The organism is Brevibacterium epidermidis NBRC 14811 (assembly GCF_001570805.1).
GTDB classification, from domain to species: Bacteria; Actinomycetota; Actinomycetes; order Actinomycetales; family Brevibacteriaceae; genus Brevibacterium; species Brevibacterium epidermidis.
In genome coordinates this window covers 56,291-113,961 of record NZ_BCSJ01000009.1, presented here as the reverse complement: position 1 = coordinate 113,961, position 57,671 = coordinate 56,291, and the positions used below count along the sequence as shown (strand labels likewise).

Annotated in this window: 47 protein-coding genes (2 of these 47 running past the window's edge); 27 read left to right on the top strand and 20 right to left on the bottom strand. The window is 64.5% G+C overall.

Annotation, left to right across the window (positions count from 1 at the left end; all coding sequences use genetic code 11):
• On the bottom strand, positions 1-1,817 hold the 5' portion of the coding sequence (locus BEP01S_RS06650) for a heavy metal translocating P-type ATPase (RefSeq protein ID WP_062241634.1). The gene continues 367 nt to the left of window position 1, outside the view; 1,817 of the gene's 2,184 nt are visible here — the first part of the coding sequence; its start codon is at positions 1,815-1,817; its stop codon lies beyond the left edge, outside the window.
• A 232-nt stretch (positions 1,818-2,049) separates the two neighbouring features.
• On the opposite strand from BEP01S_RS06650, the gene BEP01S_RS06645 reads away from it, so the two are divergent.
• From BEP01S_RS06645 to BEP01S_RS06620, 6 genes are all read left to right on the top strand, one after another.
• A complete protein-coding gene (locus BEP01S_RS06645; RefSeq protein WP_174521219.1) occupies positions 2,050-3,495 on the top strand; it encodes a GntP family permease in 1,446 nt (481 codons plus the stop codon).
• Positions 3,492-4,901 (top strand): four-carbon acid sugar kinase family protein, encoded by a 1,410-nt coding sequence (locus tag BEP01S_RS06640; RefSeq protein ID WP_244882125.1) that lies wholly within the window; start codon positions 3,492-3,494, stop codon positions 4,899-4,901. The genes BEP01S_RS06645 and BEP01S_RS06640 overlap by 4 nt, the downstream gene beginning before the upstream one ends.
• Positions 4,902-4,967: 66 nt before the next feature.
• Complete coding sequence (pdxA, locus tag BEP01S_RS06635) at positions 4,968-6,014, top strand: 4-hydroxythreonine-4-phosphate dehydrogenase PdxA (protein WP_062241630.1); 1,047 nt, start codon at positions 4,968-4,970, stop codon at positions 6,012-6,014.
• Between the two features lie 68 nt (positions 6,015-6,082).
• On the top strand, positions 6,083-6,808 hold the full coding sequence (locus tag BEP01S_RS06630; RefSeq protein ID WP_062241628.1) for a DeoR/GlpR family DNA-binding transcription regulator: 726 nt from the start codon (positions 6,083-6,085) through the stop codon (positions 6,806-6,808).
• Between the two features lie 360 nt (positions 6,809-7,168).
• The gene (locus tag BEP01S_RS06625; RefSeq protein WP_083532595.1) at positions 7,169-8,551 is read left to right on the top strand and encodes an MFS transporter; all 1,383 of its coding nucleotides are present in this window, start codon (positions 7,169-7,171) and stop codon (positions 8,549-8,551) included.
• A 131-nt stretch (positions 8,552-8,682) separates the two neighbouring features.
• Positions 8,683-10,299 (top strand): nuclease-related domain-containing DEAD/DEAH box helicase, encoded by a 1,617-nt coding sequence (locus tag BEP01S_RS06620; protein WP_062241626.1) that lies wholly within the window; start codon positions 8,683-8,685, stop codon positions 10,297-10,299.
• Positions 10,300-10,368: 69 nt separating this feature from the next.
• On the opposite strand, the gene BEP01S_RS06615 is transcribed toward BEP01S_RS06620, so the two are convergent.
• Positions 10,369-11,340, bottom strand: coding sequence for an NADPH:quinone oxidoreductase family protein (locus BEP01S_RS06615; protein ID WP_062241624.1), 972 nt, complete (start codon positions 11,338-11,340; stop codon positions 10,369-10,371).
• 174 nt (positions 11,341-11,514) lie between these two features.
• Between BEP01S_RS06615 and BEP01S_RS06610 the strand changes: the two genes are divergently transcribed.
• The 4 genes from BEP01S_RS06610 (at position 11,515) to BEP01S_RS06595 (ending at position 16,421) form a co-directional block, all read left to right on the top strand.
• Entirely contained in the window at positions 11,515-12,537 is a 1,023-nt protein-coding gene (locus tag BEP01S_RS06610; protein ID WP_062241622.1) for a phosphotransferase family protein, read from the top strand.
• On the top strand, positions 12,534-13,328 hold the full coding sequence (locus BEP01S_RS06605; RefSeq protein ID WP_062241620.1) for an SDR family oxidoreductase: 795 nt from the start codon (positions 12,534-12,536) through the stop codon (positions 13,326-13,328). Before BEP01S_RS06610 ends, BEP01S_RS06605 begins: the two co-directional genes overlap by 4 nt.
• An 83-nt stretch (positions 13,329-13,411) precedes the next feature.
• The gene (locus tag BEP01S_RS06600) at positions 13,412-14,617 is read left to right on the top strand and encodes an acyl-CoA dehydrogenase family protein (protein ID WP_083532594.1); all 1,206 of its coding nucleotides are present in this window, start codon (positions 13,412-13,414) and stop codon (positions 14,615-14,617) included.
• Between the two features lie 85 nt (positions 14,618-14,702).
• Positions 14,703-16,421 (top strand): class I adenylate-forming enzyme family protein, encoded by a 1,719-nt coding sequence (locus tag BEP01S_RS06595; RefSeq protein ID WP_062241618.1) that lies wholly within the window; start codon positions 14,703-14,705, stop codon positions 16,419-16,421.
• Between the two features lie 171 nt (positions 16,422-16,592).
• Here BEP01S_RS06595 and BEP01S_RS06590 read toward each other — a convergent pair whose 3' ends face one another.
• Both BEP01S_RS06590 and BEP01S_RS06585 read right to left on the bottom strand, forming a co-directional pair.
• Positions 16,593-19,196: an ATP-binding protein gene (locus BEP01S_RS06590; RefSeq protein ID WP_062241616.1), complete on the bottom strand. Its 2,604-nt coding sequence runs from the start codon at positions 19,194-19,196 to the stop codon at positions 16,593-16,595.
• On the bottom strand, positions 19,193-20,326 hold the full coding sequence (locus BEP01S_RS06585; protein ID WP_062241720.1) for a metallophosphoesterase family protein: 1,134 nt from the start codon (positions 20,324-20,326) through the stop codon (positions 19,193-19,195). Before BEP01S_RS06585 ends, BEP01S_RS06590 begins: the two co-directional genes overlap by 4 nt.
• Before the next feature lie 209 nt (positions 20,327-20,535).
• Here BEP01S_RS06585 and BEP01S_RS06580 point away from each other — a divergent pair, with 209 nt between their 5' ends.
• From BEP01S_RS06580 to BEP01S_RS06570, 3 genes are all read left to right on the top strand, one after another.
• Complete coding sequence (locus BEP01S_RS06580) at positions 20,536-21,360, top strand: ABC transporter ATP-binding protein (RefSeq protein ID WP_062241614.1); 825 nt, start codon at positions 20,536-20,538, stop codon at positions 21,358-21,360.
• Between the two features lie 87 nt (positions 21,361-21,447).
• Positions 21,448-22,491, top strand: a complete 1,044-nt coding sequence (locus BEP01S_RS06575) for an ABC transporter substrate-binding protein (protein WP_062241612.1) — start codon at positions 21,448-21,450, stop codon at positions 22,489-22,491.
• A gap of 27 nt (positions 22,492-22,518) precedes the next feature.
• Positions 22,519-24,630 carry an iron ABC transporter permease gene (locus tag BEP01S_RS06570; protein ID WP_062241718.1) on the top strand — a complete coding sequence of 704 codons (2,112 nt, stop codon included), beginning with the start codon at positions 22,519-22,521 and terminating at the stop codon, positions 24,628-24,630.
• Between the two features lie 3 nt (positions 24,631-24,633).
• Here BEP01S_RS06570 and BEP01S_RS06565 read toward each other — a convergent pair whose 3' ends face one another.
• Positions 24,634-25,545, bottom strand: a complete 912-nt coding sequence (locus BEP01S_RS06565) for a LysR family transcriptional regulator (RefSeq protein WP_062241716.1) — start codon at positions 25,543-25,545, stop codon at positions 24,634-24,636.
• A gap of 64 nt (positions 25,546-25,609) precedes the next feature.
• Between BEP01S_RS06565 and BEP01S_RS06560 the strand changes: the two genes are divergently transcribed.
• The 7 genes from BEP01S_RS06560 to iadA all read left to right on the top strand — a co-directional run bounded on the left by BEP01S_RS06560 (position 25,610) and on the right by iadA (position 33,738).
• A complete protein-coding gene (locus BEP01S_RS06560; RefSeq protein WP_062241610.1) occupies positions 25,610-27,091 on the top strand; it encodes a malate:quinone oxidoreductase in 1,482 nt (493 codons plus the stop codon).
• Positions 27,092-27,303: 212 nt separating this feature from the next.
• Positions 27,304-28,866, top strand: a complete 1,563-nt coding sequence (locus BEP01S_RS06555; protein WP_062241607.1) for an ABC transporter substrate-binding protein — start codon at positions 27,304-27,306, stop codon at positions 28,864-28,866.
• A gap of 2 nt (positions 28,867-28,868) precedes the next feature.
• Positions 28,869-29,981 carry an ABC transporter permease gene (locus BEP01S_RS06550; RefSeq protein WP_244882123.1) on the top strand — a complete coding sequence of 371 codons (1,113 nt, stop codon included), beginning with the start codon at positions 28,869-28,871 and terminating at the stop codon, positions 29,979-29,981.
• Complete coding sequence (locus BEP01S_RS06545; protein ID WP_083532593.1) at positions 29,978-30,910, top strand: ABC transporter permease; 933 nt, start codon at positions 29,978-29,980, stop codon at positions 30,908-30,910. The genes BEP01S_RS06550 and BEP01S_RS06545 overlap by 4 nt, the downstream gene beginning before the upstream one ends.
• Positions 30,907-31,698 carry an ABC transporter ATP-binding protein gene (locus tag BEP01S_RS06540; protein WP_062241605.1) on the top strand — a complete coding sequence of 264 codons (792 nt, stop codon included), beginning with the start codon at positions 30,907-30,909 and terminating at the stop codon, positions 31,696-31,698. The genes BEP01S_RS06545 and BEP01S_RS06540 overlap by 4 nt, the downstream gene beginning before the upstream one ends.
• Positions 31,695-32,531, top strand: a complete 837-nt coding sequence (locus BEP01S_RS06535) for an ABC transporter ATP-binding protein (RefSeq protein ID WP_062241603.1) — start codon at positions 31,695-31,697, stop codon at positions 32,529-32,531. Before BEP01S_RS06540 ends, BEP01S_RS06535 begins: the two co-directional genes overlap by 4 nt.
• A 52-nt stretch (positions 32,532-32,583) precedes the next feature.
• Positions 32,584-33,738, top strand: a complete 1,155-nt coding sequence (gene iadA / locus BEP01S_RS06530) for a beta-aspartyl-peptidase (protein ID WP_062241601.1) — start codon at positions 32,584-32,586, stop codon at positions 33,736-33,738.
• 81 nt (positions 33,739-33,819) lie between these two features.
• Here the strand turns inward: iadA and BEP01S_RS06525 are convergent, their stop codons facing one another.
• Entirely contained in the window at positions 33,820-34,731 is a 912-nt protein-coding gene (locus BEP01S_RS06525; protein ID WP_062241599.1) for a helix-turn-helix domain-containing protein, read from the bottom strand.
• 18 nt (positions 34,732-34,749) lie between these two features.
• Between BEP01S_RS06525 and BEP01S_RS06520 the strand changes: the two genes are divergently transcribed.
• A complete protein-coding gene (locus BEP01S_RS06520) occupies positions 34,750-35,172 on the top strand; it encodes a VOC family protein (RefSeq protein WP_062241597.1) in 423 nt (140 codons plus the stop codon).
• Between the two features lie 16 nt (positions 35,173-35,188).
• On the opposite strand, the gene BEP01S_RS06515 is transcribed toward BEP01S_RS06520, so the two are convergent.
• The 11 genes from BEP01S_RS06515 to BEP01S_RS06465 form a co-directional block, all read right to left on the bottom strand.
• Complete coding sequence (locus BEP01S_RS06515) at positions 35,189-35,785, bottom strand: hypothetical protein (RefSeq protein WP_062241595.1); 597 nt, start codon at positions 35,783-35,785, stop codon at positions 35,189-35,191.
• 1 nt (position 35,786) lies between these two features.
• Positions 35,787-37,325: a sodium/proline symporter gene (locus BEP01S_RS06510; RefSeq protein ID WP_039207190.1), complete on the bottom strand. Its 1,539-nt coding sequence runs from the start codon at positions 37,323-37,325 to the stop codon at positions 35,787-35,789.
• Entirely contained in the window at positions 37,322-37,534 is a 213-nt protein-coding gene (locus BEP01S_RS06505) for a hypothetical protein (protein WP_152609585.1), read from the bottom strand. Before BEP01S_RS06505 ends, BEP01S_RS06510 begins: the two co-directional genes overlap by 4 nt.
• Positions 37,535-37,680: 146 nt before the next feature.
• Positions 37,681-39,237 carry a molybdopterin-dependent oxidoreductase gene (locus BEP01S_RS06500; RefSeq protein WP_244882121.1) on the bottom strand — a complete coding sequence of 519 codons (1,557 nt, stop codon included), beginning with the start codon at positions 39,235-39,237 and terminating at the stop codon, positions 37,681-37,683.
• A gap of 19 nt (positions 39,238-39,256) precedes the next feature.
• Positions 39,257-39,583 carry a hypothetical protein gene (locus BEP01S_RS06495; protein ID WP_062241591.1) on the bottom strand — a complete coding sequence of 109 codons (327 nt, stop codon included), beginning with the start codon at positions 39,581-39,583 and terminating at the stop codon, positions 39,257-39,259.
• A gap of 61 nt (positions 39,584-39,644) precedes the next feature.
• The gene (locus tag BEP01S_RS06490; protein ID WP_062241589.1) at positions 39,645-41,162 is read right to left on the bottom strand and encodes an aldehyde dehydrogenase family protein; all 1,518 of its coding nucleotides are present in this window, start codon (positions 41,160-41,162) and stop codon (positions 39,645-39,647) included.
• Entirely contained in the window at positions 41,159-42,055 is an 897-nt protein-coding gene (locus tag BEP01S_RS06485) for a dihydrodipicolinate synthase family protein (protein ID WP_062241587.1), read from the bottom strand. Before BEP01S_RS06485 ends, BEP01S_RS06490 begins: the two co-directional genes overlap by 4 nt.
• Positions 42,056-42,367: 312 nt before the next feature.
• Complete coding sequence (locus tag BEP01S_RS06480) at positions 42,368-43,162, bottom strand: Bax inhibitor-1/YccA family protein (RefSeq protein ID WP_062241584.1); 795 nt, start codon at positions 43,160-43,162, stop codon at positions 42,368-42,370.
• Between the two features lie 219 nt (positions 43,163-43,381).
• The gene (locus BEP01S_RS06475; RefSeq protein WP_062241583.1) at positions 43,382-44,965 is read right to left on the bottom strand and encodes an AbgT family transporter; all 1,584 of its coding nucleotides are present in this window, start codon (positions 44,963-44,965) and stop codon (positions 43,382-43,384) included.
• Positions 44,966-45,255: 290 nt separating this feature from the next.
• On the bottom strand, positions 45,256-46,341 hold the full coding sequence (locus BEP01S_RS06470) for an inositol-3-phosphate synthase (RefSeq protein WP_039207178.1): 1,086 nt from the start codon (positions 46,339-46,341) through the stop codon (positions 45,256-45,258).
• Positions 46,342-46,491: 150 nt separating this feature from the next.
• Positions 46,492-48,084, bottom strand: coding sequence for a peptide chain release factor 3 (locus BEP01S_RS06465; RefSeq protein ID WP_062241581.1), 1,593 nt, complete (start codon positions 48,082-48,084; stop codon positions 46,492-46,494).
• Positions 48,085-48,218: 134 nt separating this feature from the next.
• Between BEP01S_RS06465 and BEP01S_RS06460 the strand changes: the two genes are divergently transcribed.
• On the top strand, positions 48,219-48,587 hold the full coding sequence (locus tag BEP01S_RS06460) for a hypothetical protein (RefSeq protein WP_062241579.1): 369 nt from the start codon (positions 48,219-48,221) through the stop codon (positions 48,585-48,587).
• A 111-nt stretch (positions 48,588-48,698) separates the two neighbouring features.
• On the opposite strand, the gene hrpA is transcribed toward BEP01S_RS06460, so the two are convergent.
• From hrpA to BEP01S_RS06445, 3 genes are read right to left on the bottom strand one after another with little or no spacing between them, the layout of a single operon-like run.
• Positions 48,699-53,012 (bottom strand): ATP-dependent RNA helicase HrpA, encoded by a 4,314-nt coding sequence (hrpA, locus tag BEP01S_RS06455; protein ID WP_244882119.1) that lies wholly within the window; start codon positions 53,010-53,012, stop codon positions 48,699-48,701.
• 42 nt (positions 53,013-53,054) lie between these two features.
• On the bottom strand, positions 53,055-53,663 hold the full coding sequence (locus BEP01S_RS06450; RefSeq protein WP_039207173.1) for a DinB family protein: 609 nt from the start codon (positions 53,661-53,663) through the stop codon (positions 53,055-53,057).
• A 50-nt stretch (positions 53,664-53,713) separates the two neighbouring features.
• On the bottom strand, positions 53,714-55,048 hold the full coding sequence (locus BEP01S_RS06445; protein ID WP_062241577.1) for an Nramp family divalent metal transporter: 1,335 nt from the start codon (positions 55,046-55,048) through the stop codon (positions 53,714-53,716).
• A 158-nt stretch (positions 55,049-55,206) separates the two neighbouring features.
• Here BEP01S_RS06445 and BEP01S_RS06440 point away from each other — a divergent pair, with 158 nt between their 5' ends.
• The 5 genes from BEP01S_RS06440 to BEP01S_RS06420 form a co-directional block, all read left to right on the top strand.
• Complete coding sequence (locus tag BEP01S_RS06440; protein WP_039207170.1) at positions 55,207-55,599, top strand: YidH family protein; 393 nt, start codon at positions 55,207-55,209, stop codon at positions 55,597-55,599.
• Complete coding sequence (locus BEP01S_RS17220) at positions 55,599-56,018, top strand: DUF202 domain-containing protein (RefSeq protein WP_083532592.1); 420 nt, start codon at positions 55,599-55,601, stop codon at positions 56,016-56,018. The genes BEP01S_RS06440 and BEP01S_RS17220 overlap by 1 nt, the downstream gene beginning before the upstream one ends.
• 163 nt (positions 56,019-56,181) lie before the next feature.
• Complete coding sequence (locus tag BEP01S_RS06430) at positions 56,182-56,499, top strand: hypothetical protein (protein ID WP_236853364.1); 318 nt, start codon at positions 56,182-56,184, stop codon at positions 56,497-56,499.
• A gap of 84 nt (positions 56,500-56,583) precedes the next feature.
• A complete protein-coding gene (locus tag BEP01S_RS06425) occupies positions 56,584-57,510 on the top strand; it encodes an AEC family transporter (protein WP_062241573.1) in 927 nt (308 codons plus the stop codon).
• A gap of 145 nt (positions 57,511-57,655) precedes the next feature.
• A protein-coding gene (locus BEP01S_RS06420) for a TIGR01906 family membrane protein (RefSeq protein WP_083532600.1) crosses the window boundary here: on the top strand, positions 57,656-57,671 show its 5' portion. 1,160 nt of this gene lie beyond the right edge of the window; only the first 16 of its 1,176 coding nucleotides appear in the window; its start codon is at positions 57,656-57,658; its stop codon lies beyond the right edge, outside the window.

Genomic DNA, 57,671 nt, shown 5'->3' with positions numbered 1-57,671 from the left:
TTGACACCGTCACCGACCATCGCGACGCGGCGGCCTTCACCCTGCAGTTCGGAGACCTTCGCCGCCTTGTCAGCGGGGTGGACTCCGGCGTAGACACGGTCGATGCCGAGCTCAGTGGCCACGGACTGCGCGACCGCCTCGGCGTCTCCGGTGATCATCACGACCTGCGCACCGATGGCGTGGAGCGCATCGACGGCGTCGCGGGACTCCGGCCGGATCTCGTCGGCCAGACGCAGGGCACCGACCACCGATCCGTCGACGAGCACGTGGAGGATGATGGCGCCTTCGGCGCGCCAGGTCTCCGCGGCCTCTGCTTCGGGGGCGTCGTATGCCTCGAGCAGCCTGGGGCCGCCGACCTCGACCGCCTGCCCTGAGACGGTGGCCTTGACTCCGACCGCAGGTGACGAAGAGAAGTCTGCTGCCGTCGGCACCTCGATCCCCCGCTCAGCCGCGGCCTTGACGATGGCGGTGGCCAGCGGGTGTTCGCTGTCAGCTTCTGCAGCGGCAGCAAGACCCAGCACTTCGTCCTCGGTCCGCGTGGCACCGGAACTCGGGACCACCTCGATGCCGGTGACCGTCGGCTCACCCTTCGTCAGGGTTCCGGTCTTGTCGAAGAGCACGGAATCGACCGTGCGCATCGTTTCGAGCGCGAGCCGATCTTTGACGAGGACGCCGGCGCGGGCGGCCCGCTCGGTGGCAATCGAGACGACCAGCGGAATAGCCAGTCCCAAAGCGTGAGGACAGGCGATGACGAGTACTGTGATCGTGCGCACGACCGCCGAGTCCGGCATTCCGATGAGCGACCAGACGGCCGCGGTGATCACGGCTGAGCCGAGAGCAAACCAGAACAGCCAAGCCGAGGCTTTATCAGCGATGCGCTGGGCCCGCGACGACGAGTTCTGGGCATCGGAGACCAGCTTCTGGATTCCGGCCAGGGTCGTGTCGTCACCGATCGCGGTGATCTCGATGCGGAGGCCGGAGTCGGTGGCAACGGTGCCGGCTACAACGGATTCGCCTTCGCCTCGTCGGACCGTGGCGGACTCGCCGGTGACCATGGATTCGTCCATATGGGCCGAGCCGTCGACGATCCGGCCGTCGGCGGGAACCGAAGAGCCTGGGCGAACGAGGACGATGTCACCGACGACGAGTTCGTCCGGTGCGACACTCACGGTCTCCCCGTCGACGATCTTCTCGGCTTCATCCGGCAGCAGCGCGGCGAGACTGTCCAGCGCCGACGTGGTCTGCGCCAGCGAGCGCATCTCCATCCAGTGCCCGGCGAGCATGATCACGACCAGCAGCGCCAGCTCCCACCAGAAGTCGAGCTGCGGGTCGAGCAGACCCAGCGACGAACCCCAAGAGGAGATGAAGGCGACTGTGATCGCCAATGCGATGAGCAGCATCATGCCCGGGCTGCGGCCCTTGATCTCGTCGAGACCGCCGGTCAGGAAGGGCTTGCCGCCCCAGACGTACATGACAGTGCCGAGGATCGGCGAGAGCCAGCGAAGCGCGCCGAGGATGCCCGTTTCGGGAACCTCGTATCCGACGAGGTGGCCGAACATCGGGCTGAAGGCGACGACGGGTACGGCGATGACGAGCATGATCCAGAACAGTCGCCGGAACTGCGCGACGTGATCGCCGTGGCCGGCATGTCCCATGTGGCCCGAATGACCAGCATGCCCCTCGTGACCGGTGTGCCCGCCATGACCGCCGTGGTCGTGATGAGCGGGATCGGAGTGATCCATGGTCTCGGTGTGTGCGGAATGGCCCGTTTCAGCAGGCTGCATTCCGTGATGCTGATGATTCTGCTGTTTGTCCATATCTCCAACATATACCCCTAGGGGGTATAAATCAACGGTGATGCCCCTCATGCGCCACGTGGCCACCTCAGTGATCAGACATTGCATAAATGCGCAGTTATGACACATACTTGCTCATACTGTTCAACTTCGAAGCTGATCGTCGGCTGCCCTCGGGCATCGTGGGTCACCGAGAAGTCAATGAGAACCACACACCCTGGCTCCCTGAGCCGGCCTCACTGCGGAGGACCTTATGGACCTGCAACTCATCCTGGCGCTGATCGCCGGAATCGCGACGATCGTCGTCATCGTGCTCGCGACCCGACTCGACGCCTTCATCGCTCTTCTCCTGGCAGCCATCGTCACCGGCATCGTCGCCGGTCAGGACCTGCTCTCGATCGTCGACTCCATAACCACGGGCTTCGGCGACACCCTTGCCAGCATCGGCATCGTCATCGGACTCGGTGTCGGCATCGGCAAGATCCTCGAGGTCTCCGGCGCCGCCGACTCCCTGGCCCGAGCCTTCCTGCGTGCCTTCGGCAAGGGCCGTGAACCCTGGGCGATGGGCACAGTCGGCTCCCTCGTCTCCATCCCGGTCTTCTGCGACTCCGGGTACGTCATCATGAACCCGCTGGCTCGCTCGATCGCTCGCGTGAAGAAGGGCGGCTACGTCACCCTCGCCCTGGCTCTGGGCTGCGGAATGACGCTGACCCACCACATGGTGCCGCCGACTCCGGGTCCGCTGGCGGCTACCGGCATCCTCGGCGCCGATATCGGATCGGTCATCCTCGCCGGACTCGTCTTCACCGTCATCCTTCTGCCCGTTGTCGTCGTCTACGCCCGGTGGATCGGACCGAAGCTCGAACCCGTCCTCAACGCCCAGGTCAAGCACGACGTCTACGCCGAGGCGGTCGTCGAGACCGCATCGGGATCCGCCGGCGGCAGCGTCCTCACGGCCGAAGGCGGAGACTCAGCCGGAACCGGTTCCGCTCCCGATTCATCGAAGAAACCGGGCGCCTTCCTCGGCTTCCTTCCGCTCATCGTCCCGCTCCTGCTCATCGTCGCCAACACCGTGAGCACCGCGATCGACAAGAACGCGCAGGGCGAACTCTCCGGAGACGCCTACGAGCCCTCCGCTTGGGTCGCACCTCTGGCCTTCCTCGGCAACCCCGTCGTCGCCCTCATCATCGGCCTCGTCCTCGCCGTCTACACGCTGCTGCCCCGCGTGACGCCACGCAACCAGGTGCAGAGCTGGCTGGCCGACGGCGCAGCCTCGGCCGGACTCATTCTGCTCATCACCGGCGCCGGAGGCAGCTTCGGCCTCGTGCTGCGCGAATCGGGTGTCGGCGACGCCCTCGCCGAGGCGATCGCCTCGATCAGCTTGCCGGCCCTCCTCGTTCCGTTCCTCATCGCCTCCCTGGTGCGTCTGGCACAGGGATCGGGCACGGTCGCGATGATCACCGCCGCCTCGGTGACGGCTCCGCTCATCGACCCGCTGGGACTCGACCCACTCGTGGCAGTGATGGCTTGCACCGCCGGTTCGATGGTCTTCTCCTACTTCAACGATTCGTACTTCTGGGTCGTCACGCGATTCGCCGGCCTCGACGGAATCAACGCCATCAAGGGTTGGTCGGGAATCACCACGGCCGTGTGGATCTGTTCCCTTCCGCTGCTCTTCGTGCTCGACTTGGTCGTATGAGCACCTCGCACATGCCCGACTCCGACGCGACCACACCTGCCGCCTCGGCACAGGCCAGCCCACGCATCCTCATCGTCGCCGACGACCTCACCGGCGGCAATGCGTGCGGGGCCCTGTTCGCCGAGGCGGGACTGCGGACGATCACCGTCACCGAGACCAGCCCGGCCGGCAGCATCGACATCAGAGGTCTGCTCGATGACTTCGCTGCGGTCGTCGTCAACACCGACTCCCGGCACCTGCCCCCTCAGCAGGCAAGCGAGCTCTACTCCGATCTCATCGAGTCTGCCGGCCCGGTCGACCTCGTGGCATGCCGCATCGACACCACCCTGCGCGGCAATGTCGGACCCGCCGCGGCCGCTGCCATCTCAGCACGCAGGCGGGTACTCGCTGCGTCCGGCGGACCGCGCCACCGCGTGTTGGGACTGTGCGTACCGGCCTTCCCCGCTGCAGGCAGGACCACCGTGCAGGGACGGCAGCTGCTGGGCGGTCGACTGCTCGAACACACCGAACTCGCCTTTGATGTCCGCTCCCCTATGCGCACCTCCGTCGTCGAGGAGATCCTTGCCTCCGGTGCGGATCTCGACTGCCGCCTCATCGATATCGCCACGGTGCTGGCCGGTCGTGATGCCGTCCGCACCGCAGTGCTCGACGCCATCGGGCAGGGTGCGGAAGTGCTCATCGCCGATGCGCTGACGACTGACCATATCGACCTCGTCGGCTCCGTCATCGCTGAGATCAGCCACGACGTCGCCGAGGCGACCGCCCCGGATACCCTTACCCGCGCAGGTCTGGCCGACGGTGAGCAATTGGACTGGGTGACCATCGATCCAGGCCCCGGCAGCCTCGCCCTGACCTTGTCCAGCCTGCCTGCACGTGCCGATGGCATTCTGCTCGGCATTTCGGGGTCAGCGACAGAGGTCACCCGTTCGCAGCTTGCCGCCGTGGCCGAAGACCCCACGGTCACGGTCCTCCGTACTCCCTTGGACGATGCGGGCCTGCCCGATGTCGAGGCCACACTCGCCCTCATCGATCGGACCGCCTCGGCGCGGGCGATCATCATCGCCACCGTCCTCGAAACCAGCGATCTGCGCGAACTCACCGATGCAGAATCCGAACAGACGACACAGCGCCTGGCCGTGATCGCCTCAACGATCATGTCCGCTATGCCGGTTTCCGGCCTCTACACCACCGGTGGAGACGTCACCGCCACCGTGATGCGCGAACTCGGAGCGATGGGCATGGAGATCGACAAGGAGATCGTGCCGCTGGCCGTGGGCGGTCGCCTCGTCGGCGGACGCGCCGACGCACTGCCGATCGTCACGAAGGGCGGTCTCATCGGAGACACCGGCACCGCCGTCGAATGCCTCGAATTCCTGTCGACCACTGCCCGCGTCAGACGAGACTGAAGCAGCAGAGGCGATCCCCGTACACCCCAACGACTGACAAAATACGAACCATCTGAGGAGACAGCAATGACAGCACCAGCACTCGCCGTGACAGTGGGCGATCCCGTCGGAATCGGACCGGAGATCACCGCCACGGTACTCGCGGAATTCGCGGGCAGAGACGATCAGCACGGCATCGCCGTGGCGGATTTGGCCGTGATGAAGCGTGCCGTCGACGTCCTCGGACTCGACGTTGAACTGCGTGCCATCTCCGACTGGTCGACCCCTTCGGCCGGCGAAGGCGTCATCGACGTCTTCGACATCGGCGTCCTCGGTGACGATCTGCCCGAATGGGGCGTCGTCGATGCCCGCGCCGGCAAGGCCTCGGTGGCTGCGATCGAGATCGCCACTCAGGCAGCTATGGATCAGAAGGTCGCCGGAATCGTCACCGGCCCGATCAACAAGGAAGCCGTGTGGAAGTCCGGTTCGCAGCACCTCGGGCACACCGAGATGCTCGGCGAGCTGACCGGAGTGACGAAGCAGGACACGATGTTCGTCGTGGAGAACACGAAGGTTCCTGACCACAAACTCCAGATCTTCTTCGCCACCCGCCACATGTCCCTGCGCAAGGCCCTCGACGCCCTCACCGTGGACACGCAGGTCGATTCCATCGAACGCGCCCACCGTGCCCTCCAGCTCTACGGCGTCGCCTCGCCGAGGCTGGCCGTCGCAGCGCTCAATCCGCACGGTGGCGAGAACGGCGCCTTCGGCGACGAGGAGATCGAGATCCTCCGTCCCGCCGTTGAGAATGTCAATGCTGCCGGCGCTTTCGAAGTCGCCGGACCGATCCCGGCCGACTCCGTCTTCCACCAGGGGCTGACCGGCCGCTATGACGGGATCCTCTCGCAGTATCACGATCAGGGACACATCGCGTCGAAGACCTTCGACTTCGACGGCACCATCTCCGTCACCGTCGGCCTACCGATCCTGCGCACCTCCGTCGATCACGGCACTGCCTTCGACATCGCCGGTCAGGGCATCGCCGATGCGGGCACGATGCGCTCGGCCTACCGGGCGGCCATCGGATACGCTCCGTTCGTCGACGGCATCCGCGCGGAGTACCTGCCGAAGTAGGCTGATTGACATGTCCGACCGCGGCGATTTCGCTGCGGTCGGATCCGTGGACTTGGAGAGGGAGACCGATGGCGATCCGATCAGGAACTCAGAAGCGACGCGACGCCATTCTCGGTCTGCTCAAGACCGGCTCGTGGAGCATCCCCCGCCTGGCCGCGGAACTCGAGACCTCGGAATCGACCATTCGCCGCGACCTGCGAGAGATGGCCGCAGACGGCGAGATCATCCGCACCATCGGCGGTGCCGCCGCGGCCGGCTACGTCGAACCGCCGCTGGGTGAGCGGATGGAGCAGCAGGCTGAAGCGAAGGACGCGATCGCTGCATGGGCTCTCGAACGACTCGACAACGCCCGTGTGCGCACCGTCTTCCTCGACGCAGGCTCGACGACCGTGCGCTTGGCCGAGCGGATCAGGGACCGCAGCGATCTCACCGTCTTCACCCGCGGCCTAGAGATCGCGTTAGCCTTGGCTCATCCCGCCGGGCCCACGGTGATCATGGTCGGCGGCGAGGTCTCGACTCTGTCGCACGGCACCACCGGTGCCCTGTCCGACCATGCGCTGTCACGCATCCATGTCGATATCGCGTTCCTCGGCGCCGATGCCGTCGATCCGGCGCAGGGACTCGGCGAACCGAGTCTCGACGAAGCACGCACGAAAGAGCTCATCGCCGAGCGAGCCCGAACAGTCATCGTCCTCGCCGACAGTTCGAAGTCCGGACGCGACGTCGCCGCATGGGCACCGCTGCCCGCCGGTTGGACGTGGATCGACGAGCACGGGGAGCACGCGCCGAGCTGAGCCGCGCGTTGAGGGACCAGAGGGGTTCTGCCGCGGTATTGCAAAATGGTTCGGATAACGCGAACGAGGAGAATACTCCTCATCGGGCTTCAAACAAATTCGGCCATTTAACAGATTTTCTGTCAATCAGCTTTCAATAACGATAACTTCACTGTTCCCTGTGAAGCAGACTTGCCGTTCCGATTCTGAATAAGCATTGCATTCCTCCTGGTCAGACATGGTAACTATCAGTATTTCTCTAATGACACGCCGCTGATTTGACAGGATTCTTCGATTGAGAAGCTGAACACGTGCTCGTAACGTGGCTTCGGTTCGAAACATGGATCACTTCGACAGTGGTCCACATGACTGGAGGAATTCATGAGTATCCCCAATGCCTCAGGATCCGCATCACCCGCTTCCCCACCCGAGCCCGACCTCAAGACGGTCCGCAAAGCCGTCGCCGCCTCGGCGCTGGGCAATGCGACCGAATGGTTCGACTACGGTCTCTACGCCGTTTCGGTCACCTATCTCGCACAGCACTTCTTCCCCGGCGAGCATGCACAGCTGATGGCGCTGCTGACCTTCGCCGTATCCTTCATCTTCCGCCCCCTCGGCGGAATCATCTGGGGACCGATGGGCGATCGCCTCGGCCGCAAACGCGTTCTGGCGCTGACGATCCTGCTCATGGCCGGTTCCACCTTCTGCATCGCCCTGCTGCCCAGCTACGCCACCATCGGCGTCGCCGCACCCATCATCCTCGTCCTGCTCCGCGTCATTCAGGGCTTCTCCTCCGGCGGCGAGTACGGTGGCGCCGCCACCTTCATGGCCGAATACGCCCCTGACAACCGGCGCGGATTCTTCGGCAGCTTCCTCGAATTCGGCACTCTGGCCGGAATGGCCGCCGGTTCGCTGTTCGTCCTCCTCCTGCAGCTCGGCCTCGGAGAACAGACGATGACAGACTGGGCCTGGAGGATTCCGTTCATCTTCGCCGGAGTCCTCGGCGTCGTCGGACTCTACCTGCGCTCTCAGCTCGACGAATCTCCCGTCTATGAGGAACTCGACAACGACGGACAGGACAAGTCGGTCAAGGAAGTCTTCGCGACCCTCTTCGCGAACTACAAGAAGCAGCTGCTCGTCCTCGGCGGCATGGTCGTCGCGGTCAACGTCGTCAACTACACGCTGCTGTCCTACATGCCCACCTACCTGCAGGACCCGGTCGGCATGAGCCCGAACGCGTCACTGACCGTAATGTTCCTCGCCCAGGCGTTCATGATGATCCTCATCCCCTTCGGCGGAATGCTCTCGGACAAGGTCGGACGCAAGCCGGTCTGGTACTTCTCCCTCATCAGCCTCTTCGTCGCGGCGATTCCGATGTTCATACTTATGGCCAATGGCTTCGTGTGGGCACTCATCGGACTGGCTGTCCTCGGCGTCCTCTACATTCCGCAGATCTCAACGATCTCCGCGACCTTCCCGGCGATGTTCCCCGGACCAGTGCGCTTCGCCGGATTCGCCATCGCCTACAACGTCTCGACCGCACTGTTCGGCGGCACTGCCCCGTCGATCAGCGAAGGACTCATCGGAGCAACGGGAAACACCATCATTCCCGCCTACCTCGTCATGGCGGCCTGCGCGATCGGCTTCATCGCCACGATCTTCATGAAGGAGACCAAGGGTGCCTCGCTGCGCGGGCGTGGACTTCCGGAGACGGGCGCGGACGTCGTCCTCGACGAATCGGAGCTCGTCAACGACGCGAAATGATCGTCCCCGCCACCGGCGACCACCGCTGAGAGGCACGGTCACTCCAATGAGTCAGACCGGCGTCACTGCATCGTAACTTCCGATGCAGTGACGCCGGTCTTCTGCGACTGTGTCTGCGTTAGTCTCAGACCATGGTCACGTTGATTCCCGAACAGCCTGATTTCAACGATTCCACCGCCGAGGAGGTCGTGTGGAATGCGCTGCGCCGTCAGCTTCCCGACGGGGTGACGATCATCCACGGCCAACGGCTGACCGGCGATGACAAGGACGTCGAGATCGATCTCCTCATCCTGTGGCCGGGAGTCGGGATCGCCGTCATCGAGGTCAAGGGCGGACGCGTCGACGTCGTCGACGGCAAATGGTTCACTTCCGGTGCCCAGGGAAAGCGCAGCCATCTGCCCGAACCACCTCTCGAGCAGGCGATGATCGCCAAACATACCCTCGTGGGCTATCTGCGCCCGCGGCTTTCCCGTGTTCCCGGGCCGATCAGCCATCTTGCGGTCCTCCCCTACACGGAGCTGCCGAGAAGCTGGGACCAGCCGGATGCGCCGAGAAGGCAACTCGTCGATGGCACCGAGATCGACTCCCTGGCATCGAAGATCGCTGATCAGCTGCGCTTTGACTTCGACCCCGAACGCCACGACCTCACCGCCGGCCACGAATTCGTCTTGAAGAACCTCCGCAGAACGAACCAAGCGGTCGAGAATTTCGCACTCAAAGCCTCCGAGATCTCCCACCGCGCCGATGCCCTCAGCCGTGAACAGGCGAAGCTCATCCGCATCCTCCGCCACCAGAATCGCGCCGAGATCAGCGGCGGTGCCGGGTCGGGCAAGACCTATCTGGCGCTGCTCAAGGCCAAGGCGCTGACCCAAGAGGGAAAAAAGGTCGCGCTCATGTGCTATTCCCGCGGCCTCGGTCGCTTCCTCCAGCTCCACACGAGTCAATGGCCCGACGAAGACAGACCCGCATTCGTCGGCCTCTTCCACGACCTGCCCATCAGCTGGGGTGCCCCCACGGGCAGCGACGACGACTCTGACTATTGGGAACGGCGGCTGCCCACGATGCTCAAGGACCTCGCCGATGAGCGTTCGCGCAGAAACCTCTTCGACGCGATCGTCATCGATGAAGGCCAGGACTTCAGCCTGCTGTGGTGGGAGGCGGTGCAGTCGTGTCTGCGCAACCAGTTGGCAGGCACCCTCTACGTCTTCACCGACGAACGCCAGCGGATCTTCGACCGCCAGGGTGAATCACCCATCACCATGAGCCCCATCCAGCTCGACGAGAATCTGCGCAACTCCGCCCAGATCGTCGCCGGCATCGCCGACCTCGCACTCGAGCCTCCCATCGCCCGCAACGGGCCCGGCGAGGAGATCGAATGGATGGACGTCGACGCCGACTCGGCAATCGGCGAGGCGGACGGCGTGGTCGAAGCACTCATGGATGACGGTTGGGCGGCCGGACAGATCGCTCTGCTGACCACCGGTTCGAGGCACCCGGTGCAGAAGGAGATCGTCGAAACAGAGGGAATCGGCGCCTATTGGGACCAGTTCTTCGCCGCCGAGGATGTCTTCTACGGTCACGTGCTCGGCTTCAAAGGACTCGAAAGGCCCGCTGTGGTTCTCTGTCTCAACGGATTCAGAGACCCACTGCGGGCCATCGACATGCTCTACGTCGGAATGTCGCGAGCGACGACGAAGCTCATCGTCGTCGGTGACCTGAGCATCTTCGACGAGGTCTACGACAACTGATCGCTCAGCTCGTCACCGACTCCAGCTCCGGATGGAGCAGATGCCATCCGACGCGCAGTACGTCTGGGACTACTCCCCTGCGACCTCGAGGAGGACTTTGCCCATCACTGAGCGGCCGTCGAGTTCATTGATCGCCGAGGATGCCTCGGCCAGGGGGTAGGTCGCGTGGATGCGCGGATTCAGTCTGCCCGCGGAGACGTGATCGAGGACGACCTCCCACTGCTCGTGGATATAGCTCGGGTGACCCCAGGCCGCCCCACCCCAGGCGACGCCGTCGACGGAGATGTTCTTGAGCAGCAGACGGTTGACCTTGATCGAAGGGATCTCACCGGCGGTGAAGCCGAGAACGAGGAGACGCCCGAACGGAGCGAGCACCCGCGTCGAATCGGTGAAGCGGTCGCCTCCGACGGGGTCCAAGACGAAGTCGACGCCCTTGGGATAGAGCTCCTTCGTCGCATCCTTGAACCCGTCGGCGAGGACGACGTGAGTCGCACCGAGTTCCCGCACCGCTTCGGCCTTCGCCTCGGTCGAGACGACGGCGACGACCTCGAGGCCCATGGCCAGGCCCAGCTGCACTGCGGCCGAACCGAGCCCGCCCGCGGCACCGTGGACGAGGAGGCTCTGGCCGGGCTGGGCGTTCGCCCGCACACGCAGTGCGAAGTCAGCGGTGAGCACGTTCATCGGCATACCGGCGGCATCTGCCAGAGAGACCGAATCCGGGACCTTCACGGTAGCTTCGTCACCGGCGATGAGGTATTCGGCAAAGGTTCCCTTTCCGGTGATCGCGGCGACCCGGTCTCCGACGGAGTAGCGGGAGTCCGCACCCACCTCGGCAACCACGCCGGAGGCTTCGGAACCCAGGGTGAAGGGCAGGTCGTGCTTGACCTGATACATCCCACGGGTCTGCAGCACTTCGGGGAACGTCACTCCGGCGTAGGCGACCTTGATGAGCACCTGGCCGGGTCCCGGAACAGGACGCTCCACATCAAGGTGCTCCACATCATCGGGGCCGGTCAGAGCGGTGACGCGAATGGCTTTCATTGTTTCCTCGCTATCGTTTTGACGCACGCAGAGCCGCGGCTCCGGTGGCGGCGGTCTTCTCACCTCTATCACACCGCGGGGCTATGAGAGTGATCACTCTCACGGCTTGACTCCCCCGTCAGGGATGAATAATGTGAACTCTACTGAACGATTGTTCACTCGGGAAGGTCAAGGATGACACAATCACCGGCAGGGTTCGACGCGGACAGCATCGGCCGATGGATTGAGCAGAGATTCGGAATCAGCGATTTCGACGTCGAAGTGATGTCGGTCGGTCGGTCCAACCTCACGTTCACCATCCTCGTCGACGGCAGCCCCCGCTGGGTTCTGCGCCGTCCGCCGTTGGGTCACGAGGGCGGGAGTGCTCACAACGTCGGCCGCGAAGGGCGGATCATGGCCGCACTCAACGACAGCAGCGTACCGGTGCCGACGGTCCTCGACATCGTCGATGACCCCGAGGTCCTCGACGTGCCCTTCGTGTTCATGGATCACTGCCCCGGATTCCCGATCAATACCCCTTCTGAGTGGGAGTCGATCCCTGCCGAGAACCGCCGCAATTGCGCCTTCGGCACGGTCGACGCATTGGCTGCCATCCATTCCGTCGATGTCGATGCCGTCGGCTTGTCCGATCTGCGCCGACCGGGCGGACTCATCGACCGCCAGCTGCGACGCTGGATCGGACAGGTCGAGGCGATCGCAATGCGCGAGACCCCGATGATCCACGAGGTCCACGATGCGCTCCGCGAGGCCATGCCCGACCCAGCACGCTCACCCGTGGGAATCGCGCATGGGGACTTCAAACCGAACAATATGATCTTCGCACCCGATGGTTCGGTCAACGCCGTCGTCGACTGGGAGCTGACGGCCATCGGGGAGGTGCTCACCGACCTCGGCTATTTCATCGCCATGCTCACGGTGCCGGACCAGTACACCAGCATCTGGGTGCCTCGACCCGACGACGGCTTCCCCACCACGGACGAACTCATCGACCACTACCAGGACGCCACCGGCCACGAAGTCCACGATGTCGGCTACTACTCGGCTTTCGCGATGTGGAAGCTCGCCTGCATCCGCGAAGGCGTGTACACGCGACTGGCGACGGGAAAGATGGGCGACCTCGATCTCGACCCCGAAGAGGCCGGAGCAGGAGTCGAAGACCTCGCACGTCAGGCACTCGGTCTGTTGGAGAAGTCATGACCTCGGCCTTGGCAGGCAGGCGGGCAGTCGTCACCGGAGCCGCCGGAGGAATCGGCGCGGCACTGGCCGCTGAGCTCATCGACCGCGGGGCCGCCGTCGTCCTCGCCGACCTCTCCCCTGCCGTCAGCGACACTGCCGCCGGTCTCGGCACATCGGCATTCGCGTGGACCGGGGATGTGTCGTCGGTCGAGGGAATCGGTGCGCTCATCGACTTCGCCGACGACTGCCTCGGCGGGATCGATCTGTACTTCGCCAACGCTGGGATCATCGGGCCGGCGATGCTCGGTAAGGACGACGCGGACTGGGACTCGATCATCGACGTCAATATGCGCGCTCATATCCGGGCCGCTCAGGCGCTCGTCCCTCGCTGGCAGGAAGCCGGGTCCGGATATTTCGTCGCCACCGCCTCGGCGGCGGGCCTGCTCACGCAGATCGGTTCGGCCGCCTACTCGGTGACCAAGCACGCTTCGGTCGGATTCGCCGAATGGCTGGCCATGACCTACCGCGACGACGGAATCCGCGCCTCGGTGATCTGTCCGATGGGAGTGAACACGAATCTGCTCGACGATGCCGGATCCGGCGGAGGTCCCGCGCAGAAAGCCGTGACCTCAGCCGGGACCGTCCTGGAACCCGCCGAGGTGGCCACCATCGTTCTCGACGCCGTCGAGGACGAGCAGTTCCTCATCCTGCCGCACCCTGAAGTCCTCGAGATGTATCGGATGAAAGGCAGCGACTACGACCGCTGGCTGCGCGGAATGTCCCGTTACCAAGCCCGACTCAACGCAGAGTGACAGCGAGCCTCGCCACCGGGTGAGACCCGCCTGAGACCAGACCTCACAGCAGTGTGAGACCCACCGAGAAACAAGGAGCCCACGTGTTGGAAACCAGCGAACGCGGACGCGAGTATCAGGAGCGCCTCAACGCGTTCATGGACGAATTCGTCTACCCGGCCGAGCCGGTCTACGCCGAACAGATGGCTGCAGCGGCCAGTCCCCACACGCAGCCGCAGATCCTCGAAGACCTCAAGGCCGAAGCGAAGAAGCAGGGCCTGTGGAACCTCTTCCACCCGCACCCGCAATGGGGTCCCGGCCTGACGAACCTCGAATATGCGCCGCTGGCCGAGATCACCGGACGCAGCCTGGAGATCGCCCCCGAAGCAATCAACTGCAATGCTCCGGATACCGGCAATATGGAGGTCTTCACGGTCTTCGGCACCGATGAGCACAAGGAGAAGTACCTCAAACCGCTGCTTGCCGGAGAGATCGCTTCGGCCTTCGCGATGACCGAACCGGCCGTGGCCAGCTCCGATGCGACGAACGTCGAAATGTCCATGGAACGCACCGAGGACGGTTTCGTGCTCAACGGCCGCAAGTGGTTTGCGTCGAACGGAATGCACCCGAACTGCCGAGTGCTCATCGTCATGGGCAAGACCGATCCCACCGCCGAGGTGCACCGACAGCAGTCGATGCTCGTCGTGCCGATCGATGCCGCCGGAGTCACCGTTGTGCGCAACCTTCCCGTGTACGGCTACGCCGACCGGGAGGGCCACGCCGAGATCATCTTCGAGAATGTGCTCGTGCCGTTCAAGGACATCCTCAAGGGTGAGGGCGAAGGCTTCGCCATCAGTCAGGCGCGGCTGGGTCCGGGCCGCATCCACCACTGCATGCGTGCCATCGGTGCCGCCGAGCGGGCGCTCGAGCTCATGGTCAGACGTGCCGAAGCTCGCGTGACCTTCGGTGAGAAGCTGTCGAATCGAGCGAACATCCAGGACTGGATCGCCGAATCCCGGATCGAGATCGACCAGGCTCGGCTGCTGACCCTGCACGCTGCGGACATGATGGACAAGTACGGCAACAAGGTCGCAAAGAACGAGATCGCCCAGATCAAGGTGGTCGCACCGACCATGGCGTTGAAAGTCATCGATCGGGCGGTTCAGGTCCACGGCGGCGGCGGAGTCACCGAGGACTTCCCGCTTGCCCGCATGTGGGCGCATATGCGCACCCTGCGTCTGGCCGATGGACCGGATGAAGTGCACAAGCGCTCCATCGCCCGCAACGAGATCAAGAAATACCGCGGCTGAGATCGCCTCTTCCGCAATCTAGTGAGAGCCCACCGGGCCCGGAGCAGTGCGCACGAGCCCGGTACCACCTACGAAAGGATGTTCAATGACGAACAATTGGTTTGAGGACCGCCCCTGGATCACCACTTTGGGTGATCTCGCTCAGGAGCCCTATGTGCTGCCGGACTCGACGCCCTTGGCCGACCTGGCCGCTACTGTCGAGGCCCGCGGCGATGAGGAGGGCGTCAACTACTACGGATTCACCCTGACCTGGGCGGAGTTCGACCGGTGGTCGACGGCGTTCGCCGCCTTCCTCTCGAGCCAGGGCATCAAGCCCGGTGACCGCATCGGCATCTATGACCAGAACACCCCCGCGTTCGTGATCTCCACGTATGGGATCTGGAAGGCCGGCGGCACCGTCGTCCCCCTCAACCCCATGTACCGCGGCGAGCTCGAGCACATCTTCGCCGATTCCGAGGTCAAGGGACTCGTCGTCTCTCAGGCCGCCTATCTCGACCGAGTCAAGGACTATACGGCGGACCTGCCGCTGGTCGTGCTCAGCGACGACCGAAGCTTCCAGACGGATGGCCCGGAAGCGATCTTCGCAATGTTCGACAAGCTGCCGCGGTTCGAGGAGCTGCCGCCGGCCGAGGGACGTTTCGCGTTCGCAGACGCTGTTGAAGACCATCTCGATGCCGATTTCGCCCCGCACTCCCCTGCCCCGTCGGATCTCGGCCTCATCGCCTATACGTCCGGCACATCGGGACGGTCGAAGGGAGCAGCGGCCACTCATGCGAATATCTCGAGCAACTCGCGTTACTGCCTGCGCAACCCGATTCTGGGCCCCGGCGACGGCTACGTCTCATTGGCGCCGCTATTTCATATCACCGGGTTCATCTGCCAGTTCCTTGCGGCTGTCGCAGGCGGTGCCCGCCTCATCCTCAACTATCGTTTCGACCCGGGTTCGCTCATCGCCCTGTGCGATCGGGAGAAGCCCGCGTACATGGCCGGCCCGGCCACGATCTACACAGCGATGATGGCGCACCCGGATTTCAGCGCCGAGAAGTTCGCGTCCTTCAAGTCCCTCATGTCCGGTGGCGCGCCGCTGCCCGAGGGGCTGGTCAACAAGTTCGAAGAACGCGCCGAGATCTACGTCGGTCAGGGCTACGGACTGTCGGAGACCTGCGCGCAGGTCGCCACCGTGCCGCACGGTTTCCAGGCCCCGGTCGACCCGGACAGCGGAAACCTCGCCTGCGGTCTGCCGCAGGCGGACGTGATGATCCGCATCCTCGATGACGACGGTCAGCCAGTGGGTCCCGGGGAGGTCGGCGAAGTCGCGATCTCCGGACCTCAGGTGGTCTCAAGCTATCTCAACAATCCTCAGGCCACGGCCGAGCAGATCCCGAACGGCGAGCTGCACACCGGCGATGTCGGATTCATGAATGAGGACGGATGGCTGTTCATCGTCGACCGGAAGAAGGACATGATCAATGCGTCCGGCTTCAAGGTCTGGCCGCGAGAGGTCGAGGACGTGCTCTACATGCATCCCTCCGTGCAGGAGGCAGCAGTCGTGGGCATCCCCGATGACTATCGCGGAGAGGACGTGGCGGCCTTCGTCTCGCTGCAGCCCGGCGCCGAGGCGACCGCAGAGGAGATCGTCTCCTTCTGCCGGGAGCGTCTCGCCTCCTATAAGGCACCGCACCAGGTGACGTTCATCGATCAGCTGCCGAAGACGAGTTCCGGCAAGATCCTGCGGAGGACCATCCGCGCCGATGCCGTCGAAGCCGCTCAAGCGGCTAAGCAGGCGGCCGCTCCCGCCGACTGAGGCTGGAGCGGCTCATCGCATCACATTTGGTGCAGACGCCCCCACCTTTGGTGCACTGCGCTTTCACATTTCGTCCCCTGCATCTGGCTCGAAACAGTTGGAGGGGACGAAATGTGTTCTGCCCGCACGGAACGTCCGCAACTCGTTCAGTCGGGCAATGTCAAAGGCGGTTCAGCTCAGGCTGACGGTTTCGGCGCCGCCGATGGAGCTGAAACGATCGGGCTGGCAGGTGAGCAGAATGACCTGAGCCGTGCGACCGACATTGCCGAGAATGACGTTGAGTGCAGCCAGTCGCTGCGCATCGGAGAATCCGAAGGCATCGTCGAGGATGACCGGGGCACCGGATTCCCCATCGACGAGCGTGGCCACGGCAAGGCGGCCGATGAGCGCCAGCTGCTCCTTCGTTCCGCCCGAAAGCGCGTCGAAGGCGACCGTGCGCCCGTCGAGCGTGCGGGAGACGATTTCGAGATTCTCGGAGATCTCCACCGACAGTCCCTGACCGAAGATCACTCGCCCAAGCTTCTCGATCGCTTCCTTGAACGGGGCGACGTACCTCCGCTGAGCCTCTTCCTTGTGCGCGAGCACGGTATCGCGCAGCAGACGGATCGCATTCGCCTGACGCTGCATGCGAGCCAGCCTCGATCGAATGGACTCCAGGTTCTGCTCTGCGACTTTGAGCTTGTCGTAGATGCCTTCGGCCGCGCGATCCTCGATGAGGGCCGAGAGCTGATCGACTTCCTGTCGGTCCTTCTCCTGCTGCTTCTGCTTGCTCTCGAAGAGCTGGAGAGCATTCTGCCGACGCATCTCCAGGGTCTCGGGGTCGGCGGCGTCGTATTCGGAGCGTGCGGCAGCGGCCTCGTCCTCCAACCGCGTCAATGTTGCCGCGGCGGCCGTCAGTGCTTCGTCGAGCGACTCATCGGAGTTCGATTCCCTGTCCGTGCTCAGGCGGGTACTGAGGTTCTGCAGCGTCGTCGCCGCCTGCTCGTGCGTCGACTGTGCACGCACCGCAGCCACACGTGCCTCATCTCGGTCGGCGCGGATACGGTCGAGCGCGGTCCTGGCCGTATCGACCTGTGCACTCGCATCGTCGACGGCTGCCGTCGTCGCTTCGACTCTGGCTTGGAGATCGTCGATCGACGTGACGGAATCGTTCGTGTCTGATTCGTCTCCCGCCACATGTTCGGCTCGGGTGAGGGCGGCATTGAGCTCATCGCGGTCGTCGTCCCCGATGAGCACACGCAGAGTCGATGTGGCTTCTGCCAGCACTGCCTCGGCATCGGTGCGCACCTCGCTGCGTTCTCGTGCCTGTTCAAGGGTGGCCACTCCGAGGCGGTCGAGCTCCGCGTCGAGATGTGCCTGAGCGGATTCGAGATGCCGGTCGAGCTCGGCCGGCGACTGCCCCGGTCGCACGGTGATGTCGACGACGGAGTCGATGAGGATCTGCAGGTCCGAGGTGACGGCGAATTCCTCGGCAGAATCCTTCGGCACATCGGTTCCGTCGATGCTCACTGCGGTGTCGCCGAGGCGGCGGGCGATGATCTGTGCAGCAGCTGCCGTCTTCGCGTTCTGCGCAATGCGCAGCTCGGTGAACAGTCCCCCGAGTTTCTCGACGTCCTTCGCGGTCACAGTGATCGACCCGATCGTCGCTTTCGCTTCGGCGACACGATGTTCCTGCTGACGGATATCGGTCAGTCTCTTCCGCAGAGTGTCGACCTCTCTGCGTGCGCGGACACGAGCGAGTTCGGCAGATGCGCTCTTCGCCTGGTCCTGCGCGCTGACGAGTTCGGCCTGTCTGGCCTCGAGGCTCTTCTGCGCTTCGGCGAGAGTCGAGTCCTCTTCCTGCTGTGCGGCCGTGACCTTCTCGAGTGCGGCGTCGGCAGTCTTCACTGCCTTTTCAGCCGAGGCGACCTCAGTGATGAGTGCCTGGCGACGGTCACGTGCCTCCTCGGCACGCTGTCGTTCTCTCTGCGCGGCGCTTGCGCGTTCGAGCGCACGGTCGAGTTCAGCCTTGAGCCCGGACACAGCCTGCACGGCTGCCTCAGCGTCTTTGCGTTCGGTCACGGCCGACTCCAGTTGGGCACGCACACCCTTCAGCCGCTCAGTTGCTCGAGCATGTCGGTCGACGAGCGCGTCCATGTCGGCGCTGCGAGCCACCAAATCACGATACTGTTCTTCGGCGGCGGGGAGTTCTTCGGTGAGTCTGCGCAGTTCACCGGTCTCTTTGCCTTTGGCCGTGAAGAACCTCAGGTATTCGGATTCGACTCGGTCGAGGAAGGCATCGTGGTCGGCCGGCTCCTCCCCGGCATCGCCCAGAGCCCCGTGCAGGGCCTTGATCTCGGCCAAAGACGCCTGATCGAGGCTGCGTCCCTGAGCGACGTCGAGGGCATCGAGCAGGTCGACGTCGACGGTTTCGTCGAGGATCGCCAAGAATCTTTCGTGTGCCTCGTTGCCGCTGAGCTGTTCGGAGACAGGCTTGAGAATGCTCAGTTCGGTGAAGGGCTGTTTGATCCAGCGTTTGCTGTACCGGAGCTCGTAGTCCCCGGTGCTCAGGTGCAGGTTGACCCGTGGGCCGACGTCGGAGCCGACCGGCTGGGTGTCTTTGACGCTGGCCTTGCGCGAACTGTCCTTGTCCTCACGCAGCTGTGTGATGGCTTGGTGGATCGAGGACTTCCCGACCTCGTTCGGACCTTCGACGATCGTCACTCCGGAGCTGAAGTCGACAGTGGCGTCGCTGATTGCTCGGTAGTCGATGAGGCGAATGGAATGAAGTCTCATGAACCGCTCCTGGCGAATCGGAAGAGCAGGCCGAGTGCGTCTTGGGCCGCGACCGCTGCGTCGTCGTCTGCTGTGGCTCGTGTGGAGAGTTCGTCGAGGGTCTCCTGCAGGTATCCGCTCAGTCCGAGATCGGCGAAGTCTTCGTCGGCGGCGACGACCGCCAAGTCCATGTGCCGCTCCCAGAGTGAGACGAGGGCGAACAGATCGGAGAAGTGATCGAGCTGTTCATCGAGGCGGGCTTTCGCCGCCGTCGGCAGAGTGCCGCGCAGGATCAGCCACACCGCCGTGCGGTCCTTGTCGGGGACGGCGTTCATCCGCTCTTCGAACTCGGTGACATCCTCGGTGGAGTTGAGGTCGGCTTCGATGACGGTGAAGGCCCAGGTGCCGACGTGGACCTTGTCGACCTCGGCCCGATGGGTGTCGGGATCGATGTCGACGACGAGGACGTTGCCCGGATCGGTCTCACGTCGAGAGGTCACCTCCGGTGCCCCCGGGTACCAGATGCGGTCGGCGACTTCGAAGGTCGCGTGCCGGTCACCGAGCGCGACGAACTGGGCGCGATCCTCACGCAGCAGAGCCTGCAGATGGTCGGTGTCGATCGTCGCCAGCGATTCCCGGTCAGGGTCAAGGACGCTCACGGCTCCGTGTCCGGCGATGATGCGGATATCACCGGCAGCCACCTCGGCGAGGTCATTCGTCGCCGCGGCGACGAGATCCCCTTGGGGATGTTTGGAGAACCAGGGGGCTCCGATGATCTCGACCCCGGGGACGACGGTGAAGGGATCGCTGCTGCGCAGCACGTGCACGTGGTCGGGCACTCGTGAGGAGAAGGCTGCGGAGTCGTAGATCGAGGCGGCGTCCAAGGGGTCGTGGTTGCCGGGAAGCAGGACGACCGGGACGGTGAACGCGTTGAGGACTTCGAAGGTGCGGGCGATGATCGCTCGGTCGAGCTGGTTGGTTTCGAAGACGTCTCCGCAGACGAGGACGAACTCCGCGTCCGTCTCGGCGGCGAGCGCACCGATGCGAGCCACGGCATCGAGGCGTGCGCGGTGGAACCTCGGGCGCGCCTCGTCGCTGAGGTAGTGCGCGGTCATGCCCAGCTGCCAGTCCCCCGTGGCGATGAATCTCATCTGCTCCTCCTCGATCGGTCCCATCTTACGGTCGCGGGCTCACCATATCGGCCGCCACTGACATAAGTGATGCACAGCACACTTTGCATCGCAGCCAGTGGTCCCACCTGGGCGGATGCCAACGACGCACCGCGCAGACCTCGCTCGACCAACGAGTTCCGTCCCTCAGCCATACCACCACTCGTCGACTTAGGTTAGGCTAATCATTTGTGAACGCGATTGCACTGACTGCCACCGGCCTCAACCTGGGCTACGACCGCACCGAGGTCGTCCATGACGTGAGCCTGACGATCCTCCCGGGACGGGTGACCGCCCTGCTCGGCCCCAACGGATCGGGCAAGTCGACCGTCCTGCGATCACTGGCCCGACTCCACCCGATCGCCTCGGGCGATGTCGTCATCAGCGAGGCAGATGCGGACACTCCGTCGAGCACTCTGACAGCCAGAGAATTCGCCCGGTTCGTCACCCTGCTGTCCCAGTCTCGCCCGCACCCGTCGGGCTTGAGCGTCCGTGAGATCGTCACCTTCGGCCGTCACCCCCACCGCAAGCGCTTCGCCGGTCTCACCGAGGCCGATCGCAGCGCGGTCGATCGTGCACTGACTCTCACCGGCACCATGGCGATGGCCGATCGTCCGGTCGACCAGCTCTCCGGCGGTGAACTCCAACGCGTGTGGCTGGCGACCTGCCTGGCGCAGGACACCGGTGTGCTCCTGCTCGACGAACCAACGAACCATCTTGACCTGCGCTACCAGGCGGAGATCCTCGACCTCATGCGCGAACTCGCCGATGACCACGACATCGCCGTCGGCGTCGTCCTCCACGACCTCGAACATGCGGCCACCGTTGCCGACCACGTGGTCCTGCTCGAACAGGGCCGCATCCGTTCGGTCGGCACCTGCGAGGACGTCTTCACCGCCGAGACGCTGAGCGAGGTCTACGGGCTGCCCATCGCGACTCGCATCGATGCGGACACCGGCCTGGTTCGGGTCGAGGCACTCCACCGACGGACCCGGCTCCCTGCCGCAGCTCACTGAAGCGCCCACGCTCCACCCTTTGACGTTCACACCCTGATATCGCACCGCCTCGAATCCGATCGCCGATCGGCCCACAGAAAGAAGACCATGACCACAACACCTCTGTCGCGCACCTCGTTCGCCGCCTTCGCTTCGGCAACAGCGGTCTGCGCACTGGCCCTCACCGGGTGCGGAACGACCGACACCGACGCTCCCGCCGATGCGAAGTCACAGACCTCGGCATCGTGCGCGGACGACTCGAGCACCACCTCGGCGGATCCGGTAACGGTCACCGACGACACCGGTCACGAGATCAAGCTGGACAAGCCGGCGGCGAAGGTCGTGTCCCTCGAATGGCAGTACACCGAAGATCTGCTCTCCCTCTGCGTCGATCCCGCCGCCGTCGCCGATGCGAAGGGCTTCACCACTTGGGACACTGCGGAGAAGCTTCCCGAGTCGACCACCGACGTCGGCACCCGCCAGGAACCCAATGTCGAGTCGATCCTGTCGGCCGACCCGGATCTCGTCATCATCGAAACGACGAACCGCAAGGACAAGATCGTCGGTCAGCTCGAGGACCAGGGAATCCCCGTGATGGCGATGGCCGGCGCCGACGGGAAGGATCCCGTCAAGTACATGAAGGACACATTCACCACCGTCGCCGAGGCCACCGGTCGCACCGAGCGCGCCGAAACCGTCCTCGCCGACTTCGATAAGAAGCTCGAAGAATCCAAGAAGGCCATCGCCGAGGCGGACCCGGAGACCACCGAATTCGTCTACTTCGACGGCTGGGTCAACGGTTCGAATGTGTCGCTGCGCCCCTTCGGCCAGGGTTCGCTCATCGGCGAACTCGGCGAGGAGCTGGGCCTGAAGAACGCATGGACCGGTGAGGTCGACCCCGCGTACGGATTGGGACAGACCGATATCGAAGGCATCTCGAAGGTCGGCGACGCGAACTTCTTCTACACCGGAACCGAGGACCCCGAGTCCGAGGACTATGTCGAGCTGCTGAAGAAGAACGACATCTGGGCGAACACTCCCGCCGTGAAGGACGACCGCACCACGGCCTTCCCCGCAGGGATCTGGACCTTCGGCGGACCCAAGTCCTCCGAGAAAGCCCTCGACGCCTACGTCGACGCTCTGACGAAGTAATCCGTGGCCTCTCCCCTGACCCGCCAGATGACGCCCAGCCCGACGACAGCGACACCGGAACCGACCGTGGTTCCGGTGCGCGGTCGCGGTGTCGTCGGTGCTCTCTCGACCGCCGCCGCCCTGCTCGGGCTCGTCGTCCTCCTCGTCATCGCCTCCGCCTGGCACATCACACAGGGGACCTCGGGCATCGGTGTCAGAGAGCTGTTCAGTGCCGTGACCGGCACGCTCTCCCCCGCCGAGGATGGCCCCAGTGCCCGTGACATCCTGCTGGGGTCCCGGCTGCCGCGCGTGGGGGCAGGGATCCTCGTCGGCATCGCCTTGGGCGTTGCCGGTGCCCTGTTCCAGTCGCTCGCGCGTAACCCCTTGGCGTCGCCGGACACCCTGGCGGTCACCGGTGGGGCATACTTCGCCGTCACCGTGGTCACGGCCTTCGGCTTTGCGATTCCGATCTGGGCCTCGGGCGGGGTCGCCTTCCTCGGAGGCCTGCTCGCCGCAGCTCTGGTCCTGGGTCTGGCCGGAGGCGCCGGAGCCTCGACGACTCGGCTCGTCCTGGCAGGCACGGCCACGGCGATGGCGCTGCAGGCGGCGACGTCGACTCTGCTCATCCTCTTCGCTGAAGAGACGACGAGTCTCTTCTCCTGGGGTTCGGGCACTCTCAATCAGCTCGACGGCAGCGCGGCTCTGCGCAGCATTCCGGTCATCGTCGTCATCGCCGGCGCTGCGATCCTGCTGTCGCGGCGTCTGGACCTGCTCGGCCTCGGTGATGATGCCGCCTCGGTGCTCGGGGTTCCGGTCAGATCGACTCGGGCACTGGGCATCCTCCTCGCCGTCATGCTCACCGCTACTGCCGTGACTCTGGCCGGTCCGATCGGCTTCGTCGGCCTCTGTGCTCCGGTCATCGCCAGGCTGCTGGCCCGCGTCGTCCCGGGTCTCGGCCGTCACGCCGTGCTCTTTCCGGCCGCCGGGCTCATCGGTGCGATCATCGTCATCGTCGCCGATGCCCTGCTGCGCGCCATCGTCGGCGCCACCGAGGCGATCACTCTGCCCTCGGGAGTGACGACGACCGTGCTCGGGGCGATCGTCCTCGTTCTGCTCGCACGGTCGATGCGCACGGCCTCGCCGGCGGCGACCACCTCGGCGGCGAATTCGACAGTGGTCGGTCCACGACGGGCCGGTCTAGTCATCATCACCGGCGTCGTGGTTCTCATCGCCGTCGCCGTGACTGGTCTGCTCACCGGGGAACGGTTCTACCTCCTCGGCGATGTGCTGCTGTGGTTCCAGGACCAGGCCGCACCAGTCATCGACTTCGCCTTCGATTCTCGGGCGCCACGGGTCGCTGCGGCTCTCGCCGCCGGCGCCGCTCTCGGACTCTCCGGCACCCTCGTCCAAGCAAGTGCCCGCAACCCGCTGGCCGAGCCCGGACTGCTCGGCATCACTGGTGGTGCCGGACTGGGTGCCGTCATCGTCGTCACCCTCATTCCGGGCGCCGGGGTCGGTCTCGTCTCTGCTGTCGGCATCGTCGGCGCGCTGGTCGCCTTCGCGATCGTCTACGGACTCTCGTGGCGGGGCGGCATGAACACTGATCGTCTCGTCCTCATCGGCATCGGCCTGTGGTTCGGGTTCACAGCGCTGACCACGCTGTTCCTCGTCCGCGCGAATCCGTGGGACACTCCGGCCCTGTTCACCTGGCTGTCCGGATCGACGTACGGACGAGCGTGGGCCGATATCGCACCGGTTGCCCTCGCCCTGCTCGTCGCCGTGCCGTTGGCATTCGTGTGGACGCGCGAGCTCGACCTTCTCGCGCTCGATGATGACACCCCGCGCCTGGTCGGGGTTCCGCGGGAACCGGTGCGCCTCGCCGTGCTCATCACGGCGGCCGTCCTCGCGGCGGTGAGTGTATCGGCCGTCGGCGTCGTCGGATTCATCGGACTCGTCGCACCGCACGCTGCACGTGCACTGGTCGGTGCCCGTCATATCCGGGTCGTCCCCACGGCGATGCTCCTCGGGTCCGTGGGGCTCGTCGTCGCCGACGCCGTGGGCCGCACGGTCATCGCCCCGGCGCAGATACCGGCCGGTCTCATCGTCGCCCTCATCGGCGCCCCGTACTTCGTCTACCTGCTGGCGCGCACCCGCGCGTGAGGATCAGTCCTCGCTCGACCAGTTCGCCGCGTGTTCGCGGATGAAGTCACGGAGGCGCTCGACGACACGGCCGGGCCTGCGGACGGCCGAGCACAGTGCGATCTCCCGGACGTGATCGGGCCCGTCCAGGGCCACCTCGGTGATTCCCTCGACCGGGCGCACCGCAGGTGGGATCAGTGCCACTCCCATTCCGCGGCCGACGAATTCGCGGATCGTCGAGAATTCGGTGACTTCGATCTTCACCTGCGGGTCGAAGCCGCTGTCCCGGCACCACTGATCCGTCAGCTCCCGGAGGTTGTAGGTCGCAGGAGTGGAGATGAACTCCTCGTCGGCGAGCCGGTCCAGGCTGATGCTGCGTGCTCCCGCCAGCGGGTGCGTATCGGGCAGGGCGGCGATGATCGTCTGCCGCGCGAGCACCTCATGGTTGACCTCGGGTGGAGGCGGAATGATGATCGCCAGATCGAGGGTGCCCGCCTGCAGGTCAGCGACGAGTTCGGCGCCGTGAGCCTGTTTGAGGTCGAGGCGGATGCCCGGATGTTCGCGGTTGAAGACCGCGAGCAGATCGGGCACCTCACCGGCACCCATCGTCAGGGGAAACCCGAACCTGATCCTGCCGTGTTCGGGATCGGCCGCCTCGGCGAGATCGACCAATGCCGCATCGATCTCCCTCAGCGGGGCACGCACCGCGCCCACGAGATCGATGGCCGCCGTCGTCAGACCGATGGCGCGACCGCGCGGGACGGTCAATGCCATGCCGAGGTGGCGCTCGAGTGCGTGGATCCGTCGACTCATCGTGGACTGGGGTATGCCGAGGGCGGCCGCCGCCTCGGTCAGGTGACCGTCCTGATCAGCCAGTTCGACGAGTTCCCGCAGCGCCGTCAGCGGCGCCGTCCGAGCATCGGATGATCGTTCCATATTCGGATCATACATATCCGATCACTCATTGGACGGATGATTCGCGTAGGCGCATGGTGAGAACATGACCGCTAACCCCACGCACACCAATCAGCTTCCGGATGCCGATGTCGTCCTCATCGGCGCGGGCATCATGTCCGCAACGCTGAGCTCGATGTTGACCCTGCTCGACCCCGAACTGCGGATCCTCGTCCTCGAGAAGTCCACGGACATCGCTGGCGAGAGCAGCGAGGCCTGGAACAATGCCGGCACCGGACATTCGGGGTACTGCGAACTCAACTACATGCCCGATCCCGCGGACGGATCGAAGCCGCGACACATTTCCGAGCAGTTCCACCTCACCAGGCAATGGTGGGCACATCTTGTTCGGCAGGGTCTCCTCGATCCGACGGATTTCGTCCACACGACGCCGCATATGAACCTGGTGTTCGGTCGCGACGACGTCGCTTACCTGCGCCGCCGTGTCGACACTCTGCGTGCCGATCCCCTCTTCGCTGAGATGGAGTATACGGAGGATCCGGACACCATTGCCCAGTGGGCGCCGCTGACGATGGAGGGGCGGGTCGACGACGGCGAACCGATCGCCGCCGCCCGGCACCTCCGCGGCACCGACGTCGATTTCGGCGCCCTGACTCGGGCTCTGCTCACGCTCGGATCCACCGAGGTGCTTACCGGCCACGGTGTGACCGGGATTGAACGGGAAGCAAACGGATGGTCGATCACGGGTTCGTCGTCGATGGGACCGTTTTCCGTTCGAGCAGGCACCGTCTTCGTCGGGGCAGGCGGCTTCGCGCTCAGAATCCTGCAGAAGGCGAAGGTCCCCGAAATCCGCGGGTATGCGGTCCTGCCGGTCGGCGCCGCCTTCTATCGTTGTTCGACGCCCTCGGTCGTCGCCCGGCATGAGGGCAAGGTCTACGGTCAGGCCGACGTGGGCGCTCCGCCGATGTCGGTGCCGCACCTGGACAGACGCGTCGTCGACGGCGAGGAGCATCTGATGTTCGGTCCGTATGCGACATTCAGCACGAAGCTGCTCAAGCACGGTCGGCTCTCGGATTTCTTCACGACTGTTCGACCCGACAATCTCCATGTCATTGCCGCCACTGGCCTGCAGAACCTCGACCTCGTGTCATTCCTCGTCAGGGAACTCGCGGCCAGCCCGACACGGAAGTTCGCTCAGCTGCAGCGCTTCTTCCCACGGGCCCGACGCAACGAGTGGACGCTGCTGCCCGCCGGGCAGAGAGCGCAGCTGGTCAAACCGGACCCGAACAAGAACGGCGTCCTGCAACAAGGCACCGAGCTCATCGTCTCCGCCGACGGATCGATCGCGGGTCTCATCGGAGCCTCCCCCGGAGCGTCGACAGCAGTGCCGATCATGTTCGATCTGCTCGAGCGGGCCTTCCCCGCCCAGTGGCACGGCGGCTGGAAGTCACAGATCGCCGAGGCGGTCCCCGACCTCGATCGCACCGACTGGACCACCGAGGATGTCGCCCGATCTCATACCGATACAGACGCGGCCCTCGGACTTTCTCCTTTCAGCTCCGAGTAGCCCGCGCGTATCTCCGCTGTGCGGGCTCGGCCGGCGAACGATGGGTCTGACGACTGCCGACAGAAGTCGCAGATCAGAAGTCTCATCTCGCCGGTCGAGACGTTGGCAGAAAAACACAGTGGAAGTCCGCGAGCTTTGTGGCAGGTTGAATTGCATGCCAGGCGTTTCGACCTTAATGTGACTCACAACACTTACTGTTAGGGAGATCACACATGAGGCGCCTGTCCCGCAATCTCGTCGCAATCTGCTCCACCCTCGCACTGACCGCTGGGCTCGCTGCCTGCGGCGGCGGCTCCGACGAAGCCGGCGGTGCCGGCGACACGATCGTGGCCGAGACCGCCTTCAACCTCAAGACGATCGACCCCCATCGACAATTCGAGTTCACCGGGTCGACGATCGACAACGCCATCTACCAGACGGCCCTCGAGTTCGAGGACGGTGACCTCACCAAGCCGACCGACGGACTCTGCTCGTACGAGATGTCCGAGGACGACAAGGAGATGACGCTGACCCTCAAGGACGAGGACGCGAAATTCTCCACCGGCGATCCCGTCACCGCCGACGACATCGTCTTCTCCTTCGAACGTCTTCAGGGCATCAAAGGCAACCCCTCCTTCTTCCTCGACGGAGTCAAGGTGAAGAAGGTCGACGACAAGACGGTCACGCTCACCAGCGCAGAACCCAACCCCGCACTGCCCTACATCCTCCCCAACTCCTCGATCGGCATCGTCAATTCGAAGGTCGTCAAGGAGAACGAGGGAACCACGGACGAGAACGACGGTGCCGAACAGTTCCTCAATGAGAACTCCCAGGGCTCGGGACCGTACAAGGTGGAGAAGTACGACGCCGACAGCCAGGTCGTGCTGACCGCGAACGAGCACTACAACGGTCCCGAACCGAAGTACAAACGAGTGGTGCTGCGCAATGTCTCCGCCGAGACGCAGCTGACCGATATCCAGTCGGGTCAGGCGCAGGTCGCCTTCGACCTCAACGCCGATCAGGCGAAGCAGATCGATGAGTCGATGGGCAAGATCTCCAGCCTGCCCTCGACTCGCAGCCTCTACATCTTCAACAACACGGATGAGAAAGTCGGCGGCCCAGCAGCAGACCCGGACTTCCGCAAGGCCGTCATGGCGGCGATCGACTACGACAAGCTCACCGACCTCGCCGGTAAGGGATCGCAGCGGATGGCCAGCCTCGTACCGAACGAGTTCGTCGGTGCCGTCCCGAAGGACCAAGCACCCGAACGCGACCTCGCAAAGGCGAAGAAGCTGCTGAAGAAGGCCGGCTACGACGGCGAGAAGGTTCCCTTCCACTACTCGAGTGACCAGGCCGTCAACGGAGTCGACCTCGCGCAGCTCGCCGAGACCCTGCAGGCACAGCTGAAGGAGGCCGATATCAACCTCGACCTCAAGCCGGCCCCGAGCTCGACTCAGCTCGACGGCTTCCGCTCGGCCAAACAGCCGATGGGCATCGGAACCTGGGGCGCGGACTTCCCCGATCCGACGAACTACAACGTCTTCATTCCCGGCGGCGACGTCGCCGATCGCGTGAACTGGAAGGACGACCCGAAGCTGAAGAAACTTGCGGACGAAGCGGCCGAGGCGAAGGGCGATGCCCGCGACGCCGCCTACGCGAAGCTGTTCAAGGCGACCACCGACACCGCGGTGTGGATCCCGCTCGTCCAGCCGGTCAGCACCATCGCCGTCGGCTCGGGCATCACGAAATTCGTGTCCAACGCCGACGTCTCGTTCGACTTCGCAAAGGCAGAGTGAGGATGGCGGAAGCCACCACAGCGCCGCACGATGCTCCTGCCGCGTCCGCCTCTGGTGAGGCGGACGCGGCGCAGCGGATCAAACCGCCGAAGCTCCACCCGCTCCTCCGATTCATCCTCATCCGGATCGGGATCTCGATCATCCTGATCTGGGGCGTGACCGTGGTGACGTTCCTGCTCACCAACCTCGTGCCCACCGACCCGGTCGCGGCCATCCTCGGCGACCGGGCGGCAGCAGATCCGGAGATCGTCGCGCAAACACGGGAGAAGCTCGGCCTCGACCAGCCGCTCCTCGTCCAGTACTTCACCTACCTGGGCAATCTGCTCCAAGGAGATCTGGGCGTCTCCAACCAGACCCGCACGCCCGTGCTCGCCTCGATCGGTCAGGTCTTCCCCGCATCGATCGAACTCGGCATCGGAGCGATTCTCATCTCCGTCCTCCTCGGACTGCTGCTCGGTCTGCTCAGCGCTCTCAAACAGAACAGCATCGTCGACCACGCGATCCGCACCCTCAGCCTTATCGGCATCTCGGCGCCGACGTTCTGGATCGCCACCGTCGCCTACTTCGTGTTCTTCTTCCAGCTGCGAGTCGTCCCCGGCGCCGGACGACTCGACCCCTGGATCACCCCGCCGCCGAAGGTGACAGGCCTCTACACCGTCGACTCCCTCTTGGCGGGACAGATGGCGACATTCGCCAACGCTCTGGGCCACCTCGTTCTGCCCTCGTGCGTTCTCGCTCTCTTCACCATCGGTCTGCTCACCCGTTTCAGCCGCTCCAGCGTTCTCGACATCATCCGGCTCGACTACGTCACTGCGGCCAAGGCGAAGGGCCTGCCGGCACGGACAGTGGTCTTCAAATACATCTTCCGCGGCGCCTTGGTCCCGGTCATCACCGTCGTCGGTCTGGCGTTCGGTTCTCTGCTCTCCGGTGCGGTGCTGACCGAAACCGTCTTCGCCTGGAACGGACTCGGCCAATACGCCTACCGCGGGGCAACCACATTGGACCTGCCTGTCATCATGGGTGTGGGCCTCGTCATCGGCATCGTCTACATCCTCGTGAACTTCATCGTCGACCTGATCTACGGCTTCGTGGATCCGAGAGTGAGGGTGAGATGAGCATCGGCACCCCGAAACAGCCCACCAATGCCCCCATCACCGAGGCGGCCCGCCGCGATCCCGTCGACCCCGGACGGAAGAGTTGGCAGATCCGCTTCCCGAAGGCCCTGCGCACTCCGCTGGGATTCGTGGGGGCCGGGATCCTCGTGATCTGGCTGCTCGTGGCGATCTTCGCACCGCTGCTGGCCCCGTTCGATCCTCTGGCGCAGAACTTCCCGCGGCTGTCGGCTCCCAACGGTGAGAATCTTCTCGGCACCGACACACTGGGTCGGGACGTGCTCTCCCGCATCCTCGTCGCCGCCCGCACCACCCTGCCCGCCGCGGTGTTCGTCGTCATCTGTTCGGCACTGCTGGGCTCGGTGCTCGGCGCCATCGCCGGATACTTCGGTCGAGCTGTCGACGAGATCATCATGCGCATCGCCGATCTCGTGTTCGCCTTCCCCACCATCATCCTCGCCATGGTCATCGCAGCCGCCCTCGGACCGGGGCTGAAGAACGCGATCATCGCGATCCTGCTCGTCTCGTGGCCGTCCTACGCCCGTGTCACCAGATCGCTGGTGATGACGGCGCGCGGCAGCGAGTACGTCATCGCCGGACGCCTGCTCGGATTCAGTGCGGGCCGATCACTGGCCCGCGAAATCGCACCGAACGTCATCTCCCCGGTCGTTGTGCTCGCCACCCTCGATGTCGGTTCGGCGATCCTCACGATGGCCGGTCTGTCGTTCCTGTCTCTCGGCGCCGTTCCGCCGACGCCGGACTGGGGCGCGATGATCAGCGAAGGAGTCTCTCAGTTCGCGGCCTGGTGGATCGCGTTCTTCCCCGGACTCTGCATCCTCACCATCGTCATGGCGTTCAACTTCATCGGCGACAGTCTGCGCGACACTCTCGACCCGCATACCGCCCAGGAAGTCGGTGAGACGACCTCATGAGCATGATCAGCATCAGAGACCTCAATCTGTCGGTCACCACGGGGAAGAAGACCACTCATATCCTCAAGGACGTCTCCTTCGACCTCGAAGCAGGTCGCATCACAGGCGTCGCAGGAGCCTCAGGTTCCGGTAAGACCCAGACCGGTCTCGCCGTAATGGGACTCTCCCCTGCAGGCGCGGAGCTGAGCGGAAGCATCGACTTCGATGGAGTCGAACTGGTGGGAATGCCCGCCAAACAGCACAACCGCCTTCGCGGAGTGCAGCTGTCGATGGTCTTCCAGGATCCGGCTTCAGCGTTCCATCCCATGCTCACTGTCGGCGACCAGATCACCGACCACCTTCGCCACCACCAGAAGGTGTCGAAGAGAGCCGCCCTGGCCAAGGCCATCGAGATCCTCGGCCGAACCAGGGTTCCGCATCCGGAAGAAGCGGTGAAGAAATACCCCCACCAGTTCTCCGGCGGACAGCTGCAGCGAATCGCATTCGCCTCAGCGATCATCTGCGACCCGAAGGTCCTCATCGCCGACGAACCGACCACGGCACTCGATGTCACCGTTCAGGCGGGTATTCTCCGCCTGCTGCGGGAACTCTGCGACGACCTCGACCTCGCGGTGCTCTTGGTCACCCACGACTTCGGAGTGCTGTCTTCAGTCGCGGACACCATCGTCGTGATGAAGAACGGCGTCGTCGTGGAATCCGGCGAACGGGAGGCCATCATCACCGCTCCCCAACACGAGTACACACGTTCACTCATCGAATCGCTGCCAGGAGCGGAGGTCTCCCCATGACTTCGATCGACCAGGCCCCGACCAGCACTGCCGGTCGCTCCCCCGCAGCGGATGCGCCTCTTCTGTCGCTCGACTCCGTGGCATGCGAATACAAGCTCGACGGCGGAGGTCGCTTCCGGGCAGTCAACGGTGTGTCTCTGCAACTGGGCCGATCGGAAGTGCTCGGACTTGTCGGCGAATCCGGCTGCGGAAAGTCGACACTGGCCAAACTCATCTGCGGGCTCGAGAAGCCCGCAGACGGCTCCATCACCTTCGACGGCCATCCGGTCAGAGCACTCGGGCTGAAGAAGAGGGCGAAGGAACTGCTCGGCATTCAGATGGTCTTCCAGAATCCCTACGCGTCTCTCAATCCGCGACGGCGCATCCGCGATCAGCTCGAGGATGCGCTGGCGCTCAATCCTGACGGCAAATGGAGCGTCGAATCACTGTTGGAGGCCGTCGACCTGCCGTCCGACTCTGCACAGCGCTATTCGCATTCGTTCTCCGGCGGGCAGAGGCAGCGCATCGCCATCGCTCGCGCCCTGGCCGCAGGTCCGAAAGTGCTCGTCGGGGATGAGCCCATCGCCTCACTCGATGCGTTCCTCCAGGCACGGATCGCTCGCATGATGCGAGACCTCGCCATCGACTCCGGAGCTTCGATGATCTTCATCAGCCACGATCTCTCGGTCGTGCGCGATATCGCAGACCGGGTCGCTGTGATGGAAGCCGGCCGAATCGTCGAAGTCGCTCCGACCGACCAGATCTGGAACGAGCCACAACACCCGTATACGAAGAAGCTGCTGGCTGCCATTCCCAAGGTCGACGGCAAGGGAATCATTCCCGGCGGCAATTGACCGTACCGAGTCGAGACCGAACGCCGAGCGGCAGCGAAAGGACACGAGAGTCATGGTCATCCTGATACGCGGTGCGGAGATCTGCGCACCCGAACCGCTCGGTGTCTGCGACATCCTCGTGGAGGGCTCGCGCATCGCCTATCTCGGCGAAGTGGACAGGCACACGGTCGAGCAGCTGCCGGGTTCAGCAGTCATCGATGCTACTGGGCTGACTGCAGTGCCCGGTTTCATCGACCCCCATGTGCACATCACCGGAGGCGGAGGTGAAGGAGGGTACGCGACGCGCACACCCGAGATCGACGTCGCCGACATCATCAGCGCAGGCGTGACCACTGTCGTCGGATGTCTCGGCACCGACTCCATCACCCGGTCGCACAGCGGTCTCATCGCCAAGGCCCGCGGTCTCGAGGAAGAGGGCATCACGACGTTCGTCTACACCGGCAGCTATCAGCTTCCCGCACGAACAGTCACCGGATCCGTCGCCGACGATATCGTCCTCATCGACAAAGTGATCGGGGCCGGAGAGATCGCCATCTCCGAAAGGCGGTCGTTCCAACCGACGATCGAGCAACTCGCCGACATCGTCAGCCAATGCCATGTCGGTGGGCTTCTCAGCGGAAAGGCCGGAGTTACTCACTTCCACATCGGATCGCATTCGACTCGGCTCGAGCCTCTTCATCGCCTCCTCGACGACTATCCGATTGCTCCGCCAGCTGTGTATGCCACCCACATCACCCGCGATGTCGACCTCATCGCCGAGGCGGTCGGCCTCGCGGCCAAAGGCGCCTATGCCGACATGACGGCGGGGGCGTCCACAGTTGAAGCCGTGAAGAAGTTCGTCGAATTCGGCGGCAGTCTTGAACAGCTCACGCTGTCCTCCGACGCCAATGGCAGTCTGCCGAAATTCGATGCTCAGGGACGCCTGACGGAATTGAAGGTGGCAGACCAGTCGACGCTGTTCGAACAGGTGTGGGCGTGTGCTGAAACCAGCGGCCTGTCCCTGTCGCAGGTCCTCTCGTTCGTCACCGCCAACACCGCCGATGCGTTGAAGCTTCCGCGCAAGGGACGAATCCGTCCGGGCTGTGACGCCGATCTGCTGTTCGTCGACGAAGAGCACTCGATCCAGCACGGATTCGCTCTGGGCCGTCCGACCATCAGCAATGGCGAGCAGCTGGTCAGAAGCACTTTTGATCAGTCACCGCGCTGAGCCGGTCCGCACCGAGGCCCTCACTGCCTGCACCTGACCGCTCTCACACCGATACCGAGGCGGCTCTCGGACTGTCTCCGGTCAGCTGCGAGTGACCCGCGCGGACTTCCGCTGCGCGTACTCGGCGGGGCTGAATCCGGTGACGCGAACGAAGTCCGTGCTGAAGTGCGACTGGTCGAACCAGCCGAAATGCGCACCGAGGTCGGCCAGAGTTCCGTCCCAGCCGCGGTCGATCGCCCCGACCGCGTCGATGACTCGCGCCCTGGCCAGGACCTTCTTCACTCCGACTCCGCAGAAGCTGCTGAACATCCGCTGCAGAGTGCGCTCACCGATATCGGTTCTCTCCGCGAGGATCTTCAGACTCACGACCTCGGGATCGGCAAGAACGTAGAGAACCCGCTTCAGCCGTTCGAACGACGGAGTCATCTGCGGCCTCCAGGACAGCAGCCAACTCTCCACCGAGGCGGCTAATTCGCCCAGCTCCGGCACCTCGGCACTCTGCGACTGCGAAAACACCTCTGCCAGTCCGAGGTCGGCTTCCAACCTCGGAAACCACAGCCCGGCAGGGACCGTCGAATCACGGATGCTCGCAGGCTTCTGGTCGGAAAACGCCAGAGTGGCACCCGGCTGAAAGTTCACGCCGAAGACGCAGCCGCGTCCGAAGAGCCCCACGTCGAAGCGCCGCTTGGTGACTGGTCCGGTCATCCACGCTCCCGGCCCGTCGACGTGGGCACGTCGGCTGTTGCCGAACTCGAAGGTCAGATGGATGGTCGGTTCGGACAAGGTCGCCGACTGATAGCTCTCACCGTCCGGCAGGTCCCATTCGACGGCCCAATACCGTTTGACGAAGGGACGCAGACGCTCGGCGACGACGCGAACCGACGAATAGCGCGCGTGCTCGAGCATCTCCCCCGGTTTGAGTACGCGCCCGAAGAAATGCTGCGGCACTTCTTCACCCGGTGACGCATTTTTCCTAGTGACGTCATCGTCCATGCCACAAGAATGTCAGACATGACTGAAACACAGAAGACCGACACCGCCACGACCACTGCCGACAACACGACTGCAGTCCCCGTCGCCACCTTGGCGATGGTCACCCTCGACGCCCCTGACGCCGCCGTTCTCGGAGAGTTCTACTCCTCCGTCCTCGGCTGGCCCGTCGCCTTCTCGGACGAGAACTATGCAATGCTCACCGGTCCGAGCCATGCCCTGGGCATCGGCACGATCCCGGACTATCAGCGACCGAGCTGGCCCGACGACGGTCACAAGCAGTTCCACCTCGACCTCGCCGCCGACGACATCCAAGCGGCAGCCGATCGCTGCGTCGAACTCGGCGCCACGCGGGCCGAACCGCAGCCGGGCGAGACCTGGGTCGTGCTCCTCGATCCGGCCGGCCATCCGTTCTGCATCTCGGACGCAAAGAACTGGGGCTGAGCATCCCGGCTGTCGTTCAGCCGATCTCTCGGCTCCGCCCTGCCTTGTCCACCCGCACGATGTAGTGCGAACCGTCGAGACCGTCGACGAGGATGGTCGCCGAATGCTTCGCGTTCCCTCCGGTGACGATCCAGTTGGGCTTGAGCACACCGCGCAGACCGGCGGCGAGTGTGATTTCAATACCCATTCCGAGTTTCACCGTTTTGACGACCTTCGCACGAGCCAAGGATCGTGCAGTCCGCTCGGCTTCGCCCCGGCTTGGCAGCGGTCCAGCCTGTTCGCCGATCAGACTCGACCACTCCTCCGGTTCTGCCGAGGCGCCGCGCGGGGTGAAATCGGCAATCATGCCCCGCCCGGACACGGCATTGACGAGCACGTCCATGCGCTGCCCTGCACCGGCCGAACTCCGCCGGAACAATCCGTGAGTGCGCACATCGAGGGCAGCCCACCAGAACGGATGATGCACCGCTCTCGCCTCGGCGACAGAGTCGGGGAGCTTGCGCTGGAAGACGGCGAGCGCCTCGGCGGCGGTGACAAGCGGTTCCATCCGCACCGGATCCTCGACCTGCAGGTCCGGGGCGACCGACCGCCCGGTTCCGATCTCTGCACTCATCTCAGGCGTCCTTCGGAACCTGACCGGCCAGGGAGTCGTTCTGCCCGGTGAGCATGTGTGCGGGAATCGCACCGATCTTGTCGGTCTCCTTCATCGCCGCGAGAACGTGGGCAGGCACCGGATGTGAACGCTGGGTGGCCAGGGAGACGAGGATGAGCGCCAGGGTCGAGCACACGATGCCGATGCCCATGGGGTCGACTCCGGTGACGTCGACGAGTCCGGTCAGCTGCCAGACGACGGAGGACACGGTGCCGGCGATCATCGAGGTGATCGCACCGGGCACGTTCGCCTTCTTCCACCAGGCAGCGGCGATGTAGACGGGGACGAACGCGGCACCGAGCACCGTGGTGGAGAAGATGACCACCTCGGCAACGGCGGGCGGATCATTCACGGCGACGAAGTAGCCGATGACCGCGAGGACGAGGACGGTGAACCGGGAGACCCACACGGACTGCTGGTCGGACATATCCTTCTTGATGAAGCGCTGGAACAGGTCCTGGCTGGCGATCGTGCCCGACTGCAGCAGCAGAGCGTCGGCAGTGGACATGATCGCTGCCATGATTCCGGCCATGACGATGCCCACGGCAAAGTCCGGCAGCACCGTGTCGGCAACCTGGAAGACCGCAAGTTCGGGGTTGTCCAGGGTCGGCAGCAGGATGAGCGCCATGATGCCGACGATGTAGGGGGCGGGGATGAACAGCAGGTTGAAGCCCGTGGCGTAGAGGCTCGCGCGCCTGGCTACCGAAGGCCGCTTCATCGCCATATGGCTGACGTTGACGTGCGGCCAGCCCATATAGCCGATGGAGAAGACGAGGACGGCGCCGACGATGACTCCCCATTGGACGGATTCGATTCCGTCGGGTCCCCACATGGTCAGCAGGTTCGGATTGATCTGCCCGACCGCCTCGTTGCCGGCCGTCCATCCGCCCACTGCCTGCAGACAGGCGATGAGGATCCACACCATGCCGATGAGCATGATGATCGCCTGCACGAAGTCCGTGTAAGCCACGGCCAGGTACCCGCCGAGGAAGGTGTAGAAGACGATGACGCCGACGGCGATGAGCAGCGCCCAGGCATAGGGGATGCCGGTGACCATCTCGAGTCCGCGCCCGCCGGCGATGAACTGGCTCATGACATAGAAGAAGATGCAGAACAGCGCAACAGGGGCGGCGATCACGCGGATCCACTTCGACGGGTAGCGGTGTTCGAGATACTCGATCGAGGTCAGTGAGCCGAGGATCTGGGAGAGCTTGCGCATCCGCCGCCCCAGGATCGAGAGGTTGAGGACCCCTCCGCCGATGTCGCCCATCGCGTACCAGAGCGAGAAGTAGCCCTTCGTATAGGCCAGCGATCCCGCACCGAGGAACATATACCCCGACATCGACGACGACTGCAGACGCAGAGCCGTCACGGCCGGGCCCAGGCTGCGCCCGCCGAGCAGGTAGCCTTCACTGCCCTTCGACCCGATCTTCAACGTCCACACACCGATCCCGGCCATGGCGATGAAGTAGATGACGAGGAACCACGTTTCGATGTTCATTCCACTCCCCCGTTTCCGTTCGCCGAGGCGGCCCCGCCGTTGGTCGGGAACCCGTCGACTCCGGGCCGGGAGTTCGCCAGGGCCTCATCCTCGGCGACGTCTTCGGCCTTCCACCCGCGGGAGAGGACGACGAAGACGAGGGTGTAGATCACCCAGATGGCAGGTATGCCGAAGATGATGACGACCGTCGCCGTCGGAAGACCGAACACGTTGACCACCTCGTTGTGACGTGAGAGAAACAGCTTCTGTGAGTGAGATTACAACGTATCGCGAGAAGTCTGAGAGTGCCGCACCGGGCTCGCATGGTGGGAAGCGCTGGTCAGACTCGAGTCCGTTCCCACCTGCTGCGCTGGGATCACTCCACGGTGAACTGACGTTCGTGGAGTCCCGTCGCGGCACCCGGGATCGCAGGCCGGCGTTCCGAGGTCTGCACGTTTCCGTCGAGGTCGATCGCGCGCACGCTGACCGTATGCGTGTCCGCGCTCAGTCCCGTGTGCTCGCAGCGCCACTGTCGCCACGTGTCAGAAGTGAGCTCCTCGCTCAGTTCGGCTTCCTGCCAGTCCCCGTTGTCGATGCGTACCTGCACCTTCTCGATGCCGGTGTGCTGCGCCCAAGCCATGCCCGCGGTCACAACACGGTCTCCGCTCTTGGGCTTCACGGTGGCGCCGGGACGAGGCACGTCGATGCGCGAGGCCACGAGCACGGGTCCGTGCGTCGACCAACCCCGGGTCGTCCAATACGCTTCCTTCTCCGCGAATTTCGTCACCTCGATGTCGGTCACCCATTTCGTAGCCGAGACGTATCCGTAGAGTCCGGGGACGACCAGCCGTGCCGGGTATCCGTGATCGCGTGGCAGGGCATGGCCGTTCATGGCCACTGCCAGCAGTGCCGCCCGGTCGTCGGTGAGCACTTCGAGCGGAGTGGAAGCGGTGAATCCGTCGTCGGAGCCCGAAAGCACCATGTCCGCGCCGGCGTGCGGTTTCGCCCGGGCCAACAGATCCCGGATCGGATAGCCCAGCCATTTCGCATTGCCGACGAGATCGCCGCCGACCTCGTTCGATACGCAGGCCAGGGTCACATAGTGTTCCTGAAGTGGGAGGTCGAGGAGTTCGGCCATGGTGATCGTGAACTCGTTCTCGACCATGCCGTGGACGCGCAGCTCCCATGTTCCCGCATCGATCGACGGTGGGAAGAGCGCTGTGTCGATGCGGTAGAAGTCCGAGGACTCCGTGACCAGCGGGGTCAGTCCGGGCACGTCGAGTTCCGCACCAGCGGGGATCTCCGGCGCCGAGGTGGCCGGCCGTGGCAAGACGAGCTTCGTCACCTTTCCTGCCGCACTGCGGGCCAGTGTGGCCGCGGACTGTCCGGCCGCGACAGCGGCGATGCCGACCACGCTCAGTCCCGCGGCCAGGCCGAAGAAGGCCCTCCGCCCGGGGCGGGCAGGGGTTCGATCATGCTTCTCGGTTTCCGATTCTGGAGCATCGGCGAGGCGGATGAGAACGAGGAAGGTTGCGGCTCCGACGGCGATTCCGCCGAGACTCGGCAGAGTGGCCACAAGACCGGCACCGGAGCTGAAGCCGACGACGGCCGGCAACAGTCCGAAGCCGATGAGCAGCACGAGCGCGAGGCCTCGGCGTCGGGCACCGATCCACCCGATGATCGCGCCGAGCACAGCGCCGCCTGCGACGATGGTGATGACGAGGGCGAGTTTGTCGTGAGTGCCGAAGACAGCGATCGCGGACTTGATGAGCGCGGTGGGCATCAACGGGATGAGGGCCTGGCCGATGAGCAGCGCCGGAGCTGACGCCACGTCCAAGCCGCGAGCGATGAGTTCGGCGACCCCGAAGTAGATGAGGGTCGCGACGATCCCAGCGATCACGGACGGCCACGTACGTCGAGCGCTCGCCATCATGTCGTCCCCGTCCCCATTCTCAGGCCAGGGTGCGACGCAGACGCACGGCCGCCTCGGTGAGGGTAACGATGCGGTTCTCACGGTCGGGTTCGGGCAGTGACTGAGCCGAACGCTGTCCGTGTTCGAGGAGCACGACGACCTGGTCGGCGAGGTTCTGATCGCCGAGCGCCGGAACCGGTCGGGCGTCGGAGCCGATCTGCGAGAACTCGGTCAGGGCCTCACGGATGGCTGCGCGTCTGCTCGGTGCCGGCGAGGCCGCCTCGTCGAGTTGGGCAGTGGTCAGGGAGATGATCCGGATGCGCAGACGGCGGATCTCGGTTTCGAGTTCCGCCGCTGCTGTGGTCATGGCCCCATGATAGACCTCGGCCACGGCGGAACCGGCGGAACCGGCGGAACTCAGGCGATGCTCAGGTGTCTGCCACCCAGACGGTCATGGTCTCCTGATAGGTGCCCAGCGCTTCCGGGCCGTTGTCGCGACCCCAGAATCCGGACTGGCGCATTCCGCCGAACGGGGTGGCTTCGGTGCCTTCGCTGTAGCCGTTGACGGCGAGGGTGCCCACCCGGATCCGGCTGGCCCACCACCGCACTTGGGCGATGTCCTCGCACCACACGCTCGAGGCCAGCCCGTAGGGTTCGCCGTTGATGAGGTCGACGGCGTCGTCACGGCTGTTGCGCCGCAGCAGCTGGGTGACGGGACCGAAGATCTCTCCACGGCCGAGTTCGCTGTCATTGGGCACGCCTTCGATGACCGTCGGCGGGTACCAGGTGCCGGTATCGGGGACCTCGGCACCGGTGTTGAGGATTCGTGCTCCCTTCTCCACGGCTTCATCGATCCAGGCGGTGATGCGCTCGTGGGCGCGGGCGTTGATCACCGGTCCGACGTCCGTATCGGCGGCGAACGGATCACCGACGATCAGTGCCTCGGTCGCGTCGATGAGCGCGGTGCGGAATTCGGCGAACCTCTCGTCATCGTCGCCGACATAGATCACCCGGGATGCGGCGGTGCAGTTCTGGCCGCTGGTGCCGAAGGCGGCACCGGCGATGTCGGCGGCGATGACTGGGAAGTCCGTGGCGTGTTCGGAGTCGACGATGTAGCCGGCTCGTCCGCCGAGTTCGAGGGACACCTTCTTGAGGTTCGACCGAGCCGAGGATTCGAGGAAGGATCTGCCGACCGGTCCTGAACCGGTGAAGGTGAGCACGTCGATGTCATTGTGCAGGCCCATGGCTGCGCCGATGCCTGCGCCGGTGCCCGTGAGCACGTTGAGGATGCCGTCGGGCACTCCTGCCTCGGTGGCGAGCTTGGCGAGGTGGAGGGCGCTGAGCGTCGAATCCTCGGAGGTCTTGACGACCATCGCATTGCCTGCGGCCAGCGCCGGGGCGATCTTCCAGCCGAGCATGGCCACAGGGTAGTTCCATGGCAGGATCGCTCCGACGACACCGCTGGGCACCTTCGTCACCCAGCCCCAGCCGTCGGGGTTCTGCAGAAAGCGGCCGTCATCGCGGGAGATGAGGTCGGCGCTCAATCTGAGGTTCGCGGCGACGTCGGGGACATCTTCCTCGACGCTGCCGACTGCCACCTTCCCGGCTTCGATTCCGTCAAGGTAAGCGATCTCTTCGGCGTCGGCTTCGACGAGGTCGGCGAGGCGGCGCAGCACGCGGGCTCGCAGCTTTGCGTCCTTGGCCCAGTCGGCTTCGTTGAAGGCGGTGCGTGCTACGGCGACCGTTTCGTTGAGCTGCTGCTCGCTCGCCGCCGACAGACTGCCGATGACCGTTCCGTCGCTCGGTGAGATGAGGCCGATCTCGTCTCCGGTGCCGGTGACAGCTCGGCCGCCGATCCACTGTCCGAGGTTGCCGTCGATGATGGCCCTCAGCGCGGTTCGACCGCAGTCGATGAGGGTGTTCTCTGATGATGTCGTGGTACTCATGCTGTGTGCTTCCTCTCCAGGTCGGCGATCGCGTCGAGCAGCGTCGCCAGTGCTTCGGAGCCAGCGGTGGGCAGGGGCGGACGCACCGGCCCCTGTTCGCGGCCGGTGCGGCTCAGTGCCTGTTTGATGAGTGAGATGAATGCGGAGTCGCCTTCGATGAGTCCGAGCGCGTGACCCAGAGTTCTCCAGAGGTCGACGGCGCCGGCCCAATCACCGCTGTCGGCCGCCGCCCACAATTTCTGGCAGTGTTCCGGCAGCAGCCATGCCGAGGCTGCCACCCAGCCGCTGGCGCCCTGGGCGAAGCCCTCGAGCGCGATTCCGTCGGCACCGACGAAGACCTCTGTGTCCTCGCCGAGGCGGCTGCACAGCTCCCGAAACCGAGTGGCCGCGCCGGAGGTCTCTTTGACGCTCCAAAGTCGGCCGGTGTCCTGAAGTGAGGCAACGTGGTCCGGGAGCAGGTCGGTGCCGGTGGAGTGGGGATTGTTGTAGACCATGACCGGCAGTTCGGACGCGGTGAGAACCGGCCGCAAGGCGGCGATGACGGCCTCGGGTTCGAGCCCGCCGTAGAAGGGAGGAGTGACCATGACAGCGTCGGCACCCCAATCGGCGGCGTTCGAGATCTGTGCCGACATCTCCGCCGGGGTGTAGGCCATACAGCCGATGACGACATGCGCTCGACCGTCGACGGCAGAGACGATGGTCTTGATCTGGCTCTCCCGCTCCACGGCGCTGAGCGCCAGCGCCTCCCCTGTGGCACCGAGGCCGAGGAGGCCGGTCACGCCTGCACCAACAACCTCCTCGATGCGGCGGCCCAAGGCCTCGAGGTCTTGGGCACCGTCTGCGGCGAAGGGCGTTGTCGGCACGGCGAAGACTCCGCGCATCGGATTCGTCATCGAATGGTCCTCTCTGCAGCGAGATCATCGGTCCCGGCTTCAACGTCGAAGCCGGTCCGCCGACGCTCATGGTCGGTATCTCAGACGATAGGCACAAAAGTGATCACAAGCAATGGGGCGGTCTGGACGGGCTCCGCCCGAATTCACCTCGTTCAAACGTCAGCGCATCTGTCGATAGGTGCACCTATCGACAGATGCGCTCCGCCTTGATCGACGGCCGAACATTCTGTGGGGACGCCGAAGGGCGGATCCCCGGATGGGAATCCGCCCTTCGATCACGTGACCGGCTGCGAGCTCAGTCGCTGCAGGTGATCAGTCTCTGAAGTAGGAGAGGAGGCGCAGGATCTCGATGTAGAGCCAGATGAGGGTGACCATGAGCGAGAACGCGCACATCCAGGAGTACTTCTCCGGGATCTTGTGCTTGACGCCCTCTTCGATCATCTGGAAGTCCATGATCAGGGTCATGGCGGCGAGCACGGTGGCGACGATGCCGATGATGACACCCAGCGGCATCGTCATACCCATGATGTTGATCTCGATGGACCGAGCGCCGCCGGTTCCGGTGAACATCGCGACGGCGAAGTTGATGAGCGAGAAGATCGCGTAGCCGCCGACGGCGATGAGCATGAACTTCTTCATCTTCGAGCCATAACGCACACCCTTGAACTTGAAGAGGGCGAGCATGACACCGAAGACGCAGACCGTGGCGAGCACGGCCTGGAGGACGATGCCGGAGTACATGGACTCGAAGATCGAGGAGATGCCGCCGAGGAACACACCTTCGAACACGGCGTAGCTGATGATCAGGGCCTTGTTCGGTTCCTTCTTGAAGGCATTGATCAGGCCGAGGACGAGGCCGATGAGCATCGCGGGCAAGGCGAGGACAGGGACGAACCAACCGACAGCGGCGCCGGCGAGGAGGATAGCGAAGAGCACACCGGTCTTCATCATCACATCGTCGTAGGTCATCGCACGGTCGGCGACCTGAGGTCCTGCGTTGCGATTCTGTGCGGCAGGCTGGTTGAAGAGGTTGTTGAGCTCCTCATCGGACATGACCGGCTGGTTGCGTCCGGCCTGGGCTCCCTGATTGATAGCCCGGTTCATCATGGGGTTACTCACGGTCGAGATCCTTTCGATCTGAGCAGAATGTGCACAGCCGGAAGGCTGAGCAGCTGATCGTTCACGGTCACAGTCTAACCGGACGGTCTGGACGGGAACTGAGGATCCCGGCCGGCACGGTCCGACGTTGCATGATCGTGATGCTGTGGTGGACAACACCTGCACCGGGCGGAGAATTCCCGATTCAGCCCATCCGATATAGACAGTTCAGCCCATCTGGTAGTGAGTGGCCGCGCCCGGTCCCCACGGAATGCCGGTGGCCCACCAGATGAAGAACAGGAGTCCCCACAGGATGAACATGGCGAACGACAGCGGGATCGTGAAGGACAGCACCGTGCCGATGCCCGCGTCCCTCTTGTACCGCTGGATGAAGCCGAGGACCACGACGAAGTACGGACTCATCGGGGAGATGATGTTCGTCGTCGAGTCACCGATCCGGTAGAGGGCCTGAGTGGTCTCCGGAGAGATCGACAGAAGCATGAACATCGGCACGAGCACCGGGGCCATGAGCGTCCACAGTCCCGAACCGGAGGTGAGGAACAGGGCGCCCAGCGCCACGAGCAGCCATCCACCGAGGAGGATGACGAAGGGACCGGTGTTGAGCGCCCCGAACACCTCGGCGCCTTTGATCGCCATGATCTCGCCGAGGTTGGACATCTTGAACAGCGCGAGGAACTGGCTGGCGGCGAAGAACAGGACGATGACCGGCACGAACGGCAGCAGCCCCTTGCCCATCATCTCCGGGATGTCGGCGGTGCGTTTGATCGACCCGGTGGCGTAGCCGTAGACGATGCCGACGATGAAGAAGCCGAAGCCGATGATCGCGGCGATTCCGGCCATCAGACCCGATTCGGGACCGAACCCTCCGGCTTCGTCGCGGAGGAACGATCCCGCGGGCCATGCGAGGGCGAACAGCAGCGCGGCGCAGACGATGATGGAGATGACGGCGATGACCATTCCGCGCTTCTCGTTGGCGTCGAGGGCCATCTTGACGTCGAAGTTGTCCGGATCGTCGTCGGTCTCCTCGTCGAGTTCGATCTGGTCGGCGCGCTTCGACAGGACGAGCTCGGTCACCAGGGTCACCGCGGCAGCGACGACGAACATGGAGATGAAGTTGAAGTAGAAGTTCGCGACGGGGCTGACAGTGTAGTCGGCGTCGATGATCTGTGCGGCCGAGGTCGACAGACCGCCGAGGATCGTGTCGAGCGAATTGACCATTGGCGCCGCCGAATAGCCGCCCGAGGTCGCGGCATATGCGACGAGGCAGCCGAGCAGCGGATTGCGGCCGACGGCTTTGAACGCGAGTCCGCCGAGGGGAATCATGATCATGTAGGAGGCGTCGGAGGCGATCGACGAGGCGGTTCCCGCAAGGGCGACGATGAACGTGATCCACTTCGGGGAGGCCCCGGCGATGGTTCCGCGCAACATCGCCGGGATCAGCCCGGACTGTTCGGCCACGGCCACGCCGATGAGCACGATGAGGACGAGTCCCAGCGGTGGGAAGGTGACGAAGTTGTTCGTGGCTCCCGCGACGATCTCACGCAGCGATTCGGTGGAGAAGAGGTTCGTCACCGTCACTTTCTCGTCCGTAGCCGGGTTGACGGCGTTGAGGCCGGTGGACGAGAAGATCGCCGAGAGGATCATGACGATGACGGCCAGCGACAGGAACAGCCAGAACGGGTGCGGCAGTTTGTTGCCGGCCTTTTCGATGATGACGAGAAGGCGCATGAGCCAGTTCAGCTCGGAGCCGTCATTCCTCTTCTCTGCGGTCGCAGGTGTGGTGCTCGACATCAGGTCTCCTCGGTCGGGGTGGCGCTGGCGAATGCGTTGAGCCGGGCGTCGCACATGTGAGTGCGATCACCTCAAAGAGCAAGTGTCATGGACAATCAGCATTGTGTCACGGGAATCTCATATTCCGGATGTGCGAACGCACCCGTCCCTCGCCGAGGCGGCCGTGCGGTCTCGCACTCACCGACGTTGGTGAATAGACGAAGGCGCCGACAGCAGAAAACTGCGGTCGGCGCCCTCTCAGCCGGCAGGCGACTCAGCACTCAAGTTGAGGGTGGGCCGCCTCGGCGATATCAGCGTTCGATGTCGCCGCGGATGAAGGCTTCGACGGCCTCGTGCGCGGCGTCGTCGTCCTTCTGCTCCGGGGGTGACTTCATGAAGTACGAGGAGGCGGAGATGAGTGCTCCGCCGATTCCGCGGTCGAGGCCGATCTTCGCCGCACGCACGGCGTCGATGATGACGCCGGCGGAGTTCGGCGAGTCCCACACCTCGAGCTTGTATTCCAGGGACACGGGGGCGTCGCCGAAGTTGCGGCCCTCGAGGCGGACGAACGCCCACTTGCGGTCATCGAGCCATTCGACGTAGTCGCTGGGTCCGATGTGGACGTCGCGGTCGGACAGCTGGGCGGAGGTGTTCGAGGTCACGGCCTGGGTCTTCGAGATCTTCTTCGACTCGAGGCGCTTGCGCTCGAGCATGTTCTTGAAGTCCATGTTGCCGCCGACGTTGAGCTGGTACGTCCGGTCGAGGACGACGCCGCGGTCTTCGAACAGCTTCGCCATCACACGGTGGGTGATGGTCGCACCGATCTGGGACTTGATGTCGTCACCGACGATCGGGACACCGGCGGCGCGGAACTTCTCGTCCCATTCCTTGGTGCCGGCGATGAATACGGGCAGGGCATTGACGAAGGCGACCTTCGCATCGATGGCGGCCTGAGCGTAGAACTCGACGGCCTTCTGCGAACCGACGGGCAGGTAGCACACGAGGACATCCGCCTCGGCGTCTTGCAGCGCCTTGACCACATCGACGGCTTCACGGTCGGATTCGACGATCGTGTCGCGGTAGTACTCGCCGAGACCGTCGAGAGTGGGTCCGCGCAGAACCTCGATGCCGGTGGGCTCAACATCGGCGAGCTTGATGGTGTTGTTCTCGCTGGCGGTGATCGCCTCGGCGATGTCGATGCCGACCTTCTTGCCGTCGACGTCGAAGGCGGCAACGAAATCGATGTCACCGACGTGGTAGTCCCCGAATTCCACGTGCATGAGACCGGGGACCTTCGTCCCGGGCGACGCGTTCCGGTAGTACTCCACGCCTTGGATCAGGGACGAGGCGCAGTTGCCCAGTCCGGCAATCGCGACTCGAATCGATTTCGTTCCCACAATTCTCCTTTGTCTGTATGGGTTTCACCGAGCGGCGGGAGAAGTCCCACGCGGGCGGTTCGCCCTGCGGGGCTTCGCTTCGGCCCCAACTATCCATAATAATGTCCACGTCAAAATGCCGGAGATCGGCATCAGAACGCGGCTGTCGTCTCAGCTGACGACCAGAGGTTCGAGGACCAGGTCGGGGTGGTTCTTCTGTACGCCCTGCAGCCGCCACCGGTCGGAGAACAGAGCCAGCAGCTCTCCGTCGGAACGGTGGAGGACCTCGACCGAGCGTTCCCGTGCCAGGGTCGGCACGCATTCGGGAGTGGTGCGACGGGCGAGGGAGAAGTTCAGGCGCTCCAGGGTGCAGGGAGCGTTGAATTCGTTGGTCATCCGGTCTTCGGCCACCTCGAACTGCATCGGTCCGACGGCACCGAGCACGGGTGCCTGATCACCACGCAGGTCGGAGCGCAGCACCTGGATGACGCCTTCGTGGTCGAGCTGTTCGATGCCGCGGCGGAACTGCTTGTACTTCGAGGAGTCCTTGGCGCGGATGACCATGAAGTGTTCGGGCGAGAACGTCGGGATGCCGGGGAATTCGACCTTCTTGTCGAGGTAGAGGGAGTCACCGACGCGCAGTGCGGAGGCGTTGACCAATCCGACGACATCGCCCGGGAACGCTTCGTCGACGACGTCGCGGTCGCGACCGAAGACCTGCTGAGCATACTTCGTGGCGAAGGGTTTGCCGGTGCTGGCATGCGTGAGTACGGTTCCGCGTTCGAAGACTCCCGAGCAGACTCGGATATAGGCGAGCCGGTCACGGTGGTTGGAGTCCATTCCGGCCTGCACCTTGAACACGAATCCGGAGAAGGGATCGTCGACGGGGCGGGGCTCGTCGTCCTTGTCCAGGCGAGCTTCGGCAGGCGGGGCGAGGTCGACGAGGAGGTCGAGGAGTTTGTGGATGCCGAAGTTGAGCACGGCCGAAGCGAACATCACCGGAGTCGACTTTCCGGCGAGGAAGGTCTCCTGATCGTGGTTCTGGTCTTCCATCTCCAGCAGATCGGACTCGTCGACAGCGGTCGTCCAGGCATCGCCCTCGAGGTCGGCGGCCGCCTCGGCGGTATATGTGTCCTCACCGGCGATCGTGGCGCCTCCGTCGGTGCGGGTGTACTTCGTATACTCGCCGCTGGTGCGGTCGAGGACTCCGCGGAAGTCTCCGGACTGGCCGACGGGCCAGGTGATCGGGGTGGGCAGGAGGCCGGTGCGCTGCTGGACCTCGTCCATGAGTTCGAGCGCGTCGAGGCCGGGACGGTCCCACTTGTTGATGACCGTGATGATCGGGATGTTGCGGTGGGCACAGACTTCGAAGAGCTTCATCGTCTGTGCTTCGAGGCCCTTGGCGGCGTCGATGAGCATGACGGCGCAGTCGACGGCGGAGAGCACACGGTAAGTGTCCTCGGAGAAGTCGGCGTGGCCAGGGGTGTCGACGAGGTTGAACACGGCGTCGCGATACTCGAACTGCAGTGCGGCCGAGGAGATCGAGATTCCGCGGTCCTGCTCCATCTGCATCCAGTCGGAGACGGTGGCGCGGCGACCGGCTTTACCGTGAGTGGCTCCGGCCTGGCCGATGGCGCGAGCGTGGAGGGCGAGCGCCTCGGTGGTCGTCGATTTGCCCGCGTCGGGGTGGGAGATGACAGCGAACGTGCGGCGGCGGGACGCCTCGTGTCGGATGTCCTTGTCGGAATACTGGCCAGAAGTCACCGCAATATCTTATCGCCCTTCTCACTCATCCGGCGTGTCCGTTCAGTCACAGTGGCCGGGGACGGCCGTGCGGAGTCTGACGGTGGGCGTTGCATCCAGCGTCCTGTCGGAATCTGCCCATATGCTGGGGTGCGATGTCTGAGGAATTCGTCGAATACGCCGGCCGCTTGGAGCCGAAGGAACGCTGGCTCAAAGCCCTACCGCTCATCATCGCGGGAGTCCTGGGCGTCCCGCTGCTCTGCGCGGCGATCTGGTTCTCCTGGCAGATCGCGCAGACGACGAAGTACCTCTTCGATCTCGGCACCTCCGGCAGCGAGGCGGCCGGGATGGTGCTGCTCAGTCTCTCCGGAGCCTTCTGCCTCATCTTCTATCTCGCGTTCCTCTTCATCGGCACCCGCCGTCGCACGTGGAAGTGGCGCATCTGGTGGGCGGCAGCGACCCTTCTTGCCGCAGGGGCCCTTCCGCTGTGGTGGCTCTTCAGCGGCTTCTTCGCCGACGTCTAACCCTCGCTCGCCCCGGCTTCTCCTACAGGTACTCGCGCATCAGTCACCTGTCGCCGCAGAACACCCCGCTACAACTGGGCGTTCTGCTGCTGCCGGTGAGGGACGCTCGGGTCAGAGCTGGGCGAGAGCCTTCGCGATGCGCTTCTCCGACACCGGATGCGCGGTGCCCAGCGAATTCGCGAACAGTGAGACTCGCAGCTCTTCGACCATCAGGACGACCTCGACCCACGCGTCCGGCAGCGACACGATGAGCTGCGACCACTCGGTCTTCGCCAGCGCCGGGAAGCGATTGCCGATCTTCTTCAGCACATCATTGCCGCAGCCGGTGACCCGATCCATGAGCTGCTTGTCGCGGATCGGCGAATCCTGCATCCCGCCGATGCGCACCACTTCGGCGCGCACCCAGCGAGGCAGCTCGCGCAGCATCTGCGGAGTCATCGCCGCAATGGCGGCTGCGCTCGTCCGAGAAGCGCTCCAGGCCTGCACATCGGCGAGGTTGGACAGGATCGACAACGAGGAGGCCTTCGACACGAGCTTGTCGAGCTCGGTCGCTGCCGTCAGGGCTTTCATCAGTGACGGCAGCAGCGACGAACAGGTCAGCGGCAGCTCGGCGTCGACGTGCTTGCGCAGCAGCGCGAACTCATCGGCGGTGGACACCCACGACGTTTCGGCCGGTCCCAGCCGGTCGGCGACGAGTCCTCGGATCCCGACCCGGATCAGCCCGACGAGCAGCTCGTCGGCGGTCTTCTGATGACCGGCGAGGACGAGTTTCTCCTGAGTGGTCAGACCATCCTGCAGGTACTTCAGTGCGTCACCAGTGTGCTGGCCCAGCAGTGTGATGATCGCTTCGCGCGTGCCCAGTCGTGCTTGCGCTGCGGTGTCGAAGGCGACGAGGTCCACCGACGTCGTACGGTCCGCAAGCCCCGGAACAACACCGGCCGGAGCCTGATCGGGGTCGGCCAGTTCGCCGAATGACCAGTCAGTCAGACCGGTCTGCGGGTTGAACGAGCTCTGCTTCTGTCGGGCCTTGCGCACCTGCGGTTTGGCCTTCGTCGTCAGCGCGGTCAGGTCCTCGCCGAGGCCGACGGTCTTCTTCCCGTCGACGACCCGGAAGGTCAGACGCAGGTGGGCGGGAATCCGCGACCGATCGAAGTCATCGGCGGTGACCGTGATCGGCACGAGGTCGTTGAGCCCTCCCCCGCCGGCGCGTTCGCTCAGGTACGCGGCGAGCACGTCCGGCAGGCTCCCGTGGTACGGGGTGAGGGCGGGCAGGATTTCGCGGGCGACGTCGGGTGCGGGAACGAAGTAGCGGCGTTTGTTCTTCGGCAGCGACCGAATATAGGCGGCGACGAGTTCTTCGCGCAGCCCGGGGACCTGCCAGCTGAACTCGTCCGCGTCGACCGCGGGCACCGCCTCGGCGGGGATCTCCACGGTCACCCCATCCTCGGTGCTGCCGGGGTCGAAGGAATAGCGCAGCTTCGCCAAGGTTCCATCGCTCAGTTCCCATTCCATCGGGAAGTCCGAGGCCACCGAGGCGGTCAGTTCCTCACTGTCGTCGCTGAGCAGCACCGAGGTGGTGAGGTCGAGCAGATGCGCGTCCCGTCGCTTCTGCTTCTTCCACCAACCCCGGAAATCCGCCGCCGAGGTGATCCCTTCCGGAATCCGCTCATCGAAGAATTCAAACAGGGCATCGTCTTGGTCGAGCACGCGACGGTTCCGCGTCCGTGAGGCCAGATCTTCGGCCTCCTCGATGACGGCCGCGTTGTGGTCGAGGAAGCCGAAGCGTTCGTGCCAGTCGCCTTCGATGAGGCCCTTGCGGATGAATGCGTCGCGAGCGGCTTCTGCGTCGATCTGTCCGTATCCGACGCGGCGGTCGCTGACGAGGGTGACGCCGTAGAGGGAGATCTTCTCGTACACCATCGAAGCGCCGGCCTTCGTCGACCAGTGCGGGTCCGAATGTTGGCGGGTGACCAGATCACCGGCTGCTTCGACGACCCAGTCCGGGTCGATCGCGGCCACGGTCCGTGCCCACAGGCGAGAGGTCTCGACGAGCTCGGCGGCCATGACGAAGTCGGGATTGACCTTGAAGAGTCCGGAGCCGGGGAAGATCGCGAAGCGTGTGCCGCGGGCCCCCTGATAGTCCTTGTGCCTCTCCGAACGTGAGCCGATCATCGTCAGCAGTCCGGTGAGCAGCGAACGGTGGATGGCGGCCGCGTGCGGGTCGAGTTTGGCCGCGGCGACCTGTTTCCCGGTGTCACCTGCCGGACCGGTCGCACCCTGCTTCTTCGCGCTGCGTTTGGCGGCGCTGAGTTCGGCGAATCCGATCTTGCCGTTCGCACCGCGTCCGCGCTGAGTTTGGTCGGAACCGCGTCCGGCCCCGGTCGCCTTCCCAGGTTCACCACCGAGACCAGCCTCATCGGCGCTTCCGTCGTCGGACGGCTGCCAGACAGACTTCTCGATTCGGATGCCTGCGGAGCCGAGCAGCGAGCGCAGCTGACCGACGAGATCCTGCCATTCGCGGATGCGCACGAAATTGAGGAACTCTTCCTTGCACCGCCGACGGAATTTCGAGGATCCCATGTCGGCCTGCAGGCTCTGCAGGTAGTTCCACAGGTTGAGGTAGGACAGGAAGTCACTGCCCCGGTGAGTGAACCGGGCATGTTTCGCATCGGCGGCGGCTCGGACCTCGGACGGCCGTTCCCTGGGATCCTGGATCGACAGTGCGGCGACGATGACGGTGACCTCTCCCCCGCAGCCGGCCTCCGCTCCGGCGATGACCATTCGGGCCAGGCGAGGATCGATCGGCAGCACGGTGAGTTTCCGACCGGTCTCGGTGACGTGGATCTTCCCGGCAGAATCGCTGGTCAACGCCCCAAGCTCGGTGAGCATCGTGCGTCCGTCACGGACGGCCCTGGCCTCCGGCGGGGTGAGGAACGGGAAGTCGAGGATCTCCTGGTCGCTCGACGCGAATCCCAGTGAGGCCATCTGCAGGATGACGCTGGCGAGGTTCGTGCGCAGGATCTCCGGATCGGTGAATTCGGGGCGTGATTCGAAGTCTTCCTGCGAGTACAGCCGAATGCAGATGCCTTCACTGGTGCGTCCCGAGCGGCCCTTGCGCTGGTTCGCGCTGGCTTGGGAGATCCGCTCGATCGGCAGACGCTGAACCCGGGTGCGGTTGGAGTAGCGGGAGATACGGGCGGTGCCGACGTCGATGACGTATTTGATTCCGGGCACCGTCAGCGAGGTCTCGGCGACGTTCGTGGCTAAGACGATGCGGGGGCGTGAGTGAGGTTTGAAGACCTTCTGCTGCTCCCCCGCCGAGAGTCGGGCGAACAACGGCACGACTTCCCAATTGCTCATCCGCGGCCGTCTGCGCAGGTGGTCGTTCAGCGCGTCGGCGGTATCCCGGATCTCGCGTTCCCCAGAGAGGAAGACGAGGATGTCACCGGGAGCCTCGGCGGCGAGTTCGTCGACGGCCGAGATGATTCCGTCGGTCTGCTCCTCGACTCCGGTTTCGTAGTTCCCGGATTCGCCGGGCCCGTCGACATCGTCATCGTCGGGATCATCCCCGAGCGGCCGGTAGCGGACCTCAACCGGAAAGGTACGGCCCTCGACGGAGATGATCGGAGCATCACCGAAATGGGCAGAGAACGATTCGGGGTCGATCGTCGCCGAGGTGATGATGACCTTGAGGTCGGGACGCCGGTCGAGGACTTCCCTGAGATAGCCGAGGAGGAAGTCGATGTTGAGGCTGCGTTCGTGCGCCTCGTCGATGATGATGACTTCGTAGTCGCGCAGCAGTTTGTCGCGCGAGAGTTCGGACAGCAGGATGCCGTCGGTCATCACCTTCACGCGGGTGGAGTCGGCGACCTGAGCGGTGAACCGCACCTGGTAGCCGATGGTGTTGCCGAGCTCTTCGTCGAGTTCGTCGGCGATGCGCTCGGCCACGGTCCGCGCGGCGATCCGCCGAGGCTGGGTGTGGCCGATGAGGCCGTTGACCCCGAGGCCCAGGTCGAGGCAGATCTTCGGCAGCTGGGTGGTCTTTCCCGATCCCGTCTCACCGGCGATGATGACGACCTGGTTGTCCCGGATCGCCTCTGCGATCTCGTCCTTCGCGGCGGTGACCGGCAGATCCTCGGGGTAGGAGACAGTGACCGGATGGGCCGCTCGAGCCGCTGCCAGCCGGGCCCGACGTTCACGATGTTCGGCACCGGTGTTCCGACGCCGAGAATTCTTTCGCCGCGGCCGCCGCGTCTCCTGTGTGCCCTGATTCCCGCGCGCTCCCAGCTTCTCCTCAGTCGCTTCCGGGTGCGCCTGCGAGCGCCCGGGGCGATCCTGTGCGGATGGGCGCGGGGCCTGAGTCTCATCCTGCGGGGTCTGCTGCCGTCCTCGCGGAGACGATGATGCTGAGTTCTTATCTGCCATGTGGATCCCAGCTTATCGTCTGCCCCTGCAAGGTGGACCTGCTCAGGTGGTGTCCGACCGGCTTCCCGAGTCCTCGGCGAGTGCTCTCAGCGAGGCGAGGTAGGCATCCCAGTCGACCTCGTCGGGAATGTTCGAGATCTTCGGGTTGAGTCCGACCTGACCGTCGATGCCTTCCCGGACGATGTCGACCTGCCCGAGGTGCCGAGTCAGGTCGACGATGACGTGGACCATGATCTGCTGAAGAGTTACTGTCGCCCGCTCTTCCGGCCAGTGCGGCACTGTGCCCTGCGCCTCGAGGTCGAGTCGGTCGATCGTCTCGTCGGCGAAAGTCCACACGCGCCGGTACAAACCGTTGATGTGCTCGGCGGATTCGGCAGAGGTCGCGTACCAATCGGCCTGCGGGTCGGTCGCAATCTGGTCGGGACTCACGAGCTCTTCGGGGTGCGGCCACGACCGGCCGAAGGTTTCACCGAAGTATCCGACCTCCACATTGGCCATGTGCTTGACGGCTCCGAGCAGGTTGAACCCAGTGGGTGTCTGCGGCAGCCGCAGGTCCCGTTCACTCAGGCCTTCGAGTTTCCACAGCAGGTCGTTGCGGCTGGCCTGCAGTGATCTTTTGAGAATGGTCTTCATCGCATCGTTGCGGGACATGACCTCAGTCTGCCGCAGTCACGGTCGGATGACCACAGTGTGCGTGCCCCTTATCCGCCCCACAGCGGTGCCAGCGCCGAGTAGAGCTGCTGGACGCCGAGGATGATGAACAGAAGTGCGGTGATCGCCAGGGCGATGTTCGTGTGCAGCTTGTTCGCCCATTCCTTCGGGATCTTCTTGCCGTTGAGCAGCCCGAGGAGGGTGATGGCGAGGAACGGCATGAACAGCGAACCGAGGACGCCGTAGGCGAGAATGAGGCCGATCGGTTTGCCGAGGATGAACAGCAGCATCGGCGGGAACGTCAGCCACAGGACATAGAACTTGAAGTACTTGCCTCCGGTCAGGGTGTCCGGGTGTCCGCCCGGCTTCTTGCGCATATGGCCCCAGAAGTCGGCGAACATCAGAGAGACACCGTTCCACACGCCGATGATCGAAGAGAAGGAAGCGGCCCAGAAGCCGACGAGGAATCCAATGCCCACGACCTCGCCGTAGCGGGCCTTGAGAACGTCGGCGAGGTCGAGCAGCCCCTTGTCGTCGGCGGAGATCGAGACGCCTGCGGCACGGACGACTTCGGCACCGACGATGAGCATGGCGATGACGAAGATGCCGGTCATCACGTACGCCATCGAGTTGTCGATGCGCATCACCCGCATCCACTTCGGTGTGTGCCAGCCCTTTTCGCGCAGCCAGTACCCGTAGGCTGCCAGGGTGATGGTGCCGCCGACTCCTCCGGCGAGCGCGAGCGTGTAGATCACTCCGCCCTCGGGGATGATCGGGATGAGTCCGGTGAGCATATCGGGGACGTTCGGGACGGCGATGATCGCAAGCCCCACGACGGTGATGAACATGATCCCGACGAGGACGGCGGTGATCTTCTCGAAGATCGCATAGCGGCCGAACCACACCATGGCGAAACCGGCCAGTCCCATGATCACCGACCACACCGTGAGGTTGACTCCGGGGAAGAGCGCGGCCAGCGGCAACGCCGCCGAGCTCATGGCGGTCGCTCCGTAGACGAAGCCCCAGATGATGATGTAGGGACCGAAGTACCATGTGGTCCAGCGACCGAGTGAACGCCAGCCTTCGAAGATCGTCTTTCCGGTCGCGAGACTGAATCGGCCGGCTCCTTCGACGAGGACGATCTTGAGGATGACGCCGACGATCACCGCCCACAGCAGTCCGTAGCCGAACTGGCTGCCGGCCACAAGGGTTGCCACCATATCGGCGGCGCCGACACCGGTGGCTGCGACGACGAGTCCGGGACCGATGACCTTCCATTTGGCGGGACCGGAAGCTTCTTCGACTCCGGATACGGCTTCAGGGTCACTCGCGTTGCCGGGACTCGAACCGTTCGGATGCTCACTCGTGGTGTTCTTCGCTTTCATCTTCGGCCGCGCACTGACTCACCATTGGGTCGGGGTTCCTCCGAAGGGTTCTCCCGCACATTGGCAGCGCAGCGGTCTCCGTATGTCCACAGTCATGATAGGCGACAACGGCGCTTGCGTGTCACCGGTCACACACTGTCTGCCGTTATCCTCGAAGGATGAGTGACGACAATTCTTCGCAGGATTCCCGCAGCCGCATCGCCCGTCGGATCTTCCCCGACGGCGTCGACCCCGATCCGCGCTTCACCTTGGCCAACGAGCGGACCTTCCTGTCGTGGATCCGCACAGCTTTGGCATTCATCGGCGGCGGAATCGCCGTCGAAGCCTTCACCTCGGAGATCTTCACCACCGGTCTGCGGGCGACCCTGTCGATCGTGCTCATGGTCATCGGCTTCATCCTCGCCGCCGGTGCCGCGGTCCGCTGGCATCGCATCGAATCGGCGATGCGACGGAAGACCTCGCTGCCGCTGCCGCTCATCATCCCCATCGTCAGCCTCGCCTCGGCGCTGGGTGCCGGTCTCCTCGTCCTGGTGTTCGCCGGCCTGCTGTGATGTCGGAGCCGACCGGGCCCGAATCGACCGGCCCCCACCAATCAGAGAACTCACCGCGCAGACGACCGCGACTGCCTCGGCCCGCCCCACGCCCGCAGCCGCATGCCGATCCAGCGCTGCAGCCAGAGCGCACCGTCCAGTCATGGCTGCGCACGAGTCTGACGATGACGGTCGTCAGTCTCATCTTCATGCGCTTCATCAACGTCTTCCAAGGCTGGTCGGTGGCGATCTTCGTCGTGTGCATGGGCATGGCCATCGTCGCCATCGCCATGCAGGTCAGGCGCTACCGGCTCGGTGCGGTCTCGATCCGGGCCGAACGCGGCCGCCCGACCCCGTGGGCCGTCATCTTCCTCACGTCATCCGTGTGCCTCATCGCGGCACTGAGCATCGCCTCGGTGATCAAGATCAGCCTGCTCTGAAGCTCCCGGCCACACGGCCTCACTACCTCCCGCCGGACCATCACACAGGCACACTGCCGGCACAAGCAGCCAGACTCCCCGACCGGCGCGCCCGACCCAATTCCCGTTCCTCGTTATGAGACCGCCGTCCGAGCCGCTGACCTGCACGCCTAAACTGGTCCGCATGAAGGATGCACGCGAAGTCTCCACTGCCCCACTCGTCGCCGTCGGCCTCATCGGCGGATTCCTCACTGCCCGCGAGACCGGGATCCGCCCCCTCGGCGGAGTCGTCCTCGCTGCAGCGGGCGCCTATGCCGCGCGTTCCTGGTATGTGAAGAAGGGCTGGCCGGCCGCCACCGGGCTGAGCTTGGCCTACCTGGGCGGGTTCGGCGCCTCACACCCCCTGGCGAAGAAGATCGGTGCCTGGCCGGCCGTGTTCGCTGTGAGTGCGGTCAGCGCAGCGGCGTCCTATGTCGTCTCCGATATCGCCGAGACGGACTGACCTCGACCGTCCAAGACTGATCCAGTCCATCCCGGACTGACACTCACCGTCCCAGACGCAGGAAGCGAGGACCCCGAGCAGCCCATGCTGGCCGTATTCGAAGGTTTCGCCGTCATCGCCGGAGTCATTCTGGTCGGGTTCATCCTCGGCCGCTCCGGCGTTCTCGGACCCCACGGCCAGCAGGTCATCGCGAAGCTCGTCTTCTACGCCGGCACCCCGACTCTGCTCTATGTCACGGTTGCCGAGACCGACCTCGGGCTGATCTTCAACACCGCCCTGTTTGCCACCGGCGGTTCGGCGCTCATCGTCGGCGCCGCCCTCTTCGTCCTCACCAAATGGATCAGGCGGCGCAGCACCGGCGAGGCGCTGTTCTCCGCGTGGGCGACCAGCTACGTCAACATCGGCAACCTCGGCATCCCGATCGCCGCCTATGTCCTCCACGACATCGGATACGTCGCCCCGGTCCTGCTCTTCCAGCTGCTCGTCCTCGCCCCCATCGGCATGGCCGTACTCGACGGTGCCGGCAAGAAGAAGATCGATTCGCACTGGTACTCCGGAATCCTCCCAGTGCTCAAGAACCCCATCGTCCTCGGCGCCACGGCCGGAGTGGCCGCCTCGGCGACGAGCTTCGAACTGCCGCGGTTCATCTTCGAACCCATCGACCTGATCGGCGCGACCGCGGTCCCCGGCGCACTGCTGGCCTTCGGCATCTCGCTCAAGGACGGGTGGGGAATCCCCGTCAAGGGCACCCGCTCACAGCTGAGCTATATCACCAGCGCCAAACTCATCGCCCAGCCGGTCATCGCCTGGGCCATCGGAGGCCCCCTACTCGGCTACGACGGGATCGACCTGTTCGCCATCGTCGTCACCTCCGCCCTTCCGACCGCGCAGAACGTCTACATCTACTCGATGCAGTACCGACAATCCGAGGCGCTCATGCGCGACGCCGTCTTCATCACCACGGTCCTGTCCGTTCCGGCTCTCGTCATCATCGCCGCCTTGCTCGGCTGACCCTGCGACACCCCACCCATCTGACCCCGTACCCACGGTCACGGTGACGATCTGCGCGGTGCCGCCTCGGCGAGGGACCCGGTGAAATCGGCCGCTGTGGCGTGTCCTCCCCCGCTTGAGCCCCGTGGTCACTGACAATGGGGATGTGTCCAGAGACGAGA

Coding starts and splice junctions, on each gene's coding strand:
- BEP01S_RS06645 (WP_174521219.1), top strand. CDS start 2,050: ATGGACCTGCAACTCATCCTGGCGCTGATCGCCGGAATCGCGACGATC.
- BEP01S_RS06640 (WP_244882125.1), top strand. CDS start 3,492: ATGAGCACCTCGCACATGCCCGACTCCGACGCGACCACACCTGCCGCC.
- pdxA (WP_062241630.1), top strand. CDS start 4,968: ATGACAGCACCAGCACTCGCCGTGACAGTGGGCGATCCCGTCGGAATC.
- BEP01S_RS06630 (WP_062241628.1), top strand. CDS start 6,083: ATGGCGATCCGATCAGGAACTCAGAAGCGACGCGACGCCATTCTCGGT.
- BEP01S_RS06625 (WP_083532595.1), top strand. CDS start 7,169: ATGAGTATCCCCAATGCCTCAGGATCCGCATCACCCGCTTCCCCACCC.
- BEP01S_RS06620 (WP_062241626.1), top strand. CDS start 8,683: ATGGTCACGTTGATTCCCGAACAGCCTGATTTCAACGATTCCACCGCC.
- BEP01S_RS06615 (WP_062241624.1), bottom strand. CDS start 11,340: ATGAAAGCCATTCGCGTCACCGCTCTGACCGGCCCCGATGATGTGGAG.
- BEP01S_RS06610 (WP_062241622.1), top strand. CDS start 11,515: ATGACACAATCACCGGCAGGGTTCGACGCGGACAGCATCGGCCGATGG.
- BEP01S_RS06605 (WP_062241620.1), top strand. CDS start 12,534: ATGACCTCGGCCTTGGCAGGCAGGCGGGCAGTCGTCACCGGAGCCGCC.
- BEP01S_RS06595 (WP_062241618.1), top strand. CDS start 14,703: ATGACGAACAATTGGTTTGAGGACCGCCCCTGGATCACCACTTTGGGT.
- BEP01S_RS06590 (WP_062241616.1), bottom strand. CDS start 19,196: ATGAGACTTCATTCCATTCGCCTCATCGACTACCGAGCAATCAGCGAC.
- BEP01S_RS06585 (WP_062241720.1), bottom strand. CDS start 20,326: ATGAGATTCATCGCCACGGGGGACTGGCAGCTGGGCATGACCGCGCAC.
- BEP01S_RS06575 (WP_062241612.1), top strand. CDS start 21,448: ATGACCACAACACCTCTGTCGCGCACCTCGTTCGCCGCCTTCGCTTCG.
- BEP01S_RS06570 (WP_062241718.1), top strand. CDS start 22,519: ATGACGCCCAGCCCGACGACAGCGACACCGGAACCGACCGTGGTTCCG.
- BEP01S_RS06565 (WP_062241716.1), bottom strand. CDS start 25,545: ATGGAACGATCATCCGATGCTCGGACGGCGCCGCTGACGGCGCTGCGG.
- BEP01S_RS06560 (WP_062241610.1), top strand. CDS start 25,610: ATGACCGCTAACCCCACGCACACCAATCAGCTTCCGGATGCCGATGTC.
- BEP01S_RS06555 (WP_062241607.1), top strand. CDS start 27,304: ATGAGGCGCCTGTCCCGCAATCTCGTCGCAATCTGCTCCACCCTCGCA.
- BEP01S_RS06550 (WP_244882123.1), top strand. CDS start 28,869: ATGGCGGAAGCCACCACAGCGCCGCACGATGCTCCTGCCGCGTCCGCC.
- BEP01S_RS06545 (WP_083532593.1), top strand. CDS start 29,978: ATGAGCATCGGCACCCCGAAACAGCCCACCAATGCCCCCATCACCGAG.
- BEP01S_RS06540 (WP_062241605.1), top strand. CDS start 30,907: ATGAGCATGATCAGCATCAGAGACCTCAATCTGTCGGTCACCACGGGG.
- BEP01S_RS06535 (WP_062241603.1), top strand. CDS start 31,695: ATGACTTCGATCGACCAGGCCCCGACCAGCACTGCCGGTCGCTCCCCC.
- iadA (WP_062241601.1), top strand. CDS start 32,584: ATGGTCATCCTGATACGCGGTGCGGAGATCTGCGCACCCGAACCGCTC.
- BEP01S_RS06525 (WP_062241599.1), bottom strand. CDS start 34,731: ATGGACGATGACGTCACTAGGAAAAATGCGTCACCGGGTGAAGAAGTG.
- BEP01S_RS06520 (WP_062241597.1), top strand. CDS start 34,750: ATGACTGAAACACAGAAGACCGACACCGCCACGACCACTGCCGACAAC.
- BEP01S_RS06515 (WP_062241595.1), bottom strand. CDS start 35,785: ATGAGTGCAGAGATCGGAACCGGGCGGTCGGTCGCCCCGGACCTGCAG.
- BEP01S_RS06510 (WP_039207190.1), bottom strand. CDS start 37,325: ATGAACATCGAAACGTGGTTCCTCGTCATCTACTTCATCGCCATGGCC.
- BEP01S_RS06500 (WP_244882121.1), bottom strand. CDS start 39,237: ATGATGGCGAGCGCTCGACGTACGTGGCCGTCCGTGATCGCTGGGATC.
- BEP01S_RS06495 (WP_062241591.1), bottom strand. CDS start 39,583: ATGACCACAGCAGCGGCGGAACTCGAAACCGAGATCCGCCGTCTGCGC.
- BEP01S_RS06490 (WP_062241589.1), bottom strand. CDS start 41,162: ATGAGTACCACGACATCATCAGAGAACACCCTCATCGACTGCGGTCGA.
- BEP01S_RS06485 (WP_062241587.1), bottom strand. CDS start 42,055: ATGACGAATCCGATGCGCGGAGTCTTCGCCGTGCCGACAACGCCCTTC.
- BEP01S_RS06480 (WP_062241584.1), bottom strand. CDS start 43,162: ATGATGAACCGGGCTATCAATCAGGGAGCCCAGGCCGGACGCAACCAG.
- BEP01S_RS06475 (WP_062241583.1), bottom strand. CDS start 44,965: ATGTCGAGCACCACACCTGCGACCGCAGAGAAGAGGAATGACGGCTCC.
- BEP01S_RS06460 (WP_062241579.1), top strand. CDS start 48,219: ATGTCTGAGGAATTCGTCGAATACGCCGGCCGCTTGGAGCCGAAGGAA.
- hrpA (WP_244882119.1), bottom strand. CDS start 53,012: ATGGCAGATAAGAACTCAGCATCATCGTCTCCGCGAGGACGGCAGCAG.
- BEP01S_RS06450 (WP_039207173.1), bottom strand. CDS start 53,663: ATGTCCCGCAACGATGCGATGAAGACCATTCTCAAAAGATCACTGCAG.
- BEP01S_RS06445 (WP_062241577.1), bottom strand. CDS start 55,048: ATGAAAGCGAAGAACACCACGAGTGAGCATCCGAACGGTTCGAGTCCC.
- BEP01S_RS06440 (WP_039207170.1), top strand. CDS start 55,207: ATGAGTGACGACAATTCTTCGCAGGATTCCCGCAGCCGCATCGCCCGT.
- BEP01S_RS17220 (WP_083532592.1), top strand. CDS start 55,599: ATGTCGGAGCCGACCGGGCCCGAATCGACCGGCCCCCACCAATCAGAG.
- BEP01S_RS06430 (WP_236853364.1), top strand. CDS start 56,182: ATGAAGGATGCACGCGAAGTCTCCACTGCCCCACTCGTCGCCGTCGGC.
- BEP01S_RS06425 (WP_062241573.1), top strand. CDS start 56,584: ATGCTGGCCGTATTCGAAGGTTTCGCCGTCATCGCCGGAGTCATTCTG.